Here is a 56,682-nt window from a genome sequence, read left to right on the forward strand (position 1 = left end):
CTGACCCCTCAATGAAGATCAGGATGATCAGACGATCGCGAGGTGGGTCACCGTTGATCCGCCGTTCAGCGGTCAGTTTTCACCCGTCGCCGACAAGCAATGACATGCATGACAGACTCCTCTCCCGTCGCCTTGGCGGATCTTCAGGTGACGCGTTCCGAGCCCGACATTGACCCACGACTGCTGCGGGCGTTCCTTGCTGTCGCGCGGGAAGGTCATTTCGGTCATGCCGCGGACAGCCTCATGATCGCTCAGTCGGCGTTGAGCAGGAAGGTGGCAGCTCGAACGCCTGCTGAGGCCGTGCGTCATTTTTGCGCCACGCACCCTGCGGTGCAGGTCTCAGCCGCGGGACTGGACGACGTCGAGATCGCCGCCGCACTGCGGGATGGTCGCATCGACGCGGCTCTCACCTGGGGCGGGCCCCCGTACGCCGATCATGCGCAGGTACTGCTCGAAGAGGCAGCGCCGTCCTGAGCCGGCACCACGCCTGGGCGGGAGCGCCGAGATGCCCTTGGCCGCCCGGGCCGAGGACCCGGCCCTCTTCCCGGTCCGAGAACGCGAACATTGCGTGCCCACGGCGCCCTCCGCCGTCCCGGACCTGGTCGCGGCCGGTCTGAGGGTGTCCGTCGTACCGGTATCCTCCGGCTTCGCCGGCTACATGGATGTGGCCTTCGTACCGCTGCCCGGTCGGCACCACCGGATGAGCGTCGTGTGGCACGACGCTGCCAGCTTCCCCGTTGCGGAGGCTTTCGTCGCTATCCTGCCGGTTCGCGGCGGCAGGACTGAGCGCCGCACACCCCGGCATCTGGAGACCGCCCGCAGCCTTTCAGCCACGCTGACGAGATCCCGGATTCGCGTCGCCGCGGAACATCGCGCACCGTGGCCATGGCAGGGCGGCGGCGGGCCCGCGCGGGTTGTGGAATGAATCTGGAATTCTTCCTCATTTTCCGCGTGAATTCTTGATTATCTCTGGAAAGACGGCCTCCCGGCGCGTTCTGGACTTCCCATTGAAAAAGGGAACCCTGGCCCTCCGGCATTCCCGTGATAGCTTCCGATTAATTCCGAGGAGCCGGGGAGGAACAATGGTCCATGGAGGCGTGGAAGAGGACCCGCTGAGCGGGATCATCGGGTGTGAGCCTGAGATTTCGCGTGTCTTGCAAGGCCTTTTCCCGGAGCGGGCCGAAGAGGCGGGTGCCCTTCTCCTCGTGGGTGCGCCCGGCACCGGCAAGACCACCCTGCTGCGCGCCGCGACGGCGGAAGCGGGGCGCCGCGGGAGCAGTGTTCTCAGCTGCGCCGGCAGCCGGACAGAGCGCACGCTGGAATACGGCGCTCTGCACCAGTTGCTGAGGCCCACCATGGATCACCTCCACCGGCTGCCGGCTCCGCAGCGCGCGGCCCTCGGCCGGGCCCTCGGCATGCAGCACGCGCCTGCCCGTGCCGGCAGCACGGAAGGCGATGGCGACCGACTGCTCGTCGGACTCGCGTCCCTGAACCTGCTCCTGGCTTCGGCGAGCCACCGCCCTGTCACGCTCGTCATGGACGACGTGCAGTGGCTCGACGACTCCTCCCTGGAGACCGTGCTGTTCGTTGCGCGACGCATAGCCGGCGAACCGGTGGGCCTGCTGGCCGCGGTACGCGGCGACAGTGCGTCCCCGCCCAAGTGGTCCGCTTTCGAGCCGGTGCCGGTCGGGCCCCTGTCGGGCGAAGCGGCTGGGCGCTTGCTGGACGCGCAGCCCGTGGTCCCGCGGGGCAGGGTGCGCCGGCAGGTACTGCGGCTGGCGGCGGGTAATCCGTTGGCCCTGGTGGAGCTGGCGCGGGAGGCCGCGGAGCGGGGCTCTTCGAGGTGGGACGCAGCAGTGGGGGCGGGATTTTCGCTGCCGGCCCGGTTGGAGAATGCCTTCGCGGAACGGTTGGACGGATTGCCGGAGGCAACACGCCGGGTGCTCTTGTTCGCGGCGGCGGCGGACGGGCCGGACATGAGGGCGGCCTTGTCGGCGGCAGCTTCGGTGCCCGGCGGGGGCGCAGAGGCCTGGGCGGCCGCGGAGGACGCGGGACTGGTGCGTCTGGTGAGCGGGAGGGTCGAGTTCCGGCATCCGCTGATGCGGTCCGTGGTGTACGGGACGGCGTCGTTCGCGGAGCGTCGTGAGGTTCATCTGCGGTTGGCCGACGGGCTGGCGGGAGACCCCGACCGGCGGGCGTGGCATCTGGCCGCGGCGTCCCTGGCTCCGGACGAGTCGGTCGCGGGCGCGCTGGTGGAGACGGCGGGGCGGGCACGCAGGCGTGGGGGCTATCGCGTGGCGGCCGCGGCGTTGGAGCGCGCGGCGCAGTTGAGCCAACCGGGATGGTCGCGGGCGCGGCGGTTGCTGGACGCGTGTGATCTCGCTGCGCACGCCGGTGAGCCGTGGTGGGTCGAGGCGCTGGCCGGCGAGGTGGCCTCGGCGACCGACGACACCGGGATGCTGGCCGAGGCGGCGTTGCGCAGAGGGTGGGCGCTGGTGGCGAGAGGCCGGCAGAAGGCCGCGCTCTCGCATCTGCTGCCGCTGGCCGCCGACATGACGGATGCCTCGCCGGTGACGGCGCTGGACGCGGTCAGTCACAGCGCGGTGGTGCTGTACTGCAGCGGTGACGAGGCTTTCCGCCGACAGGCGCTGGGGTTGCTGACACGTATCCCGGGCGATGTGGGCAGCGTGTACGAACAGGTGTGGGCACGTGCCTGCTGTGATCCCTTCGGTGACCGTCGCGGTGTGCTGGCGGCGCTGAGACACGCCGCGGCCGAGGCGGACGGCGTGCCGGGACGGTTGAGCGTGCTGGGAAGCGCGGCGTGGATCCTGGACGAGACAGCGTTGGGGGTGCGGCTGCTGAGTGCGGTGATGGAGCGTCTCCGGACGGCGCCGGCCCCGGGCTCCAACGCCATGGTGGGGCAGGCGCTGGCGTTGGCGCAGTTCGATGCCGGTGCGTGGGACGCTGCGTGGGAGTCCGCCGAGGACGCGCGGCGGGTGGCGGAGGAGAACGGACTGGAGGCGGCTGCGTGGGTGGCCGTGTACGTGAACGCGATGGTGCTGGCGTTGCGCGGAGCGGATGCCCGGGAGCTGATGGCGCGGGCCGTGCAGGGGCTGGACGTGTCGGAGAGCCGAGCGCTGGGCGTGCGTATGGCCTTGGTGCGTGCGGCGGTGGCAGCCGCCGAGGGTGATCACGCGGTGGAGTTCGAGTCGCTGCGCGGGTTGTTCACGGCGGGGCCCGATCCGCGGCCGGTGCACTACCACTGCTCCCTGTACGGCGTGGGGGACCTGGCCGCCGCTGCCGTCCGGGTGGGGCGGCCGGAGGAGGCGGTCGCGGTGGTGGACGCGGTCGAGCGGTGGGTGGCCGAGGGCATGTCGCCCCGCCTGCGGCTGATCGTGGGACGGGCTCGGGCGTTGCTGTGCGAGGGGGAGGAAGCGGAAGGGCTGTTCCGTGCGGTCGTGGGGGATCCGGTGGGAGAGCAGTGGCCGTTCGAGCGGGCGGTGGTGTCGCTGGAGTTCGGCGAGTGGCTGCGCCGTAGGCGTCGGATGAGCGAGGCGCGGGCCGAACTCGCGCGGGCCTTGACGGTGTTCGAACGGTTGAAAGCGCAGCCGTGGGTGGAGCGGACGGCGGGAGAGCTGCGGGCCTGTGGGGTGCCCGTGCGGGACGTGGAGGGGAACCAGGGTTCGGTGGAGCGTCTGACTCCGCAGCAGTTGCAGATCGCGCGGTTGGCGGCGGCGGGGCTCACCAATCGGCAGATCGGCGAACGGTTGATGCTGTCCGCCCGTACCGTGGGCTTTCACCTGTACCAGGCGTTCCCCAAGCTGGGGGTCAGCAGCCGGACCCAGCTCCACGGCGCGCTCAGCCGCGCCGGGAAGCCGCAGGAGCGGACTCCGGAACACGCGTCCAACACCGGGACCATGCCGGTGAGGCGCCCCGTCGCCGAGCCCGGCGAGACGTCGTCGCGGTTGGTGAGTCGGCGGTAGCCGCAAACATACGCGGATTTCCGGCCGCGGGTGCGGGAGGCGGCACGGACCTGGGACCTGAAGCGATCACCGCGCGAGCCGCGGAGATGGACGGTCCCGGGCCACATGACCGACGACTTCCGTCCGAGCCGGTAAGTCAAACAACGGATCACCCCGGACGGCGCGAAAGGAAGGATCGGGCCCCGAGGGCGTCCCGCAACCCACGTCGAGCCTCCGTCAGGTGACACGTCGTCACCCGGCAGTCGTGGTCCGACCGTCTGCCACGGCCGATGGGCTCGCCCGGAAAGGGATCAGACGTCATCATGACCATCATCACGAGCCCACTCGCCGAGCAGGACCGCGACGACACCGGTGCCGTGCTGCAGAGCACCCTGGTGGATCTGCTGGACCTGTCCCTGCTGGCCAAGCAGGCGCACTGGAACGTCTACGGCCCTCGCTTCCGGGCCGTACACCAGCAGCTCGACGAAGTGGTGACCACGGCCCGGGACTACGCCGACCAGGTAGCCGAGAGGGCGGCCGCACTCGGAATCAGCCCGGACGGCCGTGCCGGCACCGTCGCGGACAGCAGCGGGCTGCCCGCCTTCCAGGCCGGCTGGATCGCCGACCGGAAGGTGGTGGAGGACATCGTGCAGGTGTTCTCGACCCTCATCGGCCGGATGCGCACCCGCATCGAGGAGGCCGGACGGTCGGACGCCGTGACCCAGGACCTGCTCATCTCCTTGACGGCCGCGCTGGAGAAGCAGAGCTGGATGTTCCAGGCGGAGAACCGCGCCTGACGCACGACGGCCAGGCTGCCATACCCTCGATGAATCAGGAGACCACACCGATGGAAACCGACCAGCAGATCCTGCACCGGATCACAGAGATGGCGGACGAGGAACGCAGACTACGGGACGCTCTCACCATGGGCGGCGCGGACCACGCCGCGGATCGAGCCCGACTCGGTGCGCTCGAACGGGAGTTGGATCAGTGCTGGGACCTACTGCGGCAGCGGCGGGCCAGGGCCGAGTTCGGGGAAGACCCCGACGAGGCCCGTGTGCGGCCGCAGTCCCAGGTGGAGAACTACCGGTCCTGACTGGCGAAAAGCGCGACAACGCCTCTGACGTGCGCGGTTGTCCAGTATGCCGACAGCGACCGAAGAGTTTTCGGTCGCTGTCGGCGATGTGAGGCGGCGGCCCTGGGACTGCCGCCAGGAGGGCGCCACGCGCCGGAACGGCGAGCGGCACGGTCTCTCAGTCCACCCAGGAGGCGAACAGCGTGTTGAGCCCCTCCGCCATGGTCGGATGCGCGATCATCCCGTCCCGCAGGCGAGTGAACGGCATCTGGGCCCACATGGCCGTCTGCACCACGGACAGCACTTCCGCCGATTCCGGGCCGAGCAGAGCCACACCCAGGATCTGCTCGCTGTCCCGGTCGACGACTGCCTTCCACAGACCCCGCGTGTCCCGCAGTGTGCGTGCCCGCGGGATGGCCTTGACCGGCAGCTTCGCGACCCTGATGGAACGGCCCGTGGCGCGGGCCTGCTCCTCGGTGAGACCGACGCGGGCGAGTTCCGGATCGGTGAACAGGTTCCAGGGCACCAGCCGGCCGGCCGTACTGCGCCTACCGCCGTTGATGTTGGCCTTGACGATGCGGTAGTCGTCCAGCGACACGTGGGTGAACTGCGGGCTGCCGGCCACGTCGCCCACCGCCCAGGTGTGCGGGGCGTCGGTCGCCAGCCTGTCGTCCACCCGTACGAACCCGCGGTCGTCGGTCCGCACCCCCGCCGCCTCCAGGTCGAGGTCGCGCGTGACTGGGTCCCGGCCGGTCGCCGCGAGGACGTCGTCGGCGGTCAGGGCCCGCCCGTCCCCCAGCAACAGCCGCACCGTCTGCCGCTCTCGGACCACTTCCTTCACCGTCACGTCAGTGATCAGTTCGACGCCGTCCTCCCTGAGGTATGCCGCAAGGGCCGTGGCGATGTCCCGGTCCTCGCTCCGCAGCAGGTGGGGGCCGCGTTCGAGGACCGTCACCCGACTGCCGAACGCAGCGAACATGTGAGCGAACTCCAGGCCGACATAGCCACCACCGAGGACCACGAGCCTGTCCGGGATGCGGCGCAGGTCCATGAGGCTCTCGCTGGTCAGCGGTTCCGCCTCGGCAAGCCCGGGAATCGCCGCGATGTGCGGCTTCGTCCCCGTGTTGATCACCACGTCGGTACCGCGTACGACACGGCGGCCTCCGTCGTTGAGGTCGATCTCCACCGTCCGCTCCGCCACGAAACGTGCCGTGCCCAGGACGAAGTCCATGCCGCTGTCCAGGAACTGCCGGTGGTTGAGCTCGACCATGTCGGATACGACACCCTCCTTGTGCGCGCGCAGCAGCTCCAGGTCCACCTGCGGCGTTCCCAGGCGGAGCCCCAGCGACTCGGCCCTGCCGGCCCTGCGGGCGAGCCGGGCACTGGTCACCAGCGTCTTCGTGGGGATACAGGCGACATTGATGCAGGTGCCGCCGATCATGCCCCGTTCCACCATGACCACCCTGCCGCCGGCCCGCGCGGTGTCCATGGCCAGCGTCTTGCCGGCCTTGCCGCCACCCACCACCAGCAGGTCCGCATCCTCCACGATGTGATCCGTAACGCTCATTCCCTCTGCGTCCTCCTCGGCCGTGAACCAGTGGTGGGGTGGGACAGTCGGCGTCTGGCGCACCGGTCCCCCGGTCAAGGTTCGCCGTTCTCACGGGCAGCCCCATCAGTCGAATGACCAGCCGCCTCGCGGCGCGATGCAAGAAACATTTCTTTCCTGGCCGTGACGGTGTGCGGAACGACGAACACCGAAGGCCGAGCGACATGTGCGCCGCCGCCCGGGACACAGGCGGCGGGGTCGTCACGGGTGTTCCGGCCGCCCCGACGGTGCGAGGTCGGGTGTCGTTTACCGCGGTGAGTCAACCGACTGATGCCCGTCGAGCGGCCCGGACCTACCTTTTCGGCGTGGCTGCCGGACGGAGCACAACGTCGGTGGAGGGGTACGGCGGTGCGCAGCGCGCGGCGGACCCGCTGCCGGATCGCCGTCCGGACGGCGAAAGGAGGACACCTCGATGCCCGTGACACCGCGCCGACACACCGGCGGAGAACCGAAGCCGGTACAAGGGATACGTTTCACGCTGCTGGGGCCGGTGCGGGCCTGGCGGGGCGAGGCGGAACTCCCGCTCGGCCCGCGCCAGCAACGCCTGATCCTGGCCGCGCTACTGGCGGCCGCAGGACGGCCCGTCCCGCTGACGGAACTCATCGGCCTGCTGTGGGACGGTGATCCACCGGCCAGCGCGGTGAACGCGGTCCACCGGTGTGTCGGTTCACTGCGGCGGCTTCTCGAACCGGGCCTGCCGACCAGGTCGTCGGGCCGGTGGCTGGTCGGGCAGGCAGGGAGCTACCTGCTGCGTGTGGACGCGGACGGTCTGGACCTGCTGAGGTTCCGCGACCTCGTCCGGCAGGCCCGCGCCACGGCCGCCACGGGCGACCTCCCGGCGGCCGTCGACACGTACCTGGAGGCGCTGGGCCTGTGGCAGGGCCACTGCGCGGAGGATCTGGGCGCCGTCGCCGCGGTGCACCCGGCCTTCGCCATGGTGGAACACGAATACGCTCCGGTCGTGTGTGAGGCGGCCACCGCGGCCCTGGGCTGCGGCCGGGCCGGCTCCGTCCTGCTGCCCGTGCGACAGGCAGCCGACCGCTGCCCGCTCGACGAAGCGCTCCAGGCGTCCTTGCTGCTCGTGCTGGCCGCGGACGGCAAGCAGGCGGAAGCGATCCTGCTGTACCAGAGCATCAGGACCCGGTTGTCGGACGAGCTCGGGGTCGATCCCGGGGCGGAGCTGCGGGCCGCTCACCAGAGCGTGCTGCGTGGCAGCCCAGCGGAGCCCCGGGTACCGGCGTCCGTCGGATCCACGGCACCGCCCGCGGCACCCCTCCCGCGATCCGGGACGCCGTGGATCGAGCCGGCCCAGCTACCGCCGGATCTGCTCTCCTTCTCCGGGCGCGTACGAGCCCTCGACCAGGCGCTGGACACCGCGCACCGGGTTGGCGACGGTCTGCGTGTGCTGGCCGTCGACGGCATTCCCGGGGTCGGCAAGACCGCGCTGGCGGTCCACTTCGCCCACCGCGTGGCAGCAGACTTCCCCGACGGGCAGCTCTACACGGATCTGGGCGGCTTCGCGGCACACGGTGCCCCCGCCGATGCGGGTGAGGTGCTGCACGGATTCCTGGAAGCCCTGGGCGTGGACCGGCACCGTATCCCCGCCTCGGTGCAGGCCAGGTCGGCTCTCTTCCGCAGCGTCCTGTCCGGGCGGCGCGTGCTCGTGGTGCTCGACAACGCGTTTGACGCGGACCAGGTACGGCCGCTGCTGCCCGGAACCCCCGAGTGCATGGTCGTGGTGACCAGCCGGAGCCGGCTGATCGGTCTGGCGACCGCGCACGGAGCACGGCTGCTCTCCCTGGACGTGCCCTCGGTGGCCGAGGCGACGGCGTGCTTCCTCCGACGTGTCGGCCCCGCGCGGACCGACGCCGGCATGGCCGTCGTCGAGGAGATCGTGGCGCGCTGCGGCCGACTGCCTCTCGCCCTGGCCCTCGTGGCCGCCCGGGCGGCGAGCCGGCCCGAGCAGCCGCTGGCCCGGTCGGCCGCCGAACTGGCCGCCGCGCGAGGCAGCCTTGAAGGCTTCGACGAGGATGACGGCGCCAACACTCTCCGCGGTGCCTTCTCCTGGTCCTATCGGACGCTCGGTGCCGAGGCCAAGCGGGTCTTCTGTCTGCTGCCCCGGCACCGGGCCTCTGACATCAGCACGGCCGCGCTGGCGAGTGCGGCCGGGATCTCGCGGGACGCGGCGTCCGCGGCTGCCGGGGAACTGGTGCGTGCCCGTCTGCTGGACGTCCGGGGACGTGACCGGTACGGCGCGCACGACCTGGTACTGGCCTACGCGGCCGAACTCGACTGTGCCGGGACAGCGGACCGTTCGGCCACTCCGCGGCGCTCGTACGTGCACTCACGTCGGTCCGCGCGAGCCGCGACGCGGCCACTGCCCGGCCGGGCCGACGCACACCTGGAGGAATGGGCCCTCTGAAAGCGCCCCACGCGGCGCAGGCCCGTCTGAATCACCGCTGGGCTATGTGGCTCACACCTCTCGGACGGTCCTGCACACCTGGTGCCAGGTGTGAGCGCGAGGATCGGTTGTCGTGTGGCGCTCTGTCGGCCGTACGGCGTGGCGCACGGCCGGAGACGCCTCACGCCCCCGTCGGCTCGTCAGCACGGGCGACGAGCCGTGGGCGTCCGGGGAAAAGCGCCTGGCGTGAGCCGTCTCGCTGCCGGGCCCGCGCCGCCTTCACGCATTCAACCTGGTACCGTCCAGGCGACGTTCGCCGTGGGGAGGAACCGCGGGCTCACCCGCCGTGGCAGACTGTCCTGTCGTTTCCCGGCTGACACGAGGCCTATTGGATCAGAGCCTGACCGGCCGCGTCCAAGACGGATCCGTCATCGGACGATGCCGGTACGGCATACCTCCCCGGCACGCCGGACCTCCCGCGGCGACACCAGGCACGTCGGTTGCCGAGCCCGTGGACCCCGTCTGAAAGGGCAGCCCACTGTGAACATGTATGAGGCGGACACGTTCCCGACCTCCACTGAGCCGGACATCGACCCGAGGCTGCTGCGCGCCTTTCTCGCCGTGGCCCGGGAAGGGCACTTCGGGCATGCCGCGGCGGGCCTGGGCATCGCCCAGCCCGCGCTCAGCCGACAGGTGCGCCAGCTGGAACGTCTTCTGGGAGCCGACCTGCTGGTCCGCACACCGCGGGGTGCCGAACTCACCGAGGCCGGACGGACGGTCGTACCAGAGGCGGAGCGCGCTCTGGCGCACAACCGGCGCCTCGTACGGGCCGCCCGGTCCGTGGCCGAGGCCAGTGCCGGTGTCCTGACGGTCTCGGCCCCGATGCCCAGCCCACCGGGCGGGCTGCTCGCCGAAGCGGTACGCCGTCTGTGGTCCGGCCGCGCGCGCTCGCGCGTGTCGGTCGTGGAGCTACGCGACGGACAGCAGGCGGCCGCTCTCGCCGACGGGCGCGTCGACGCCGTCCTGACCTGGGGTCCTCCGGTGACGGACGGGCTGGCCGGGGAAGTCCTGGTAGAGGAGCGCACCTACGCGCTCCTGGCCCAGGGGCATCCTCGTGCCGGAGCGGAGTTGATGTCGCTCGCAGCACTGGGAGCGCAGGCCGTTCTCTTTCCCGTGCGCGAACGCAGCCACTGCTGGGCGCAGTTGGACGCAACGGCAGCGGCTGAGGGGGTGGGCATCACGCCGGTGCCCACGGCGCCCTCGGCGGTGGCCGACCTGGTGGCGGCCGGCCTCGGTGTCTCCGCCGTACCGGGATCGTTTCGGTTCGCCGGGTATCCGGGCGTGACGTTCGTGCCGCTTGAGAGGCTCTCCGGCACGATGAGCGTGGTCTGGCGGCGCGACGACGACTCCCGTGCCGTGGCCGACTTCGTGGCGGCCTGTCGCGACGCGGCCCGGTCCCTGGCCGCCGCGCACGGAGACGTCTGGCGGCTCCCGGAAGCGAGCAGCCCCCGTGTCCCGCGGGACGGCACGGAACCGGCCCCCGTCGCGTGAGACGCTCACCGCGGCGGGCCCGGACCACCGAGCAACCGCCCGCCGCGAAGAGGGACGCCCTCGGTACGTCCGCCCTGTGAGCGGTCCTCGGTGCGTCCGCCCGGCGAGCGTGAACGCCGGACCGCCGGCGCCGACTTGTCCCCCGGAACCGCCGTACACCGCCGGTCCCGGCTGCCGCTGCCGGCGCAGACCGGCTACGCCCCGTACCGCGTCTGCGCCAACCCGGCCCGACCGTCACGCAGCCCTCCGGTCAACACACTCACCACAAAGTTTCCACTCCCCGCCCTGCATGCTGTTCAGGAGGCAGCGCGTGGCCCGCAGTGACCGGACCACCGGCCGCCGCCGACGCAGACCGTTCTGGAACGGACGGCGAGCCCGCGGAAAGCCGCCCCGGCTTCACATCTCTCAGGATTCCGATCCCGTTCCGGCAGGGAGAAACATGTCCGCTGTTACCCACCACACCGCTCCTACTCAGTTCGTAGAGGCCGACGGTGTCCGCTACGCCTATCGCCGGCTCGGCTCGGGCGGCGAGGTCCCCCTCGTCATGCTCCAGCACTTCACCGGCAACCTCGACAACTGGGACCCCGCCCTCGTCGACGCCCTCGCCGCCGAACGCGAGGTCATCCTGGTCGACTACCCCGGCGTCGCCTCCTCCACCGGTGCCTTCGCCACCACCATCGCGCAGATGGCCCAGCAGATCATCACCTTCACCGGCGCCCTCGGCCTTGAACAGATCGACCTGCTCGGCTTCTCCATCGGCGGCTTCGCCGCCCAGGACATCGCACTGATCAGGCCCCGCCTGGTCCGCCGCCTCGTCCTCGCCGGCACCGGCCCCAAGGGCGCCCCCGGCATGCACGGCTGGCGCAAGGACATCGAGACGCACGCCCGCGCCGAGGTGCCCACCGGCGAGGACCTGCTCTACATCTTCTTCGCCCACACCGAGACCAGCCAGGCCAAGGGCGTGGAATTCCTCGGCCGGTTCATGGCCCGCACCGAGGGCCGGGACGTGCCCAGCAGCCTCGCCTCACGTGACGCCCAGTACGACGCCGTACTGGAGTGGGGCATCCCCGACCATTCCGCACTGCAGCGCCTCACCGGCATCCAGTGCCCCACGCTCATCATCCAGGGCGACGACGACCTGATGATCCCCACCAAGAACAGCTACCTGATGGCCGGCCTGATCCCGGACGCGCAGATCCGGATCTACCCCGACGCCGCCCACGCGTCGCTGTTCCAGTACCCCGCCGATGCCGCCAAGGACGTCAACGCCTTCCTCGGCTGATCCCCGCCACACCATCAGGAGAAACACCATGTCCGACCTCCTCAGCACCATCTTCGACGCCTACGGCGGACGCACTCGCTGGGAAGAAGCCACCCGAATCACCGCCCGGCAGTTCTTCGGCGGCGCCCTGTGGGGCATGAAGGGCCACCCCGGCGCCCTCAACGACGTCGACGTCACCGTCGACCTGCGCCGCGAGTACGTCACCCAGAAGCCGTTCTTCCACCCCGACCACCACACGGCGTTCTCCGCCGACCGCGTGGCGGTGGAGGACTCCGACGGCAACGTGATCGAGGAACTGACCGATCCGCGCGCCTCCTTCGCCGGCCACGACCTGATGACGCCGTGGACGAGGCTCCAGCTCGCCTACTTCTCCGGCAGCGCCATGTGGACGTACCTCGCCGAGCCGCTCTCGCTGACCTATCCCGGCGTGCGGACGGAAGAGATCGATCCGTGGACCGAGGACGGGGAGAAGTTCCGGCGCCTGCACATCACCTTCCCCGACAGCATCGCCACCCTCAGCACCGAACAGACTGTCTACGTCGACTCGCAGGGTCTGATCCGCCGACGCGACTACAGCGTGGAGATCGCCGGCAACACTCCCGCCGCGCACTACATCTCGGGCCACCAGGAAGTATCCGGCCTGGTCATCCCCACCACGCGGATGATCTACAGCCGCGACGAGAACGGCCACAAGATCCCCGAGCCGCTCGTCGTCTCCGTCCATCTCGAAAACGTCGCAGTCTCCTGACGCGCCCGGGGTATCCGCGCCGCGGTGGGCCCGGTCGAGACCGGCGCCATCGCGGCGGCCCCGGTGGACGGGGGCGCGACCCGGTATCGAGCCGGAGGCCGGGGCCGTCCGCGTATCCGCCTGCCACTGCTCGAACGAAACCTCGTTCTCACCCCTGACCCACCTGCCAGGAGAACCCTGCGACATGACCACCACCATGCGCGCCGTCGCCTACCGCGCGTCCCTGCCGGTGACCGACGACGAGTGCCTCCTCGACGTCAAACTGCCCGTGCCCGAACCCGGCCCCCGGGACCTTCTCGTCCAGGTCGAGGCCATCGCCGTCAATCCGGTCGACTACAAGATCCGGAAGAATCAGGATCCGAAGGGCCGTGAGCGGGTGCTGGGCTGGGACGCCGCCGGCACGGTCGTCGCCACCGGTTCCCAAGTGGAGAACTTCAAGCCTGGCGACGAAGTGTTCTACGCCGGGGCCCTGGACCGGCCGGGCGCCAACTCCGAGTACCACACGGTCGACGAGCGCATCGTCGCACTGAAACCGACCACGCTGACGTTCACCGAGGCGGCGTCGCTGCCGCTGACCTCGCTCACCGCGTGGGAAGGCCTGTTCGAGCGGCTCGGGCTGCACCACGATCTGATCGACGAGACGGGCTCGCTCCTGGTGACGGCGGCCGCCGGCGGTGTCGGAGCCGTGGTCAGCCAGCTGGCCCACGCGCTCACCGACCTGACGGTGATCGGGACGGCGTCCCGCCCGGAGACGGTCGACTTCGCCCGCCGGATGGGCGCTCACCACATCGTGGACCACCACCAGGCGTTGCTGCCGCAGCTCGCGGAGGTGGCCCCGAACGGCATCGACCATGTCTTCAGTACCGCGGGGACCGACCGTAACCTGGCCGTCTACGCCGAGGCCCTCAATCCGTTCGGGCAGATCGTCGCGATCGACGACTTCGAGGCCCTGCGCATCGGCCTGCTGAAGCCGAAGAGCATCAGCTTCCACTGGGAGTTCATGTTCACCCGCTCTCTGTTCCGGACCGCGGACATGGACCGGCAGGGCAAGATCCTCACCCAAGTGGCCCGCCTCGTGGACGCCGGCATCATGGTCAGCACCGCGACCAAGGATCTGGGCCCCGTCAACGCGGCGAATCTGCGGGAGGCCCACAGCATCATGGAGTCGGGCACCGCCATCGGCAAGATCACCCTCACCGGCTTCTGAAACGCCCCGAAGTCTTACGAGGCTGCCCGCGACCTGTGCCGTCGACGAAATCTCCGGCCCGTGGCGGCGCGCGCCTTGAGCGGGGGCGCTCCCGCCGCGGGCCGGTGCCACGGGCGGACGGGGCGCGGCGTACCCGGTCCTGACAGTTCGGGCAGGAGAGCTGCACGTTGGTGCCTCCTCCACGGCGGCGCAGGGGTCTTCGAGCTCAGATGGGGAAACGTGAGCGAAGCGGCTTCGGACACATGAGGCGTGCTTTCTGCAAGCGCCGCCGGAAAGGGACTCGTGACGACATGAACATCGTGATCGAAGCCGGGGTGACGGCGGCCATCGCAGAGGACGGGGCCCTCACGTTGTTGTCGCCTCACGGCGCTCCCCACGTCTACGCGCCCGAGGCCAGCGCCATGTGGATCGCTCTGCGGCAGCACCGTGGGAATGTCGGGGACGCTGCCGCGGTGCTCGGGAGCGCGTGGGATGCCGACGTCTGGGCGGTTCGCCGACTCCTTCAGGAGCAGGTGACCGACTGGCAGCGGGCCGGCCTGGTGAGGACGACGCCTGCGCCCGTCCACGTTTCCTGACAGGGCCGCGGGCACGAAGCCCGTCGGCATGCCTCGGCCTTCCGGTGCGTGCACCTGCGTGCCGGCTCAGCCCGGCGGAGCGTCGATGTCCCGGAGCGCGGCCAGGACCCCGGTGACCATGCGAGCCTTGGTGGTGCCCAGGGCGTCACCGGCCTTGGCCGCGTGCGCTGCGGCGATCTCCAACGCTGTGCCGCAGACGGCGTCCTCGGTGACCGCGCGGTCGACGATGTGAGCGGCCTCGGCCTCCGGGCCGCCGTACCGGCGGCTGGTGAGCATGGCCTCTTGAGCGATGTGCGGGGTCAGACGGGCCTGGACCAGGGCGGCCATGCCGCGGGGGAAGGGCATGCCCATGTGTGCTTCGGGAAGACACCAGTAACCACGGTCCGCGCGCATCACGCGGAAGTCGTGTGCGAGGGAGAAGATCGCTCCGGCGCCGAAGGCGTGGCCCTGTACGGCGGCCACGGTGATCACCGGCAGGCAGAGCAGGCGCACGAAGAGTTCATGGACGCGCACGGTGAAGTCGTGGCGATCGTCGTCATGGGCGGACAGCCAGTCCAGGCCGTTGCTGTAGAACTTGCCCGTGCCGGTGGTGACGAGGGCCCGCGGCCCCTCAGCCTCTTCCACCTCCTTCAGGGCGGTCTCCACGGCGGCAACCCAGTCACGGTCGATGCGGTTCTCGCCGTCACCGAGATCGAGGACGAACACATCGTTCTGCCGAGCGAGTGTGGGCATGTCAGCTCCTTGGAAAAAGAGTGGTCACATGACTGATGGCCGCGCCGGTCCGATCGGAAAGGGTCGGTCCGGACACCGATGGCAGGACCGAGCAGGGTGCCAGCCCCCTGTCCGGTCCGCACACGTATATGGAGCGGGTATGTCTACATGGACTTCCGATCGGTTCGGCCCTGTGGCCGTCCTGACGTTCACCAGGGAACCAGGCAACTTCATGGACTTCAGCTCCATGGTGCAACTCGGGTCCCTGCTGGAGGAGTTGTCCCAGCAGACCGATGAGGTGAAGGTCGTCGTGCTGGCGAGCGGTCTGGACGACAGGTTCATCGATCACGCCGAGTTGTCCGATCTGGCCCGGGCGGGTGCGGGCCGGGCGAGCGAGGAGGAACTCGGCTCGTGGTCGCGTGCGCTGCGCCTGCTGGAGGAGATTCCGCAGCCCACCATCGCGGCCGTCGACGGTCTCGCCTCGGGCGGAGGCAATGAGATCGCCCTGGCGTGCACCCTGCGGGTCGCTTCCCCGCGCTCCCGCTTCCAGCAGCCGGAAGTCGCCGTCGGAATCATTCCGGGCGGCGGAGGAAGTGTCCGGCTGCCTCGGCTGATAGGCCCGAGCCGCGCGGCCGAGGCGATCCTCACGGGACGGCTCGTCTTCGCCGAGGAGGCACTGCGTGTCGGATGGGTCAACACCATCCTCACGGGGACCGATTTCCCGCAGGAGGCGTTGCGCTGGGCCGAGGCCATCGCCAGGAACTCCGGGCCCGCGCTGCACGCGGCGAAGCACTCCGTCGTGGCCGGTTCACGTCTTGCGTTCGGCGAGGCGATCGCGACGGAGAGGCGCCTCTTCGGAGAGCTCACCGCGGGGAACGAAGCCCTCACGTCCGGGGCCTAGCCCGCGCTCAGGGCACGGTGACGACCTGCCCCGCCCAGGACAGGCCGCCCCCGAAGGCGAAGAGCAGGACCGGTGCGCCGGAAGGCAGTTCGCCACGGTCGACCAGTTTCGACAACGCTAGGGGGACGGACGCGGAGGACGTGTTGCCGGAGTCGACGACGTCGCGGGCGAGTACGACGTCCTCGCGCAGGTCGAGCTGTCGGGCCAGCGACTCGATGATCCGCAGGTTGGCCTGGTGGGTGACCACGCCGGCGAGGTCCCTGGTGGCGATCCCGGCCCGGTCGCAGGCTTCCCGGGCGAGGGCGGGCAGTTCGGTGGTGGCCCAGCGGAAGACGGTCTGGCCTTCCTGGGCGAACCGGGGCTGCCAGGAGCCCACCAGCCGCACCGCGTCACCGCGCCCGGGATCGGACCCCCAGGCGACCGGACCGATACCGGCGCCGGCCTGGTCCGTCCGGCTGATCACGGCGGCGCCCGCACCGTCACCCAGCAGGATGCAGGTGCTGCGGTCGGTCCAGTCCACGAGGTCCGACATCTTCTCGGCGCCGATGACGAGGGCGTGACGGGCGGCGCCGGCCCGGATCGCGTGGTCGGCGCAGGCAAGGGCGGTGCAGAAGCCCGCGCAGGCGTTGTTGAGGTCGAAGCAGACGGGCGCCGGGATGTCCAAGCGGGCGGCGACCTGCGCGGCGATGGACGGGCTGCGGTCGACGGCCGAGCAGGTCGCGACCGTGACCATGCCGATCTCGGCCGGGTCGAGACCGGAGGCGACGAGCGCCTTGCCCGCCGCCACTGCCGCCATGTCGGTGACGGACTCGTCCTCGGCCGCGATCCTGCGGGTGACGATCCCGGTACGCTGCCGTATCCAGGCATCGCTCGTATCGACGATGCCTTCCATATCGGTGTTGGTCAGCACCCGGGACGGCTGGTGGTGCCCCAGAGCGACGACACGGGATCCGGGCAAGAGGCTCTCCCTCGTTCAGGCTGTGCGTGGGTCCGGCGGACCGGGTCGGATATTCCTACGGTGGAGCCGACGCCCAGCCCCGCCGGATTCGGCCGGCGGGGGCTGGGTGACCGTCGCTGGTGTCAGGACACCGCGAGGACGGTCTTGCCCGCGCCGGGCTTGCTCGCATGTGCCTTGGCCACGTCCTCCAGGGCGAACGTGGCGCCGATGTGGGGGGTGATACGGCCGTCGGCCGCGAGCGAGGCCAGTTCCCCCATGCCGAGCCGGTCGGCCTCGACGAACAGTCCCGCCAGACGCACCCCGCGCTCGGCGGCAGCCCCCGCCGCCGCAGCGAGGGACGGAGGCAGCGTCGAGACCAGGATCCCGCCAGGTCTGAGGACCTGCACGGCCTGGACCGGGTACTCTCCGCCGATGCTCTCCAAGACCACGTCCAGATCGCCGGTGGCCTCGGTGATGGCGGTGGTCTTGTAGTCGATCACCTCGTCGGCGCCCAGTCCCCGCACGAAGTCGGCGTTGGCCGTGGCCGCCACCGCCACCACGTACGCGCCGCGCGCCTTGGCTATCTGCACCGCCAGGTGACCGACCCCGCCGGCCGCGCCGTTGATCAGCACGCGGCTGCCTTCGCCGATCCCGGCGGTCTCCACGAGCGCCTGCCAGGCCGTCAGGCCTGCCATGGGCAACGCCGCGGCCTGCGTGTGGTCCAGGTTCTCCGGCTTGCGCACGAAAGGCCGGGCGGGAGCCACCACGTACTCGGCATAGGAGCCCAGGCCGTGCGGGAACGGCAGCATGCCGAACACCTCGTCACCGACCCGATGCACGGTCACTCCCGGGCCGACCGCCGCGACCGTGCCCGAGACGTCGTAGCCCAGCACGAGCGGCGGCTTGCCGACGAACACACCCGACGCCCGGTTCATGACATCGACAGGGTTCACACTCGTGGCGTGGACCCGCACAAGAATCTGCCCCAGCCCCGGAGTGGGACGAGATACGTTCACGGGCTTGAGGACCTCGGGACCGCCGAGCGTGTCCTGACTGAAGGCGCGCATGGTCAGGGGCGCCTGCGTGGTGTCGTTCATGCACACATGTTTGCACCCGCCGACGCAGGCGTCCACGGCGGACAGGCCATTCAGCGGTAGAAACGTGCCACACCCACTAAGTGGTGCACCCACACCACTTATGATTATGCTGGCTCGCACCGGAACGGCGAACGGCCGGCCGGAAGTCACCAAGAGAGGCAGACAGCCATGAGTGACATCGAGCGCGAAACCCCCGACGGTCGGGGTACGGTGACGCTCCCTGCCGCATCACGGATGGACGAACTCGCCTTCTTCCTGGGGGTCTGGGAAGCGCCGGGACAGTTCCACGCCACCCCCTTCGGCCCGCAGAGGCCGATCGAGATGAAGGTGACCGGCTCCGGGGAACTCGCCCCGCACTATCTGCGGATCAGCACCGAGGAGCAGCCCACGGCGGACAATCCGAACCCGCTGCGTGCCACATACGTGTGGGGCTTCGACGCCGCTTCGAACGAGTTCGTCGCGGACTGGTTCGACAGCAACGGCGGCCGGGCCCAGCAGCGGTCCTCGGGCTGGCAGGGCGACACCCTGGCGTTCGAGGGCACCATCACGATGAGCGGTGCGACCGTACCTCTGCGCGACACCTTCACTCGGCTGTCGTCCGACAGGTATCACCACATCGGCGAGATCGATCTCGGCCGGGGCTGGATACCGGTGGACGAGGAGACGGCGACCAGGCTCACCTCGTCCACCTCCTGAACGGTCGGACACCGCTTCGGAAGGAGAAGCATGAGCGCTCAGGACCCGGGGATGGACGTCGGCATCGCGTCACTGGCTGACTTCCAGGCTCGTACAGTCGACGGCCGTACCCGGACCGTCGGCGACCGGCACACCCATCTGATCGACCTCGGAGTGACCGCCGATCGGCTCGGACTGGATCACATCGGCATCGGCGAACACCACAGCGTGGACTTCGCCGTCTCCTCACCGGCCGTGGTGCTGGCCGCCATCGCCGCTCGGACCTCGCGTATCCGGCTCACCAGTTCGGTCAGCACCCTCAGCGCCCTTGATCCCGTGCGACTGTACGAAGACTTCGCCACGCTCGACCTCGTCAGCGCGGGCCGTGCGGAGATCACCGTAGGGCGTAGTGCGCACCCCGAGCCATTCGACCTGTTCGGCGTACCCTTGAGCCATTACGACCAGGTCTTCGCGGAGAAACTGGGACTCCTGCTGCGTATCCGGGGTGAGCCGTGGGTGACCTGGCACGGACGGTTCCGTTCCGCGCTGACCGAGGCCGCCGTCGTACCCAGGGCACGGCAGGATCCCCTGCCGGTGTGGATCGGAGTCGGGGGTACCCCGGCGAGCGCCGAACGCGCGGGACGACTCGGGCTGCCCATGATGCTCGGGTACATCGGCGGCCCTCTGGAGCGCCTGGCCCACCTCTCCGCCATTTATCGTGCGGCGGGCCAAGAGGAGGGGCACGGCGACAGGCTCCGCCTCGGTGTGGGAGTGCACTTCTTCAGTTCCGACGACGCCGCCACCGCCCGCGACACCTACCCGTACTACCGGGACTTCCTGCGGCCCAAGCGGCCTGGAGGAAGTGGCTTCACCGTCTCACCGGAACAGTTCCGGGCGGGCCTGGATCCGGCCGGGCATCTCCTGATCGGCACACCCGAACACATCACCGAGAAGGCGATCGCCCTCTACGAGGTGGTGCGTTTCGACCGCCTGCAGGCCCTGGTGGACTGGGGCGGCCTGCCCACCGACGCGGTCGCCTCGTCCGTCGAGCAACTGGCCACCGCGGTCGCACCCGCGCTGCGCCGGCTCGCTGCTGCGGCAGTCCGGTCCCAGCGTGGTGCGTCCCGAGGCTGATGCCATGCACGGAGCCCGGCGGGCCGGACTCGTTCCCCGCCGGACGGACAACCGTAAGCTGTCGGACCGTGCCACCCACCGACAGCACCTCACCACTCCGGCAGCGTCGAGCCGACGCACAGGCCAACCGTGCCAAGATCCTCACAGCCGCAGCTGAGCTGTACACGACGCGCGGCCTGGACGTTTCGCTCAACGAGATCGCGCGGCGTGCCGCCGTGGGCATCGCCACACTGCAACGCAACTTCGCCGGGCGCGAGGAACTCGTCGCCGCGGTGTTCACGCCCCGGGTCCGCGCATACGCCGACGCCGTCGACCGAGCCCTCGAAGAGCCCGACCCGTGGGTGGGCTTCTGCGGTTGCATCGAGCACGTCGCCGCTCTGCAGTGCGAGGACCAGGGGCTGGCCGTCGTACTGAACACGACGTTCCCGACCTCGGCCGAACTCGAAGCCCACCGGCGCCGTGCCATGCGCGGCTTCACCCGTCTGGTCCGGCGCGCCAAGGAGGCCGGGGCCCTGCGCCCCGACTTCTCCCCGCACGATCTTCCGCTGCTGCTGCTCGCCAACGCCGGCGTCGTCATGGGCAGCGGGTCCAACGCGGACAGGGCGTCCCGCCGGCTGATCGCCTTCGTCCTGCGTGCCTGCGCGGTGACGGACGACAAACCGCTGCCGGCGGGGCCCCCTGCTCGCAGTCTGCTACGCACCCTCGACCCGCCCCTGCCGCCGACTTCCCGTCACCGACGGCACCGCCCCGGCCCGGTGGCCTTCGGCCGGGACGACCCCCGGCCGCCGGCCGGCGACGTGTGATGCCATACCGGAGGCGGGCAAACGCTCCGCCATGAGCCTTGTGCGCCCCTCGGCGGCCGCCAGGTTCTCAGATGCTCTGGGCCCCGGGCAACGGTCCAGCCCCGACCGGCAGGCCGCGGCCGGGGTGTCACATATTGATCATGTGGCCGGACAGGCCGTGGATGGCCTCCTTGACCGACTCGCCGAGCGTGGGGTGCGCGTGTACGTTGCGAGCGACCTCATGGACGGTCAGGTCCCACTGCTGAGCCAGCGTCAGCTCCGGCAGCAGCTCGGCCACTTCCCCGCCGATGAGATGCGCACCCAGCAGCTCGCCGTACCTTCCATCACTGATGATCTTCACGAAGCCCGTCGGGTCACCCAGGCCCTGCGCCTTGCCGTTCGCGGTGAACGGGAACTTCGCCACCCGCACGTCGAAGCCGCGCTCCCGCGCCTGCGCCTCCGTCCACCCGAAGCTCGCGATCTGGGGCTTGCAGAACGTGACACGCGGGATCATGGCGTAGTCGAGTTCCATGGTCTCCGCCCCGCCGATGGTCTCCGCCGCCACGATGCCCATCGACTCGGCGGCATGTGCCAGCATCAGCTTGGCCGTGACATCGCCGATGGCGAAAATGTGGGGGACATTGGTACGCAGTCGGCCGTCCACGTCGATGGCGCCCCGCTCGGTGAGCCGGACCCCTGTGTTCTCCAGACCGTAGCCGGTCACGTTCGGTTGGAAGCCAAGGGCCTGGAGCACCTTGTCGGCTGCCAGAACCTGCTGCTGCCCGCCGCGGGAGACGGTGACCCGTACCTGGTCGGCCTCCTCCGAGACGGCGTCCACTCTGGTGGAGGTCAGCACCTCGATGCCGAGCCGCCGGTACCACCGGGCCAGCTCCGCGGAGATCTCCTCGTCCTCCAGCGGGGCCGGCCTGTCCGCGAACTCCACCATGGTCACGCGGACGCCGTAGTTGTGCAGCACGTACGCGAACTCGACGCCGATCGCACCGGCGCCCGCGATGATGACGCTGTCCGGCAGTTCCTCGGCGAGGATCTGCGCCTCGAAGGTCACCACCCGCTCACTCAGCCGGGTGCCGGGCAGTAGCTTCGCGGTAGCGCCGGTGGCGATGATGCAGTGGTCGAAGGTCACCGTCTGCGTACTGCCGTCGGCGCTCGTCACCCTCAGGGTGTGGGCGTCGGTGAAGTGACCGCGCCCGTCGTACTGCGTGATCTTGTTCTTCCGCATGAGGAAGTTGACGCCCTTGGCCCGGCCGTCGGCGACCCGTCGGCTCCTCCGGAACGCCTCGCCGTAGTCGAACCGCACCTGGCCGTCGACCTCGATGCCGAAGGTCTTGGCCTCCCGCACGAAGATGTGCGCGAGTTCGGCGTTGCGCAGCAGTGCCTTCGCCGGGATGCAGCCCACGTTCAGGCACACCCCGCCCCAGTAACGTTCCTCCACGACCGCGGTACGCAGCCCGAGTTGGGCCGACCGGACCGCGGCCGTGTATCCGCCCGGACCGGCCCCCAGGACGACGACATCGTAATGTGCGGTCATGGTCAGCCGACCCTCCTGCTCGATATGGCCGACGGCACGGAGGGGACGGCGGAGGATGTCGTGTGCTCACCCTGGCCGATGGCGATGCCACTGCGAAGACGGGCGTGGGACTGGCTGCGCATGGAGGTGTTCCCGATCTTGACTACGTGCGATACGGATGGGTCGCGGGGCGAGCGCGGGCCTGGATCGCTCGCCAGCGCGGGTCGTCAGCTGCCGAGGAAGGCGTTCACCTCTTCGGCGAACTGGGCCGGGTACTGGAAGAGGAATCCGTGACCGGCGTCCGGGTAGATGCTCAGCTTCGCGTTGGGCAGGTGTTCGGCCAGCAGATAGGTGTTCTTGGTGGGGACCATCTCATCGTTGTCGCCGTTGGCCACCAGAACCGGCTGCTGAATGGACTCCAGACGCTGCAGGCGCGAGTCGTCCCGCACACCCCACGCGGAGATGGCGGTCAGCTGCGCCTCACGAACGGCCAGGTCCGTCGCGGTGTCCCGCTCTGCGGTGCGCAGACCCAGGCGCTTGAGGAACTCCACGCCCTTGGCCTGGCTGGACGCGCTCTTCTCGAAGAAGAGGGTGAGCAGATTCCCGGCGGAGGGGGCGTCGTCGAAGGCCGCCTCGCGAATGGCGCCCGCCGTGTACTGATGGATGTCTTGGCCGCCCCGGGGTGCCGTACCGGCCAGGACCAGCCGGCGTACCTGCCACGGGCGGAAGAGGGTGATCTCCTGGGCGATGAAACCGCCGAGGGAGAAGCCGAGCAGGTCGAAGCGGCGCAGCTTGATGGCGTCCAGGAAGGCGATCGCGTTGTACGCCATTTCCTCGACGGTGTTCGGAGTGGTCCCGGTGGAGCCGCCGACGCCGGCGAGATCCACCAGGATGACCTCCCTCTCGGTGGCGAGCGCATCGACGAGCTCGGGATCCCAGTTGTCGAGGTTGGCGCGGAAGTGCACCAGGCAGACCACTGGCAGATCGCTCGCGTTGGGGCGGCCGAAGCGACGGTAGCGGTAGGTGACGCCGTCGGCGGCCTCGACATGGAGGTTGGGCGTCGTGATCTGGCTGTGGGTGGATTCGGTGGTCATGGCAGGCGCCTTTCAGCATTGATGAGCGGAACAGGGAGGACAGGCGGGAGCGTGCGGGCCGCGGACCGACGTGCGGGCAGTCCGGCGCGTGTCCGGTGGTTGGCGGGCCTCCGCGTGCCGTCCCAGGGCATGCGGCCCTACGACGTAGCGGAGCAGGGGCCCGGACTAGTCGCGGGGACCGAGGCGCTCGCCCATGTTCAGTTCCAGGTCGTAGATGACCTCCGGGCTCGCCTTCGCCGACAGCTGCAGGCGCTGCTGGACGAAGTCCCGGGCGAGCAGCCCGGCGAAGCGCTGGTGGGTGGCCGCCAGATCGTCGGGGCTGTGCAGCGGGGCCTCCTCGTTGATGATCTCCTTGACCGCGCGCAGGGCGTCGGTGTCGAAGGAGGCGATCCGCCGCGCGAAACGGTCGACGACCGCGTCCAGTTCGGCGTCAGGGACGGCACGGTTGACCCAGCCGTACAGTGCGGCCGTGTCGGCGTCGTAGTCCTCACCGGAGGTGATGATCTCCAGGGCCCGTGACCGCCCGGTGAGCTGCACCAGGCGCTGGATGCCACCGCAGCCGGGGATGATCCCCGTACCGATCTCCAGCTGGCTGAGCACAGCCTTCTCCTGGCTGGCGAACCGCACGTCGAGCGTGGTCAGGAACTCGTTGCCGATGCCACGCGCACGGCCTCGCAGAGAGCCCACCGTGATGAAGCGGGCGTTGCCGAGACGGCCGATGATGTCGAACCAGGCCGGCATCCCCTCCCCGAACTCCGCGACCCTGCCCAGGTTCAGGTGTGCCATGAAGAAGTCAGGAACAGCGCTGTCGAAGACGACCACCTTGACGTCGGGGTCCGTCTCCAGCTGGTCGACGATCTTCGCGAGGGCGGACTCCACCTCGGGCTCGTAGAGGTTGAGGGGAGGATTGTCGAAGGTGACCTTCCAGTACCCAGGGCTCTGCTGTTCGGCACGCACAGGGGCATGCGTGGAGGCGGTTGCGGTGTTCGGCATGGAGAAATCCCGGTTCGTAGGGTGCACGCAAGAAGTGGCACACCGGCCCCGTCTGAGAAGACCGGTCGACTGACCACGACACTATGGCCGCCGACATGCCGTGGCCGGTGCAGGACGCCAACGGTGCCCGATCGGGCACACTTCACTCACACACGGATCGTGAACCAACGTGTGGTGTCATGTGTTCCCCGGGGGCCGCCCACGGCAGCTCATCCGCTGGGGCGACACCGGCCGACGCGTCAGTCATTCTTCGCCCACCGTCAGTCGTTCGACGGAAGCGGGCAGCCTTTTTCCACGGTGAACTGTCCTCACATGCCGTCGAACACGGCGCGGACCGCCGCACCCTCACCCGGTCGCTCCGCCCGTTCGCTCGACTGTCACAAGCCGAACCGACGTGCCGGCCACATCCGCCACAGAGCGGGTCTCGCACTTCTCTGCCCCTGCGCCCGAAACAGGACCTCACCGTGACACCTGATGCGCTGACAGCCCCTTTTGCCGGTACGGCTGAATCCGCGGGCCACCGGATCCGCACCCGTTCGGGCCGGATGACCGTCACCCGGCGAGCCGAAGCGGCGGATCTCGCGGCGGTGAACGCCATGCACGGCCGCTGTTCCCCTCAGACGCTCTTCAGCCGCTACCAGACCGGGCGTTTCGCCCTGCGCGAGCACGAGTGGGCCCGCCTCACCCGACAGGGTATGAGCTGGGTGACGAGCCCCGTGAACCGTCCCGACGTGATCGTCGCCATCACCCACCTCTTGCAGACCGGCGTCGACGGCCGCGGTGAGCTCGCCTTACTCGTGGAGGACGGCTGGCAGGACGTAGGCCTCGGCACAGCGCTGGCGCGCTGGGCGCTGTCGCGGGCGCCGTTGTTCGGAGTCCGGCAAGCGGTGGTCGTGACGACGCGTGACAACCGCCGCATGACTGCCATCTGCAGCTCGCTCAGCGCACACGTCGAGCCGGCGGAAGCCCTGGACGCCACGCAGGACGGCGACAACGTCGTCCACTTCGTGTTGGTCGTGCCCGGAGGCCACGCCTCGTGTGTGCGCGGCACACGTGGCGATGCTCCGGCCTGACGCCGCACATCCGATGCGTCACGTGCGTGTGCGCCACGCGCACGGGCGGTGGCGCACGCACCAGGGCCGTCGCGGAGGTCATTGCGGCGGCGAGGTCCGTACTCCCTGCACGCGGGTGATCAGGTACTGGAGCGGTGCTTCGGCGTACGGGCCGTCACCGGCGATCAGACGGGCCGCATGCCGACCGATATCCTCGGCACTGAACCATCCGGGGTTGTCCGCTCCGATGGCCGCCCGTGGACGCGTGCAATTGGGACCGATGACGAGTTCGTGGACCCTCGGGCCCGAGCCGTCCAACTCGGCGCTGAGGGAGCGCACCAGGGACTTCTTCGCCGCGTTGGTGGCTTTGACGAGCGCGGAGAACGGATAAGGGATCTCGGGGCTGCAGCCACTGAGATGCACCAACGCTCCGTCCTTCTTCAGCAACGGGGTATGAGTGCGCAGCGCGTGGAAGTGACTCGTCAGGTTGGCGGCGATCATCCGCTCCCACTCCCCCGACGACGTATCCAGAATCCCCGTGCGTTCCGGGCTCCCCCAGTCGCCGATCGTGATCACGACGCCGTCCAGGGGCCCGAAGACCGCCAACCGGTCCCGCACGCCCGAGCCATCGCGTCACCGACGTCCATCACCTCGGTCACCAGGGCGCCAGGACCGGTGTCCCCGACGTATGCGGCAAGGCGGGCCAGCCGCTCCTCGTCGCGGCCCGCGGCCGCCACCCTCGCACCATGACAGAGCAGGGCCCGTGTCACACCTTCGCCGATCCCGCCGGTGGCTCCGGCCACCAGGACGGTGCGGCCCACCAAGACCCGCTCTTCAGAGGTCTCGCTCATCGGACACGCTCTCCTCTCCGCGATGGACGTAACCGGGAAAAGGTTCGCCCGCGTTCACGACTCACCGGCTTGGATCCACCTCGCGACAGATCGACAACGGCATGCGCGCGCTGTTGCTCAGCAGGTGTCCGGCGGTGGCGAACAGCCGGGTGCCCCTGTCCGGCACCGCGTGGACGCCGCGCTGACCTGGGGAGGCCCCCGGCTGGCCGACGTGATCAGCGAACTGCTGATCGAGGAACCGTTCTCCGGACCGGTGAGGCTGTCGCGTGGACAGTCGTGCCGCGGTACGACCGAAACGGCGTCCGCCAGGGGGCCGGGCGGGGGCGGAGTGTCCCCCACCCGGCAGTACCAGGACTCAGGCGGACAGGAAGCGGTTGACCTCGTGGGCGAAGTCGTCGGGGTGCTGGAAGAGGAAGCCGTGCCCGGCGTCGCTGTAGAGGATCACCTTCGCGTCGGGGAGCTTCTGCGACATCATGTAGGTGGCGTAGGCGTGGATCATGACGTCGTGGGCGCCGTTGGCGACCAAGACCGGCAGGGTCAGTTCCTCCTGCCGGTGCCAGTAGCCCTTGAACGAGCTGATGGCACCCAACTGGCCACGCACCGCCTCGGGGCCGACGACCGCCTGGGAGTCCTTCAGCCGGTGCTCCAGGCGCTCCAGGGACGCCCGGCCCGCGGCGGTCGCCTCCTCGGTCTCGGGGAAGAACAGGGAGAGGAAGTCCTCGGCAGCGTTGACCGGCTTGGCCATGATCTGCTGGGTGCGGGCCGAGGGCGGCGGCAGGTCCGGTACACCGCCGGCCGAACTGCCCGCCACCACCAGGTGACGGACGATCTCCGGAGCCGCCAGCGCCACCCCCTGGGCGACCATGCCGCCCATGGACCAGCCCAGCACGTCGATGTCCGTCAGACCGAGCGCGTGGATGAAGGCCAGGGAGCCCTCCACCATGTCCTCGATGGAGGCGGGCGGGTTGCCGGTGGACAGGCTGACGCCCCGGTTGTCGAAGACGATGATTTCGCGTTCGGCAGCCAGCGGCTCAAGGAAGGCGGGGTCCCAGTGGTCGATGGTGCCACGGAACCGCATGTGCATCAGCAGCGGACGGCCGCCCGCCCGGCCGAACCTGCGGTACGCGAAACGCTCCCCCAGCGGCCCCTCGACGTAACGGGTCTCGGCCGCATCGGCCACATAAGCAGACATGCAACGACTCCAGTTCGTGAAAGACGGTGCCCCGTTCCAGGGGTACCGGTGAGATTGCGGCGGGGCGGACGTACGTACGCCGCCGTCAGATGCCGATGACCATGCGGAACCGCGCCTCGCCGCGCAGCATCCGGTCGTAGGCCGCCTGCACGTCGGTCAGCGACGCCTGCTCCACCATCGGTGCCACGTCATGCGCCTGGGCGAAGGCCAGGTTCTGCTCGTTCTCCGCCGAGGTTCCGGTGAGGGAGCCGGACACCTGCACCGCGTCGAAGATCAGTTGACGCGGCGCGACACGGACCGGCTCCGGCGACACCCCCACCAGGACCAGCCGGCCCCGGCGGGCCAGGCCACCCAGCAGCGGGCTCACGTCCCCGCCTGCCGCCGTGCCCAGCACCATCCGGGCACCCCCGAGCTTGGTCAGCTGCTCGGCGGCGTCCGTCGCCCTGCTGTCGAGGTAGTGGTGCGCGCCCAGCCCGAGAGCCAGTTCCTCCTTGTCGGCCCCGCGCGCGATCGCGACCACCCGCAGTGCCAGCGCACGCGCGTACTGCAGGGCCAGGTGCCCAAGACCGCCGATGCCCTGCACGGCCACCAGGTCACCGGCCACCAGACCGCCTGACTGCCGTACGTTGTCGACCAGGGCGTTGTACACGGTGAACCCGGCGCACAGCAGCGGCGCCACCCGGGTGGCGCTCATCTCCTCCGGCACGGCCACCAGGCCGGTCTGCCGGGCGTACATGTACTCGGCGTAGCCGCCGTCGACATGCACACCCGTGTAGGGCTGGTCGGTGCAGCCGACGAAGTCACCCAGTCGGCATGCCGCGCACACCCCGCAGTGCCCGCCCAGGAAGCCCACACCCACCCGGTCGCCCACGCTCCACCCCGTGACGCCCTCACCGAGAGCGTCGACGCGGCCGACGGCTTCATGCCCGGGAACCCGCCCGGTCTCCCCCTCGTCATGCGGATGCACGACGATCGAGTCACTGTGGCAGATGCCGCACGCTTCCACCCGGATACGCACCTGCCCCGGACCCGGCGGGACCAGCTCCCGCTCAGTGAGACGAAGGCTCCCGTCCGGGGCGACCTCGACTGCGCGATACGTGGTCATGAGCAACTCCGTGTGAGGGAAGACTAAATGTGTGCGGGAAGCGCATGGTCCGTGTGTGTCCCACCCGGCCATCGGTCCCAGCATCGCGAGCGGTAGTGGAATCTTTGTGGCCACACTCTTGACCGCAGGTCGGCACTCATACCGAAGGACAGCTCGCCGTAGGGGGTGACTTGACTTTCCCAAGACGACCGGACACATTCATGGCGTGCGCGACCAGGACCAGACCGCGAGACCGTCCGGAGCGGTGAGCGGCCCACGACGAAGAGGGGATGAGAGATGTCCAGTGGCACGTCGACGTGTCTCGCCCCACCGGTCCCCTCTGTTCCGGCCGCAGCCGGCCGAACCTCCTGGCGGAGGGCATACGCCGCACCGCCGGCGGGGGCCCGGTCTCAGGGACGCGGGGCACACCTCAGGTGACAGCTTCGCCACGCTCACCGACACCGGTCACACCGTGACAGTCGTAAGGACGCCCCTCCCACGACTGTCGTCGAAGCAGTGACCGGTGACATGGGAGCAGGTTCGTCGCGGGCGTACCCCTGACGGTGCCTCACGGCACCGACGTCGCTCGGCCGACCGCGACCGCCGCTCAGTCACTGCTTCGCGGACGCGCCAGCCGTACCGCTACGTACCGCCGAGGAGCGGAGAACATGCCACAGATCAGTGTCCGGGAACGACTGGTCGACAATGCTGAGGACGTCTTCCGCCGCAAGGGGTTCAGTGGTGCGAGCATCCAGGATGTCACCGAGGCGGCAGGCGTGCCGAAGGGGTCCTTCTACAACCATTTCCGCAGCAAGCAGGACCTCGCCGTCGTGATCGTCCTGCGCTACGCGCGGGCCACCGACTACTCGGTGCTTGAAGGTCAGGGCCCTGCTCTGGAGCGCCTGCAAAGACACCTGACCGCGCAGGTCGAGCGTATCCGCAGCTCCGGGATCGAGTTCGGATGTCTGCTCGGCACCTTGGCCAGTGATGGCGTCAATGCCGGCGAGAAAGTCCGTGAGGCGGTTCGGGAGGCCCTGGACAGCTGGACCGATGCCATGACCGCCACCATCGTGGACGGTCAGGCGTCCGGCGAGATCACCACGGCCTGGCCCGCCGCCGCCTTGGCCGCCTTCTTGCTCGACCTCTTCGAAGGTGTCACGCTACGGGCCAGGACCGCGGCTGATCACGCGCACTTGGCCGAGGAGATGAGCATCGCCCTCGAGGCTCTGCGCCCCTGACGGTCGAGAGGGCGCCGGTACGCCCCTCGGGCACGGTACGGCGCACACGGAGAGAGAACAGCGTGGGGCTGATCATGCCACTCGCAGAAGGAATGCCGGGGTCAAGCCTTGATGGCGTTGAGGGCAAGGTTCAGGGAGCGCATTGCGGCGGCCTCGTCCTGTGTCGCCTTGCCGCGCAGGCCCGCGCCCTCGAAAGCGTCGATCAGGAAAGCAGCGAGGTCGCTCGCGGGCTCCTCTGAGGTGATCTCACCCGACCGCTGCCCCTCCTCGATCACCGGGGCCAGTACGCCGATCCACGCGGCGATGCTGCGGCGAACGACCGTCCCGACCTCGTCACCGACCACAGGTCCCTCGCTCGCCATGGTCATCAGCAGGCATCCGTACTCGACACCGGTGGAGTTGGTACGCGAGGCCTGTGCGGTGAAGTGCGCGCGCAACCGCTCCATCGCCGAGACACCCTCGGTGCCGAGCATGCTCACATCCGTCCCGCGGCTGTAGCGGCGGACTATCTCGGCGGCGAGTTCTTCCTTGCTCTTGAAGTGGTTGTAGAAGGAGCCCTTCGGCACATTCGCCGCATTGGTGATGTCCGCGACGCTGGCGCCATTGAAGCCCTGACGACGGAACACGGTCTCCGCGTGTTCGACCAGCTTTCCCCTGACGCTCACCTGAGGCATACGTTCAATATGGCCGGTCTGCTTGAGATTGTCAAAAGTCCATGAACTGCAGATTTCCGTCCGATCCGACGGGTACCGCCGCTGTGATCTTGGCGCACGGGCACGGGTCGGCGCATGCCGATCCGGCATGAGGCGATGACGCATCCGTCTTGGACGGCTCGCTGCGCTCTCTGCTCGAATGCCACCCGAACCGAACGGAAGCGAGGAGAGCAGTGACTTCCCTGTCCGGCAACATCACATCCCCCGTCCTGACAGACCCCGACACCCAGCAGGCGGTACGGTTCCTCGGCGGTCTCGTACGGATGCGGGCGCGGGCCGCCGATACCGCGGGCGCCTACGCGCTGCTGGAGCACACCGGTGAACGCGGCTACATGTCGCCGCTTCACCTGCACGAGTCCGACGAGGAAACATTTCTCATCCTGGACGGCACTGTGCGGGTGGAGGTCGGCAACGAGATACGAAGCGTAGGGGCGGGCGGACTCGCGCTGCTGCCGCGCGGACTGGCGCACGGTTTCGTCGTGACCTCCCCGACGGCCCGCTTTCTGACGCTGCACACTCCGGGGGGAGGTTTCGACGCGTTCGTGGCGGACGTGGGCGTACCGTTCGAGGGCACCGTGCCCACGGAGGCCGGCCCGGGCCCCGGCCCGGAGGAACTGACCCGGCTCGCCGCCGCACACGGCATCCAGATCGTCGGGCCGCCACTGCTGCCCTGACCCGGCATCGCCAGGAGGCCACGGCCGCCGTTGACTTCTAAGATGACCAGTCATATTGTTCAGTTGGAGGTGGAGCCGCCTTCCCGCCGTACGTCCCACACCGCCAAGCCCCGGCCGCAGCGGTCGCAGAGAGGAAGAACGCCGTGTTCGAACGCATCCTGGTGGCCATCGATCCCAGTGCCGCCCGGAAGACGGCGCTCCTGATGGCCGGCGAGTTGGCCCGCTCGGCGAACGCCGCAGTCCACGTGCTTCACGTCGTGACGTCCATGGTCGCAGGCGACACCGTCGTGAAACTGGAGGAAGAAGACCAGGGCGAGGCGATTCTGGAGGAGGCTCTGACCACACTCCGCAGCCTTGGTCTGGAGGCAGAAGGGCACCTGGCCCACAGCCTGACGAACCAGGTGCCCTCCGTCATCTCCGCTGCGGCGGAGGACTTCAAGGCAGACCTGCTGGTCGTCAGCCCCCACCACCGTGGCGCGATCGCGGCCTTCTTCAACCCGCGGGTCAGTGACGCGGTCGCGCACACCAACGGAATCGCCGTTCTGCTGGCTCCCGAAGTGACGCTTCCCAACCAGTAGCACCAAACGGTTCCCGTCTCTGCGTCACAGCAGATGCCGGGGCCGCCCGAGTCCGCTGCCGACGGGCTCAGGCGGCCCCGGTGGGGGCCGCAGGCATCGACGCAGAGGGCACCGGGTGCATGACTGACAGACTCGACCGCAGCAACGACGCGCGGACGCCGCTCTCGGAGCTGCGCACCAGCCTCCACCTCCTGTCGGCGCCGCCAGAAGCCAGCACAGTCGAATGTGCGTTCCGGTACGGCGCCGACGATCCACTCGCCGTGCACCTTGAGCTTCGCGTGTCCGGGGGCACCCCCGTCACCTGGGTGGTGGGGCGCGATGTCCTCAGCGCCGGCGTCAAAGGCCTCAGCGGAGACGGCGACTTCAAGGTCTGGCCCTCACGCGCACGGTCCGCCACTCCCCTGCTGTACCTGAGACTGGAGCGCCCGCGGGGAAGGGCAACCTTCGCGGCCGACCTGACCGAAGTGCACCGGTGGCTGGAACACACCTATGAACTCGTGCCCGCCGGTGAGGAGGACGCCCTGCTGGACTGGGACACCCTCACCAGGGTCCCCCTTCCGCCCGCCTGACGAGGTGCGCCGGTCCCGGACCCGCCACGTGTCACCCGCGGTCGCAGTCGCATGTCTTCCTCCCGCTCGTCACATGTGGGCATTCCTGAGTACCATGCCCAGGTCATCCACATGCAAGGGAGTGAAGGCTGTGCCCACCAAGTCAGCCGCCGCCACGGTTCGGTCGCGATACATGGAGCAGGCCGCGTCCGACCTGGAGGACAACCACCGGCAGCAGAAAGAGCTGCAGCGTCAGCTCGACGCCCTGCGCCAGGAGGAGAAGCTCCTCCTGGACATCCTCAACCTCGCGGAGCACTCCACCACTGTGCCGGAGCAGGCTCGGGCCACTGAGCCGGAGAAGGCACCGAGCACGGACGCCAAGGAGAAGTCCACGTCGCATCCGCGCGCGGCCAGAGCCGCCGTGCGTGGGTCATCGCGCAAGGACAAGGCACCCCGGGGACGTGCCGCGCGGCGCCCTCTCCTCGGGGACCTTCTGCTGGACCTGGTCAAGAAGCACGACAGGCCGCGCCTGGCACAGGAGCTGCGCGAAGAGCTGATCAAGGCACATCCCGATCGGGTCCCCACCCCCCAGGTCGTGCGCAACACTCTGGAGGGACTCGTCGCAAAGGGCCTCGTCCAGCGCCACAAGCAGGACCGGTCGGTCATGTACACCCCGATCACACCGGCCGGTGCCGTTCCGGGCGAGCACTGACCCCGGCCGGACAGAAACCTGCAGAGCGGCCGAGGCGCACCTTCGTCGTCGGCCGCCGACCAGTCTCGCTTCTTGCCGGTCCTGCCCGTACGGCGCAAAGACTCGGCACGCCCGGAGGGCAGACACGCGCCCGCTCCCAAACCGTGACCGTGGGGCATCGTCCGCGCTCCACCGCCCGCAAGAGCCGCGTACAGTCAAATGGCTGATGGCCGGCGCCCGGGACGGCGTCAAACTCGACGTGGTCCATGTGCTCACCGCTTACCCCTGAGCACTTCACCGGCGCAGGAGCCCACATGTACATAGAGACGCCGAACCGCAAGGTCGGAGCGGCCCACGGCATCACCTATGCCTACCGCCGGTGCGGTCCCAGAAACGCACAGCCTCCGCTGCTTCTTCTCCAGCACTTCCGCGGCACGCTGGACAGCTGGGATCCCGCTCTGGTGGACGCGCTGGCGACGGAACGCGATGTCATCGCCTTCGACAACGCCGGCGTCGGGCTGAGCAACGGCAGCACTCCCCGGACCATCCGGAACACCGCCCTCGACACCATGGATTTCCTCCAGGCCCTCGGAGTGCGGCACATGGACGTGCTCGGGTTCTCCATGGGCGGCTACACAGCCCAGGAGCTGGCCCTGGTCCAGCCGACCGCCGTCCGTCGGCTCGTCCTCGCGGCCACCGCCCCACGCGGCGCCCCGGGCATCCACGGACTGCGGGACGACGTCCTCGCCCACGTCAACTTCGACCAGCTGCGGGCCCAGGACTACCTGTACACCTTCTTCAACCACACCGAGTCCAGTCAGCGCAGCGGCTTGGAACTCCTCGGACGCTCCATGGAGCGGGAGCACGACCGGGATCTGCCGGTGAGCGCGGACGCCCGGGAAGCCCAGTACGAGGCCATACTCGAATGGGGCGTGCCCGATCAGGACGCGCTGCGCAGACTCGACGCGATCGAGCAGCCTACACTCGTCGCGGGCGGCGACAACGACCTGGTCATCCCGCCCCCCGCACTCCAGCTGCTCGGAAGCTCACTGCCCAACGCCCGCGTGCATACATACCCGGACTCCGGACACGGCTTCCTGTTCCAGCACCACGAAGAGTTCGCGCGGGAGATCCTGGATTTCCTGCGCTGAGGGCATCTCGCACCCGTGTGGCGACGCCAGGACCCCACACAAAAGGGACGCGGGCCTGCCCACAGACGTCTATATACGTATGCGGTAACTTGACGAACCCGCCAAGCACATGTCTCATGACGTGTGCGTCGTCTCTACGTATCAGTGTCATACGTGTGCCACCGTGACGGTCGGTTGGGATTTCGGGGACGACGGGTTCTCCTGAGGAGCTGGACATGACATCACTCGAAAATGCAGTGGTCCTTGTCACCGGCGGCGGCCGCGGACTGGGACGCTCGCTGGTCGAAGAGGTGCTGGCGCGTGGCGCGGCCAAGGTGTACGCCACGGCACGGGACCCTCGCTCGGTGACCAACCCGGACGTAGTGCCGCTGGCGTTGGAGGTCACCGATCCCGCGTCGGTGGCCGCAGCAGCCCAGCAGGCGCGGGACGTCACCGTACTCATCAACAACGCGGGCGTCTCGGTGCAGGCGTCGTTCCTCACCTCGCCGATCGAGGACATCCGGCGCGAGTTCGAGACGAACTTCTACGGCCCCTTGCAGGTCACCCGTGCCTTCGTTCCGGTCATCGAGGCCAACGGCGGCGGCCACGTTCTCAACGTCCATTCCGTCCTCTCCTGGATCGGTGTCGCCGGTTCCTACAGTGCGTCCAAGGCGGCCCTGTGGTCACAGACGAACTCCCTGCGGCTGGAGCTGAAACCGCGCGGCATCGATGTGACGGGTCTGCACGTCGGTTACGTCGACACCGACATGGCAGCAGGCGTCGACGCGGCGAAGTCCAGCCCGAAGGATGTCGCCGCGCTCGCCATCGACGGGGTCGAGTCCGGAGCGTACGAGGTGCTCGCCGACGACCTGTCCCGGCGCGTCAAGGCGGGGCTGGCCGCGGACATCGAGACCCTTTACCCGCAACTCGTGAAGTGACGCCCGCGGGCCGCCGGGCCCACAGGTGCGTTCGCTGACGCATCAGCAAAGGGTAATCCGCCTGATATGGCAGGTGGATTACCGGAGCAGCAGCCGCCGAGTGCGGCAAAACCTCAGTGTCCGCCGAGGTGCTGAGCTACTTCGCCGCCCCCACCGTTCGGCCCTCCTCCCGCCTCATCAACCCGCCCAGTAAGGCATCCGCCATGCTCGACATCATCCGTCCCGGCGACTCGCGCCATGCGGCTCTGCGGCACATCTACACCGCTACCGGTGCTCCGGCGGCGGTGGTGCGACCGCAGTCGAAGGGCGCGCTGCTGGCGCACCTCCAGCGGCGCGATCCACGCCTCCGGCAGGAGGTCCGCACGCAGCAGCCAGCCCAGCGTGGCGGCGTCGACCTTGTCGTACTTGAGCCTGGCGGAGGCGATGGCCTTGCACTGCAGTGGATGCACCCATGCAGCTGATAGCCGTAGTCCTCCAGCAGCAACTATCAGCGTCCACGCCGCCCAGACGCCGCTGGCGCTTTTTGGCCAGCTGCGGTTCGAACGATCCGGCCCTGTCCCGCGGCACCGCGATCTCGACCGGCCCCGACTCGGTGATCACCGTCTTGGACCGGTGCCCGTTGCGGTAGTTCTCCCGGCCGCCCTCGGCCCGCTCACCGGGCTCGTGCCCCAGATGATCAGTGAGCTCACCCTCCAGCGCGGACTCCAGCACCCGCTTGGAAGCTGATCGGAAAATCGATGTCCGGGAGGGCAGGCGGCAGCATCCGGGCCGCTTGCGGACCGGATGTCGGTGGGTGGGCGGTCAGGATGATGTCGGGGTGAGGGCGACCTGGTGGCCGAGGGCCTGGAGCTGGCGGACGAGATCGCGGGTCTTGCGGGCGGGGTCGAGGTGCCGCCGGTGCCAGTCGGCGCCGAGCTCCTGGTAGGAGGCGTCCGGGGCGTCGATCAGGTGCCAGGAGATGACGAGTATCGAGCGGACGACGGCGACCAGAGCTTTGGCATGGCCGCGGCGTCTGACGATGCGGCGATAGCGGGCACCGAGGAAGGTGTCGGTCCGTGCAGCGGCATTGGCAGCCTCGCCAAGCGCCCCCTTGAGCCAGGGATTGCCCTGCCCGGCCGGACCCGACGTGTTCTTCGCCCCGGACTGGATCGTCCGGGGGCACAACTTGGCCCACGAAACGAGGTGTTCGGGGGTGGGAAAGCGGCTCATATCCGCGCCGATCTCGGCGAGGATGATCTGTGCGGTGGCGGGTCCGATGCCGGGGACGGCGTCCAGCTTCTCGGCCAGGACGCGAGCAGTTACAACGTCACCGGACGTATCGCTGACGGGACCGTCGTGCGGGGTGGTGATCTCCTCCAAGGTGCGGATGATGAGCCGGTCGAGTTCCTGGATCTGCGCGGTGAGATGGTCGACGGTGCCCAGTAGCACCCGCAGCAGCCGGGCGTGATGGTCCTCGAACTGGCCGGTGAGGGCCTCGACGAGGGAGGGCTTCTTCTTGACCAGGTTGCCCTTGGCGAGATCGGCGAGGGTGCGTGGGTTGCGTTCGCCGGCGACCATCGCGTCGAGCATGGCCCGTCCGGACATGCCGAATAGGTCCGAGACGACGCCGGACAGTTTGATCTGCGCATCCTGCAGGGCCTTGTCGACGCGGTGCTTGTGTCGGGTGCGTTCCTGCACGAACACGGTGCGGGTCCGGGTGAAGTCCCGCAGCTGCCTCACGGCCTTCGGAGGGACGAAGGAGGCCCGAACCATGCCGCGTTCGGCGAGCTTGGCCAGCCAGACCGCATCCAGCTTGTCGGTCTTCGGGCGCCCGGGGACGTTCTTCACATCGCGCGCGTTGACAAGCCAGCAGTCCAGACCGCGGGCCTCCAGCAGATAGAAGAACGGACGCCAGTACGAACCCGTCGCTTCCATGACCACCCGCTCGACACCCTGGCAGACCAGCGTGTCGCCGAGTTCGAGGATCGCGTTGGTGGTCGAAGTGACCGTCCAGACCTTCTGAACGCGCCGGCCCTCGATGGTGTCGTGCGGGACACGCAGGCAGACCATCCCGGCTGCCTTGGCGATGTCGATCGCCGCGACCCGCGCGACCGTCCCGTCGTCGTGGTCTTCTCTCAACTCCTCCATGACATGCCCCCTGTTGCAGTGGCGCAGGCAGGGGCTGCCCGGGAAGCCAAAGGGGTAACAGAGAAGCTGATCGGCGTGCTCAAGGCGACAGTGTGCGGCCCCCTCGGACGACTCCCTCACCAGACTCCTATGCGGGCTCACAGCCCAAACATCAAGCGGCGTCGGCGGACAGCCCCTGTACCGATTTTCACGCCTGCGGGGCGTCACCGCAGGTGAACGGTCGACTCCTATAGATCGTCAAGTAGTCGGCTGAAGGTGTCGAGGCGTGATGTGCGGGCGAGGCAGGTGTCTATAGACCTCTCGAGCGACGAACCGTTTCAGACAACGGATGATGTCCTTCTTCGACATGCCCTGGGCGGTGCGGCGGGCAACGTACTCCTGCGTTCGGCGATCGTGTCGCATGCGGACGATGACGATGGTGTGCAGAGCCCGGTTGGCCTGGCGGTCGCCTCCGCGGTTGAGCCGGTGCCGGTTCGTACGGCCGGAAGATGCTGGGATGGGTGCAGCCGCGCACAGGTGCGCGAAGGATGCCTCGGACCTCAGCCGCTCGGGGTTGTCACCAGCGGTGATCAGGAGCTGTCCGGCGCTCTCGGGACCGACACCCGGCAGGGCGACCAACTGAGGTGCGGCCCTCGTCACCAGGGCCTTCAGCTCAGCGTCCGCATCGGCGATCTCCTGGCTGAGCGCCCGGTGACGACGGGCGAGACGCCGCAGAGCCGTCCTGACGGCGCAGGCTGGGTCCGCCAGATCGCCGGCGGGACGGGAGCGGGCCAGGTGGTCGATCAGATCCACCGCGGGCATTCCCCGGAACTGCTCGCGCACTTCGGCAGGGGCGGTGATGATCAGGGTGCGGATCTGGTTGATGGCCTGAGTGCGGGCCTTGATGGCCGAACTGCGGGCTACCCGCAGGGCGCGGATGGCCTCGCCGATGCCGTCGCGGGACTTCGGCGTCCCCTTGGCGCGGCCCGAGAGCACGGCCGTTGCTGCGGCGTAGGCGTCGACGGGATCGGACTTGCCATTGTCCCTTCGGGCCTTACGGTCGGGCCGGTCGACCTCCACGACGGTGATGCCGTTCGCCGTCAGGAAGCGAGCCAGCTCGGCTCCGTAGGCGCCGGTCCCCTCCACTCCGACAGCGAGGACCTCGCCGTGCGAGCGCAGCCAGTCCAGTAGCTGCTGGTAGCCGGCCGGGCTGGTGGTGAACGGCTCCGTGGCCAGGTGACGGCCGACCGTGTCGATGACTGCGGCCTGGTGGGTGTCGGTGTGGGTGTCGATCCCGCCGATGACGGCTATCTCATCCGCTGCCATGCTGGTGTCTGCTGTCCTTCCGTACGGCACGTGAGGGGCGGCACGCGCGCCGGTCGGGCAGACGGACAAGACAGTGATGGGACCTTTGGCCGGGCTGATCGGAAAATCGATGTCCGGGAGGGCAGGCGGCAGCATCCGGGCCGCTTGCGGCTCGGATGTCGGGGTGGGGTCGGTCAGGCGGATACGGTTTCGAGGGTGACCTGGTGGCCGAGGGCCTGGAGCTGGCGGACGAGGTCGCGGGTTTTGCGGGCTGGGTTGAGGTGGCGTTGGTGCCAGTCGGCGCCGAGTTCCTGGTAGGAGGCGTCCGGGTCGTTGATCAGGTGCCAGGTGATGACGAGCATCGAGCGGGCGACGGCGACCAGGGCTTTGGCATGGCCGCGGCGTTTGACGATGCGCCGGTAGCGGGCGCCGAGGAAGGTGTCGGTGCGGGCAGCGGCATTGGCAGCCTCGCCGAGGGCGCCCTTGAGCCAGGGATTGCCCTGCCCGGCTGGGCCGGCGGTGTTCTTCGCGCCGGACTGGATCGTGCGGGGGCACAACTTGGCCCACGAGACGAGGTGTTCGGGGGTGGGGAAGCGGGTCATGTCCGCGCCGATCTCGGCGAGGATGATCTGCGCGGTGGTCGGCCCGATCCCGGGGACGACGTCCAGCTTCTCGGCCAGGGTGCGGGCGCTTGCGCCACCGGTGCACGGGTCGGCTGCTGGGCCGTCGTGCGGGGTGGTGATCTCTTCCAGCGTGTGGGCGATGAGCCGGTCGAGTTCCTGGATCTGGGCGGTGAGATGGTCGACGGTGCCCAGCAGCACCCTGAGAAGCCGGGCGTGGTGGTCCTCGAACTGCCCGGTCAGGGCCTCGATGAGGGCGGCCTTCTTCCTGGCCAGGCTGCCCTTGGCCAGGTCGGCGAGGGCGCGGGGGGTGCGTTCGCCGGCGACCAGAGCATTGAGCATGGCCCGGCCCGACACGCCGAAGAGATCCGAGACGACGTCGGACAGTTTGACCTGCGCGTCCTGCAGGGCCTTGTCCACCCGGTGCTTGTGGCAAGTGCGTTCCTGGACGAACACGGTGCGGGTCCGGGTGAAATCCCGCAACTGCCGGACGGCCTTCGGCGGGACGAACGAGGCCCGGACCATGCCGCGTTCGGCGAGCTTGGCCAGCCAGACCGCATCCAGCTTGTCGGTCTTCGGGCGCCCGGGGACGTTCTTCACATCGCGCGCGTTGACGAGCCAGCAGTCCAGTCCGCGGGCCTCCAGCAGGTAGAAGAACGGACGCCAGTACGAACCCGTCGCTTCCATGACGACCCGCTCGACGCCCTGGCAGACCAGCCGGTCACCGAGTTCCAGGATCGCGTTGGTGGTCGAGGCGACGTTCCAGACCTGCTGGATCCGCCGGCCCTCGATGGTGTCGTGCGGGACACGCAGGCAGACCATCCCGGCTGCCTTGGCGATGTCGATCGCCGCGACCCGCGCGACCGTCCCGTCGTCGTGGTCTTCTCTCAACTCCTCCATGACATGCCCCCTGTTGTACTGGTTCGGGCAGGGGCTGCCCGGGGAGCCTGAGGGAGTCGGAGAAGCTGATCGGCGTGCTCAAGGCGACAGTGTGCGGCCCCTCGGGCGGCTCCCTCACCAGACTCCTATGCGGGCTCACAGCCCAAACATCAAGCGGCGTCGGCGGACAGCCCCTGTACCGATTTTCACGCCCGCGGGGCGTCACCGCAGGTGAACGGTCGACTCCTATGAAATCACGGATGCCCGACCGGCCGCGCGCAGCGGCACCGCTTGAGAGATCGACAATTCCAAGCAAGGACAACCCAAGTGCCGGTCAGCTGCCGGGTCAGACCTCCAAGCGGTCCCGCGGGCTACATCATCACTGTCAGCTGCTGCAGGAGGCCGCCCTCCCCGGTGAGCTTCACGCCACCGGCCTGAGCCCGGGCAACCAACTCGGCGACCAGCCCGTCATCCACGGCACCTGTCCCGCTCGCAGCGACCTTCCCGGCCTCGGTTTCACTCGTCACGTCAGTCATCAACTGTCGCTTCCAGCTCGGGAGTTACACCACACACCGGGCTCTGTCTCACATCCGGTGGTGACAGAGGGTTATGGCATCGAGAAGCGCACGACACAGCCGATTTCGCAGCTCAGCAGGCACCCTCTCGAACGGCCAAGGCAACACTCCGGCCAGGGTTACCGAGGGCGTTCTGTGCACCCAGCTGCGGCCTGACGTGCGCCGATTACCTGATGCAGCCGGACTCACGCTGTGCTACCACCGGATGTGAGACAGAGCCACACACCGTACAGACCCAGCCCTGCTCGTATCACCCTGTGATCTGCCGCCGGACGGTCAGCGTGTCGGCGGGTTTCCGTCGGGGTGCTCGTGGATCCAGGAGAGGCCGCCGAGGTCGAGGCGCTGGCGGGTGCGGGTGACGGCGACGTAGGCGAGACGTGCTTCGGTGTCGCTGATCGGTCCGGGTACAGGGCGGCCGGTGTCGTCGTGCTTGTCGGTGTCCTTCGGAGGGGTGAAGTCGTTGGCGATCTTCACGCAGGGCCATTCACGGCCTTTGGCCTTGTGGGCCGTTGACACGGTCACCTCGGCCTGTTGCTCCGGTGTGAGGTGGGCGAGGGCGGCCAGGATGGCATCGGTGCCGTGGGTGTCGACGAGGTCGACCAGCGGCTGCAGATCGCGTCCGGCCAGATCGTGGGTGGCGTAGTCCTGCAGTTCGCCCCAGGAGGGGAACAGCACCAGTTCGGGGTGGGAAGTGCGGCGTCCCTCCTTGAGGTCGCGGGCTGCCAGGGCCAAGGCGCGCAGGCTGTCCCCTCCCCCGGCCAGCCCCACGCGGTGTCCCGCGGCCAGCAGGTCCATGACGTGGGTCATGGCGCCGACGTTGGTGCGGCACAGCACGGCGTCGGTCCGGGTGAGCACACCCAGTTCGGTGGGCACCGCGGGGGTGCCGGTGAGCCGGATCGGGGCCTGTGCGATGGCCAGCCAGCGGTTGGCCTCCTGGGCCAGGTGGGGGCCGAAGCGGAAGGACTGCGACAGGACGAGCTGGGTGCCGTCGAAGCCGGTCATGACGTCTCTGGCGCCGCGCCAGTGGTAGATGGCCTGGGCGGAGTCGCCGACCATGACCAGTTGGGCGTGGCCGCGCTGGTCGAGGAAGATCTGCTCGACAACGGGGTTGGTGTCCTGGGCCTCGTCCAAGAGCAGGAAGTCGGCGTCGATCTTCGGCCGGCTGAGGGCCCAGATCTTCAGGTAGTGGTCGTGGTCGAAGCGCACGGCCCCGTCGTCGGGGTGTTGCAGATCGGCCCAGGCCTTCTCGGCGAGCGGCACGATGTGGGCGGCGAGTTGGGTGTGCAGGTCCTCGTCATCCAGGCCGCGCAGACGGGGGACGTGGTGGCGGGTGATCGTCTCGTCGGCGGTATGGCAGAAGCCGGCCACGGTGCGCAGCGTGGCGTTGGAGAGGGCCTTTTGTGAAAGATCGCGTTCGCCGATGCGGATCGGCTTGGTGATGCCGAGGGCCTGTCCGGTCTGCCAGGCGGGGCGGCGGGGGGCGTTCAGGCGGCGGGTGTAGCGGTGGCCGACGGCGGCGTAGGCGAGGGCGTGGGCGGTCTTGCACTGCACGGTTGCCGGGAAACGTGCGCCGGCGTCCTGGGCGATGGCCCGGTTGAAGGCGAGGTAGCGGCCGCGGCGGGAGGTGGCGCGGGCGAGGAGGGCGAGGGTGGTGGTCTTCCCGGTGCCGGCGCCTGCCTGCAGGGCGAGGTGTTTTCCGGCTTGGAAGGCGTCGGCGGCTGCTGCCTGTTCGTCGGTCGGTTTCATGGTGTGGGCCTTTCGGGGAGCCGGGTGAGCGCGTGTCCGACGGCGGACAGCAGATGGGCGGGGGTGGTGTGGGCCAGTAGTTGGCGTACCGCCCGGTCGAGGCGGTCGGTCTCCTGGTCGGCGTGCTCGGCCAGGGCCCGGTGCAGGGCCAGTTCCACGAAGCGCTCCGGGGTCTGCTGCGCACGACGGGCGGCGGCCTTGAGGACGGCGTGCGTAGTCGGCGGGAAGGCGACATTGAGCAGCACCTTGTGGTCTGCGTCCGGGTAGTGCGTGGTGATCACGTCGATCGGCAGCCGTGCGCCGAGCTGGTGGCGCAGTCGGCGGGCGGCCCGGTGGGGGGTCTTGGCGGGTACGAGGGCCATCAGCCGGGTGGCGTCGTGGTTGGCGGCGAGCGGCAGCACACGGGCGGCACGGTGCAGGGCCCCCGGGGACAAGGCCCGGGTGAGCACGATTTCCAGGGCGTGATGCGGCATCGTCATCCCCTGCCGTGCCGGCGGGCCGGAGGGTGGGGCAGGCAGGGGTGGATGTGCGCCGCGTGCAGGAAAGGATCGAAGGGCTGCCATCCGGACAGGGCGAGGTCGGCGACGCCGGGGGCGGCAGCATGTGCGGGGCAGTGCTGGGTACGCCAGCGCAGTTGCTCGCCGTAGGGGAGGCGACCCAAGTCGTAGACGGCCATCAGGGCGTCGGGCAGGGCGAGTTGGCCTCGCTGGGGACCGGTGGGCGGCAGTCTCCAGGCCCCGGCCGGGCCGGTGGGGGCAAGGACCAGATTCGTGCAGCGGTGGCGGTGGCGGGTCCGGGCCACGCAGCGCAGGCTCCCGACGGGGAGCTCGGCAAGGTAGCGGCACAGCAGCATGTGCACGACGGGGCGGTCGGGTTCGCCGGCGCCGATGGCCGGTGTGCTGCCGCTGGGAGGCGGGGCGGGGGTGAAGGCGTCGGCGTCGATCAGGCGGCGGGTACGGACGGCGAGTTGGCGGCGGGCCGCCTCGAGGTAGGGGCTGGGCCGGCAGGTGGGGGTGCGGCGCGGGCAGAGCACCGCGTGCGGGATGCGGCACCAGGCGCTGCCGTCGCCGTACGGGTGGGCGATGCCGCCGCTCAGGTGCCAGCGGCACGAATCGGGGACCTGGGCGGCGGTCAGTTCGGCGGGGTGCAGGGCAATGGGGCGCTGGTCAGTGCGCGGGTACAGGTCAATGCGGTTGCCGCAGTGGCGGCAGCGGCTTTGTTGGCCGGCGCGCAGCAGGCGGCTGGGGCTGGTGGCCGTCACCCGCAGCGGGCGGGGGTGTCGGGTGACGCGGGGGCTGCCGTCCCAGTGGCGGCCGACAGGGGCGGGAGAGGGGCACATGGCAGGGACCGTGCCAGGCGACGCGCAGGCGTGAGCAACGTGTCCGGAGGTATGTCCCACGGCCAGCCCAACGAGCTCGCACATGTGAGCGTTATCGCGGATGACTGTTCTATGCTTGATTGCCCGATCGGGTGATTCGTGACGTGGTGCACGCCGGGACGGGGGCAGGGCTCAGGAACTGGCCGTGCCGGGCGGAGTGTGGTCGTCGCACAAGGTGCCCAGGAAGTACTCGATGGGCACATCGAAGGCGTGGGCCAGGGCGTGCCAGGTGGTAACACTGCCGGTGGTACGGCCGTGCTCGAGGTCGATGAGGGTGCGCCGGGCCAGACCGCTGCGGTCGGCGAGTTCGTCGAAGGTCCAGCCGCGTTCACCCCGCAGGCGCGCGAGCACGACGCGCAGTGCAGTGAGGTCGGGGTCGGGCGGCAAGATCGTCACGCAACCATCCGACGGTGCAGACCCCTGCCCTGTCAGTGCGGGTTTCTGCACTTTCGCCGGAGGTGGGAGTGAGGGCGATATTCGCAGTGCGGGAATCTGCACTACGGTGCGTCCGTCTCGGGGGCCTGCCCCAGTGAGCCCCCGCCACGGCGCGGACGGACGGGAGGACGACCAGCCCATGAAGCTCGGTGGCGCGCATGCCGAAGTACGGCGCATTTGGACAGTGGAACTGCGTCCGCAAGCGGGCGGGCCTACGCTCGTCTGCCCCTCCTGCACCGCCCACACCTCCCCTCTCAATGCATCCTCCGCACGGGCCGCCGCCCTGGCACATCTGGCCTGCCATGCCCGTGCCGACGTGTTGCCGACATATCTGCGCAGCTGCCAGTGCCGGGCGCAGGGTTGTTCGTGGCATCCGCGCCGCCGCGGGTGCGCCGGGCCGGTGCTGCTTGCCCTCACACGCGACCGAGGCGGCCGCGCCTGGCGGCTGGCCGACACCTGCGCGGCCTGTGCGGCGGCGACCAGCCATACCGCCGTGGTGCCGGACACGCTGGTCAACTCTCCCCGGCCGCTTCCCCCCGCCTGCCCGCCGCAGCAGCCGCTCGCCGGGCTCCGGGCGGAGCACGACGAGCGGCTGCGGGTGCGGGTGCGGGAGATGCTCACCTATCTCGGCGCTGCGCTGCCCGGGTTCGTCTCCTCCGCCGGCCGGCTCCTCGCCCTGCAGTGCGCCCTGCGCACCGACAGCCGTGGGAGCGTCCGGCTGCCGGTGGGCCTGCTGCGCGGCATGCATCTGGGCGGGCACCGGGAGCTGTGGCAGGAACTGGCCCACGCCGGCTGGCTGGAGCCGCCGACCGTCAGGTCGGTGCCCGTTCAGGCCCGGCTACTCGATGCCACAGTCCTGGACCAGGTACCCGGCCGCCGTGCCCGCTGCCGCGCCGCCCACTGGGCGCTGCACCCCGCCCCGTTGGCCCTGCCGGCCGCGCCGCCCGCCCTGCGGCTGACCGCTCTGGTACTGGCCGCGCACATGTGCGCCGATGTCGAACACAGCGCCGACATGGACGTCCTCGCTCGCCTGTGCGGGCACTCACCGCAGCAGATCGGAGAGCTTCTCGACCGGCTGGTGACCACCTGCACGCTGGGGGCCTGGCAGCACAACCGAGAGACCGACGAGGTGTCCTGGCAACTGCCCAAGCCCCTTGCACGAGCCCGCCCTGCAGCCCAGCCCCGCAGTTGCCGGGCCCCACGGCCTTGAATCCGGACTCGGGCCAAGGACACCGTTCGAGAGGAACAACCGGCTCCGCCTGCCCGTACTATCCCTACACCAAGGCGCCTTGCGGCAGCGGCGTCCCTTGCAGCGCCGCTGGCACAGACCAAGAGGGACGCTGCCCGGTCCGAAGCCCCCACAGACCTGCACCACAGCTGCCAACGAGGAAAGGGCCAACGCGATGGCCGAGAGCACGACCATTGCCACAAGGCGCTGGGTAGTCGAGCGAAGTCTGGGTTGGCTTATGTTGCACAGGCGCCTTTCTCGCGATTACGAGACCTTCCCGCCGGCTCCGAGGCCATGCTCCACATCGCCTCGATCGACAACCTCGCCAAGCGCATAACAGACGAGACGACACCAACCTGGCGAGGGACCTACTAGAACAGAAAGGGCAATTCGCCTAGATCAAATGCCCTCTCAGAACAGCCAAATCGATTGCTCATCCGGCAAGTGAAGTGCTCAGTCACAGCCGGAGCGCGTGGAAGGAGCACCACCTTGGTCAGTAGTCGACGTCGAGGTAGTCGATGTCGGTGAAGTCCACCAGCAGGCCGTGCGCGCGCCGTCCGCGGTCCTTGAAGTAGATCTCCTGGAGTCCTTCGGCCACGATGTCCTGGAGCTGTTGCTCGGCGGCTCCGGCGGCATGTGCGTCGAAGAGCCGTGCGGCGTAGGCGGGCGGCAGGCCTTGGGTGATGGGCCGCAGCCGCGGGTCGTCGGTGGTGCCTGGGGCTGCGGTGAACCCGAAGCGTGCCCGGGTGTCGATGACGATGCCGCCGGTCGTGGCGGCCTGCTTTTTTGCCCTCTCGCGCACCCGGGGCTGCCACCTTTTACGGACCTCGCCGGCGAGCCGTTCCGCGAGGTTACGGCGGGGCTGTTTGAGCTGTCCGGTGAGGTAGCGCTCGACGGTGCGCTGGGTGACGCCGAGCAGGTCGGCTGCGGCCTGGGTGCCCTTGGTCTGCTTGACCAGGTATTGCATCTGCTTCTGGGCCGACTTCGGCAGGGGGCGGGTGAAGTGTGCGGCGTCGGCCTTGTCGAGGCTTTCGGCGAGGATGCCCATCGGTGCCTACTCCCCTTCGTCCTGGCCGGAGACGATGCCGGTCTTGATGTGCCGGGCGATGTTCACTTCCGGGCCGTATTCCTCGAGCAGGCCCTCGGCCCACAGCACGCTCTGGGTGCCCTCGTGCTTGACCATCCCGGGTGAGACGCCGATCCGGAAGCCTCCGGGCAGCGGCTTGCCGTCCTGGTAGGGCAGGAAGTCGAGGGGGCTGGGGCCGTCGGAGGCGTATACCGCGCAGTCCGAGAGGATCGCGACCGGGTACAGGCCGGCGTGGTGGGCGAGTTTGAGCATCTTGCGGTGCATGTTGACGCGGGCGCTGGCGATGACGGCGGCGCGGATGTCGGGGCGCCAGGTCGGGCGGGCGAGGGCGGGCCACGCCTCGCCCGGCCGCCATCCGCCGCTGCGGGCCCGCTCGCGCAGTTTGCCGATACCGCCCTTGACGGTGGCCTTGACGGCGCTGAGCACCGCGGCAAGGACGGGGTCGGTCTGCTGATGGGTGGCCATCGCGGCCAGGAACTGTTCCTCGGGCATGCCCGGGGTGACGCCGAGGTCGGCCATGGTGGCGATGTAGGCGTCGCGCAGCCGGGTGTACCAGGCGTCCAGGTAGGGGCCGTGTTCGTAGCGCAGGTAGGCTTCGATGGGACTGACCTGGTAGCCGAGTTCGACGGCGTAGGCGATGGTGGGGGTGGCGTACCAGGCCGGTCCTGTGGGGCGTTCGCCGTGGGGGGTGAACGGGCTGGGCAGGCGCTCGTCGAAGGTGATGTGGGAGAGGTCGACGAGCCAGGAGCCGGGCAGTTTCGCGTCGAAGGTGGGGCGGTGGACGTGGACGGGAGCGGACAGGCCGACGGTGAGCCGGTTGGCGGCCGCGGCGAAGGCCATGTTGACGTCGATGCCGACCACGTAGGGCTTCATGCATTCCGCGTCCGTCAACGGTCTGGCCCACTGGTAGGCCTCTTCGTCCAGCACCTGGTCGGGGGTGCGCTGGTGGAAGCGGGGATACAGGGCGGCGACGGCCGGATGCCCGTCGGGGGCCTCGGGCGGAGCGCACTCCACCCGTTCGGTCAGCGAGCCGGGCATCGGGGCGGACACCCACCCCCCGCTGGCCGGGTCTTTCACGGCGCGGGTCGGGGGGCGCAGCGCGGTCATCAGTTCCAGTCCGGTGACCGCGGTGGAGCCGCACGGGGTGAGCACACGGGTGGCGTAGGTGCCCAGCAGGCGGGCGAGTTCGGCCGGCTCCAGTTGGTGTGCCGTGCCCCAGGAGCGGGTGTCGAGCGCGCCCCAGGGCACGACGGCGAACTGCACGCACTGGCGGCGCGCACCGTCGGCCGTGCGATAGACCCGCGCCCAGGGGCCGAAGCCCCGCTTCGTCAACTTCCATTGTGCTGCGGCGAGTTGTTTCAGCGCCGGGTGGTCGTCGGGCAGGCGCAGGCCGCGCCGGTCCTCCAGCACGGTCGGCAGGCTGAGGCGTTGGACGGCGGAGGCGGTCAGCGCGATCAACGGGTCGGCGTCCTTGCCCGAGCGGTGCAGTCGGGCAGCGCCCAGGTGCGCCTCGCGCAGCGTCCACTCGACCAGCGTGGGGAGATCGGTGAGCGGGCAGTCGAGGACCAGGCCGCCGGTGCAGTACGCCGAGCCGTCCCCGTCGACGACGGCAAGCGGCCCGTTGGCGAAGCGCGCGTCCCCCGCGGCCGGGGCCGCCGTCTTCTTGACCGTCGGTCGGCGCGCCGCCACCGGCGGGCGAACCGGGGTTGCCTGGCCTGAGGCGGACACGACGGGCGATGTGGGCGCTTGCGGCTGCGAGACGACCGTTGGGCTGGTGCTAGATCCCGACGCCGAGCCGGAGGGCGACTCGGGGGCGGGAAAGCGGGCCGTGAGGCCGTCAAGGAGACGGATGTAGGCGGCCCGCCTGGGAGGGCGCGGCTCGGTGCGGCCCGCCTCCCAGCCGGTCACCGTCTCCCGCCGCACATCCAGCGCCTTCGCGACCTGATCCTGACTCAGGCCTGCGGCTTCCCGCAGCCGCTTGCGTTCGGCGGGATCCGGCAGCGCTTCCGCCGCCGTCTGCTCCAGCAGGGCGTCGACAGAAGCGAAGAGCCCGTCCTGTTCATCGGACACAAGAGCCACCTCCACCCCAATCCTACATGGAACACACATTGAATCGCACACGAAACGCACAACAGGCGCGTTGGAGCTGAGGCGGATATCGGCAGCACGGCGGCCCGCTGATCTCTCGCACCGAAGGTTGAGCGTTGTCATCGAAGGTTGGTGACCGCCAGGTTTTCTCACCGAAGGTTGAGTGATCGTTTACGGCTGGCTGTCTGGGGAGAGGGTGGGGGGACCTGGGACAGACGTACGGCGCCCCCCGGCTTAGCGCCTTTTGAGGATCTCGCTGACCACCCGTCACGAAGCTCGTCATTCGTTTCACTCAAGAAGAGCGACCTCGCGTGACGAACGGACTCTCCGCCCAGCTTGCCCGGTGCAAAATGGCGGTGTGTCGGGTGGGGGAGAGGCCAGCGAGCGCGAAGACGGCGGTCCGCTGCGCGTCGCCGCACTGGTCTACCAGGTCGGCCGCGAGCGGATCGGCGGGACGTACCTCGCTCCGGACGGCCGGCGCGAGAACCTCTGGCTGGCCGAGGTGGCGTCCGTACTGCCCGCCCTGGACGGACTCCGTGCCGAACTGAACGACGGCATGGCCCTGGCCAGAGGACGGGTGCCGCAGCTGCGCGCCTTCAGCCGCGGGTGGGGCCGCTCGTTGCTGCCGGATGCCGTGCTGGCGGACCCGCCCGATGTGCTCGTGGTCGTTCCGCACGCCATGCTCCACGACGTTCCGCTGCACCTCGTGCACGGTGCGGACCACGTACCGCTGGGCTGCGGCATCGGCGTCAGCTACGCGAGCAGCATGTCGCTCTTCACCCGTTGCGTCGCTCGGAATCCGGCGCGCCGCCACGACCCGGTGGCGTGGTCGCCGAGGCCGCCGCGGAAGCGCACGTTCGCCGCCGGCGGTGCCGACCTGCTGACCGGCCGGGAGGGGATGTTCCGCGCCCTGCCGCTCATGCTGGCGGACATGTTCGCCAGGACCGACCTGATCGACCGGCAGCGGCCCGGCATGACCCGCCGTGCCGTCAAGGACGCGGTGGCCGCCGCGCCGGACGTGCTGATGCTGGTGGCGCACGGCATCGTGGACGGCACCGACCACCGGATGTCCGGACTCCTGCTGCACCAGCAGCACGACGGCGGCTGGTGGGATATCGAGCTGGCACCGGGCCAGACACTGCAGTTCCGTGATCTGCCTCTTGCCGACCCTCCGCGCGCTGGGGCCAGGGGCGGACCGGTCGAGCTGCTGACCGCGTCCGAACTGGAGATCAACGCGCAGCTGCGCAGCGAACTGGTGGTGCTGCTGGCGTGCTCGGCGGGCTCCGGCCGGGTGCTGGAGGGTGACGAGCCGGCCAGCCTCGCCGAGACGGTGCTGCGGCTGGGCGCGGCCTCCGTGGTCGCCGCCCTTTGGGACGCCGACTTCGCCGCCACGCGCGACTGGGTGGCTGCGTTCTTCGTGGCCTGGCTGATGTGGGGTTACCCGAAGGCGCTGGCTGCCCGGCACGCGATGGGGCGACTGTACGCAAGGGTGGGCGACGAGCGGCCGGATCTGTGCGGTGCGCTCACAGTGAGAGGGGACTGGCTATGACCGATGCACGGCCGGCCGACGAGGTGTGGAACCGGCTGGAGGAACTGGCTGACGACGAGGTGGCCACGCTGGTCGAGGCGGCCGAGCACGTCATCGGCGAGCTCGCCGACGAGCCCGAGGCGGCGATGCTGGCCAAGATGCCCGTCGCCCGCGTGGGTATCGCTCTCACCGACGTGCTCCGCGACGCGGGCGCCGACGTCGACACGGACCAGGTCACCGCACTGCTGCGGGACGAGGAGCAGTCGCGGCGGCTGGCGGTGCAGACCCTGCGGGAGATCAGCGCCGACCCGGCCCTGGCCGACGAGGTGGCGGCGGCGTACCGCGCGCGCCGGGAGATGATGGCCGTGGACGCTGGCCTGGTGCTGGCAGGCTCGTTGCTGCTGCTGGTGCTGAAACTCAAACGCATCAAGGTCGGCAAGGTCGACATCTCGTTCTACGAGGTCCGCGAAAGCGCGTTGGCGCAGTTGCGCTCGCTGCTGGGCAAATGACGGACGACGCGCGCGGCCTCCTCGTCGACCTGCTGTCCGTGCTCGGCTCGCTCGATCAGGCCTTCGTGAGCTGGCGCCGGGACGGCGTGCGGTCCTCCACCGCGCAGACGCTCGACTGGTTCTGGGAGCAGCCGGAGGCGGCAGCACTGCGCGCCGTCGCGGAGCGCCCGCCGCTGGAGTGGGACGTGTTCGTCGACGCGCTCCTGGACCTCGGCACGGCCGGGTCGGTGGTCGACGGGACGGACTGGGCCGACCTGGCGGCCGAGGCGCAGCGCCGCACCGGCAGGGACCTGGTGGCTGCTGGCGCGGTGTCGCTGTGTGCGCTGGCCGGCTGGCTGGGCAGCTGCGGCGAGCGGCTCCTGCGGTTCCCGCCGGCGCCCGGCTGGTACGAGGTCCCGGCCCGCACCGCGTCCGCGCTGCTCTCCGCGGACGCGGTGCACGCCGCCGAGTTGCTCACCCGCCGGGCGAGGCAGTTCGTCGAGATGGCGGAGCTCGACATCTACCAACCCGCACTCCAGGAGCGTCTGGTCCCGCTGCGCGAGGTGGCGGCCGGCATCGTACGACGCCGCGGCGAGGACATGGCCGATCTGGCGTGGGACCTGCGCGACGCGTGCGGACGGACCGAACCGCATCTGAGGCCGGAGCTGGCCGCGCTGTTCTGGACGGTCGGGGACGTGCTGCGGGCGTACCTCGTAGCCCGGGACACCGGGTACGTACCGGCCCTGGACATCGTGCAGGACCTCGTCACGATCACCATGGCGCGCGTGCGGGACGACCCGCTGCTGCAGTACGTCTGGCTGGCCATGAAGGACCGGCCACCGCTGGACCTGCGTCGTCACCATCGGCTGTTCGCCCTGCTCAACGCCGTGTACCTGACCACACCGGCGCACGAGGTCGACAGGCTGTTGCCTTCCGGACCGATCAGCCGGATCTACGCGGAGACGCTGATCGCGTACTTCGGCGACGGCCCGTCCGAGGCCCATCGCGCCGACTTCGCCGCCGCGTGGCCGCTCGCGCAGGCGATGCTCGGCAACCGTGATCCGCTGGTAGAACTCCGCCTCGCCAGCCTGTTCAACCTCCTCCTCAGCGAGGACCACGAGCGGCCGGACCGGTGGCTACAACTGGCGCGTATGGCCACCGACATCCTCCGAGCCGCCGTGCAGGGCGGCTCCTTCACCGCCTACCACCGCTGCCTCGCGCTGCCCGCCTTCTACCTCCCGCAGGCATCCGACGCCCCCGAGCGTGCGGCACAGGCCGCCGTGGAGGAGCATCGGGCCGTCGGACTGCACTACTGGCTCACCGCCGCCCCGCCGCCACCGCCGCAGTTCGGCGTACTGGCCAAATTGCTGCCGGGGGAGACCCAACTGCTCGACCGACTGCGTGCGGCACGCTTCGTCCGCCACACCGACCACCTCCCGCAGGCCTACCAACGGTTCACCGTGGACCTGCGCAAGGCGGTTCGGCACGGGCCACCCGACACCCACCGGCTCGAACCCGACACCCACCCGCTCGGGCAGGAACGCGCGGCACAGACGATCGTGGAGACCTGGGAGCACCTGTCCGCGCTGTGGGAACGCATGCGCGAGGTCGATTCCGACTACGCGGACCTGCGCACGAATCCGGTGGTCCAGCTCGACGGATTCGCCCACGCACTCACCGCCACCACACCGCCGGACCCCCCGGTCGGACCCACACCGATCCGCCGACGCGGACCAATGGCCCGGCCGGACGCCGCTCTGCGCACACCGACCGACCCGGTACCTGCCGAGGACCCCGACGAGCGGGCCGTACACCGGATGCGGGCCGCCGAGCTCGGTGCGACGGCGGACAGGCTGGTCGAGCAGTACCACCGCGAGCCGGATCTCTCTCTCCTGGACCGGGCCATCCCCGCCGCGGCCGAGGCGTGCCGACTGGTCGAGGAAGGCGGCGAGGACCACCTGCGCCATCTGGACCGGCTCGCCATGATCCGCGCCGGACGCTATCTGCACGCGCGGGAGCGGGCGGACATCGACGCGGCCATCGCCGACCACGAAGCGGCCGCGGCCTTCGCCGAAGCCGATCACATCCCCGTCCCGCTGCGCGTGATGCTGCGCTTCAACGCCGGGATGACCGTCCACCACCGCTACGAGCAGGCCGGGACCGTCGACGACCTGCGCCGCGCCATCGAGCACTGGCGCACCGCGGCCCGCACACCCGGCATCCCGCAGGAGCAGGCCATGACGCTGTTCCACGCGTACACCCACGCACTGCACGAGATGTACGGACACACCCAGGACCCCACCGTGCTCGCGGAGAGGATCACCGCCCAACGCGCCGCCGTCGACCTCGCCCCGCAGGATCCCAACCATGTCGGCTACCTCGCCGGCCTCGCGCTCCAGGTGATGGAGGAGCACAGAACGAGCGAAAACCCCGCCCTCCTCGCTGAGGCTGTCGAGCTGCTGCGCCAGGCCGCTCGGCTGGCCCGGCAGAGCGACCCGCGCAATCTCCTGCCGGTGCTGAACAACCTCGCACTTGCACTGCTCGTCCGACATGCCGAAGGCCACGACGACGCCGACTTCGACCACGCCGTCGCCGCCCTCGACGAGGCCGCCGCGATCGCCCCCCTCGGACCGACGCGCAGGGAACTGCTCACCAGCCTCGCCGACCTGTTAGAGCAGCGCCACGCGCAACGGGGCGACCCGGCCGACGCCGAACGAGCCGCCCTGGTCCGGTCCCAAGCCGCGGACATGCACGGCCGGTAGCCACGCTTGCGGTTCGTTGACCTTCCTAACTCCCGTCGTGGCCGAGGCCAGCCCGCCCCGTGCAGCAGCAGGCTGCGAGCCCCGTCCACTGGGCGTCCGGTGAGGTCATGGCGCCTGCCAGCCGGTGGCATCTACACGCGAGGTCTCTTGTGGTGATGATCATCTGAATGGCCCAGAACCCGCCAGCGAAGGAGGCAGTAGCTGCAAGATCGGTTGCATCACCGTCGATTGGTGGGCTGTTTCTCAACAGGCAGGAGTGGCCTGAACCACTCAAACTTCAGTGAGAACGCTCAACCTTCGCTGCGACAGATCACCCGCGCCCGCAGCCCAGCCACGGGAACGGTCGGCCCAGCAACAGGCCCTTAAACGGCTGGAGTTACCGTCAGGAGCGCCCCCACAGGAACGCGGACAGTAGAGCGGGAATACCGTCCGGTACCGGTCAGCAACGACCGCCTGCACCAACACAGCTGGTCACACCCGCCCGCGCGCTTGGCTCGGCCGCCACCGGGCAAGGCTGGGTGGCGAGACGTCTCACGCAGAGCTCAGCAGTACCTCTTCCAGATCCTGCCAGCGCGGTGGGGGCACAACAGCAGATCGCACGACAGTGAGGCAACCCCGGTCCAGACAGGCAACGGAGCGGTCTTCGGCCCGCGCCGGGCGTTCTCGCACACCGGCCTGGCGCGGGGGCTGCTCTCGCCAAGGACGGCCAGCAGCACCTCGCGCCGGGCGGACCCAGCGCGTCGGCGGGCACCCAGGTACCGCGGACGGGGGGATAGACGCCAGTTCCGCATCTGCTTCGGGAGTGGTCTCAACAGCCGCGCCACCCAGGTGTGCGGCCTGCTCTGCTGCGGGTCGGGGCGGGCTGTGCGCGAGGCACTGCCTGAAGCGGGCCCGATGAGGGCGGTGTGTGCATGCCGGGCAGGCTGTCGAGCAGCGGCCCCAGGCCGCCGTCTGGTTCCGGGCCGCCGCCATCCTCAGAGGGCACGGAGACGGATCGGTCAGGTCCACCGCATGTCGAGGGCTTCCAGAGCGTCGAGTTGTTCGCGGGTGAGCTGGGCGGGGTTGCGGCGCCGCTCTCTGATCCAGCGGCCCAGGTCGAGGGGATGGCCGTCGACGGTGCACACGTAGGTGGGGGGCACGTTCAGGTGCTGGTGGGAGCGCCAGAAGGTGCGGGCGGCGCGCAGGCCTCTGGCGAAAGCCCAGTCGGATGTACCGCGGGGCCGACGCAAGAGGAGGGCGAGGGGGTGGTCGAGCGGGAGGGCGCCGAGGAGGTTGTGCTGGATGTCGGTGAGATTGCCGAAGCGTTCGATCTGGTCGTCGATCCAGCGGGTGAGGGGATGGTCGTCGCTGTCCGGGCTTAGGTCAGGGAAGGCGAGTTCGCCGCGTCGGGCTGCCCTGAGTGCGTGGGCGTAGGTGCGTTTCCACTCCTCTTTCCAGCCGAAGGCCCACCAGGGGTAGATGTCGCTGAGGGCCCGGTGGTAGCAGTACGGCAGCGTGCGCTTGCGGGCTTCTCGGCGTCGGTCGGCCATCCATCGGCCCAAGGCGATGCCTGCGTGGCGCTCGTCGGCCTGCGGGGCGAGGTGGCCGTGCTGGGCGGTGTAGTCGCGGGCGATGTCGAGTTTGTATTCGATGCTGTGGGGCGGGTGCCGCCAGGTCATGCCAAGGGTGGTCAGGCGTTTGACGCGGTCGGGCAGAAGCATGCGGTTGGCGCGCAGGGACCGCTGCTGGCCGAGCCACCAGCCCAGGTAGAAGCGGTCGGCGGTCACGTGCCGACTGGCGACGTCGAGGTCGCCGTGTTCGGCGTGGTAGCGCTGGGCCTGCTCGAAGCCCAACTCCCAGATCTGGTTGGGCGCATCGACGTGATCGAGGCCCAGGACGGCGAGGATTTCGTCGACTCGTTCGGGACGGGCTGCGAGTTCAGGCTGAGTGGGTTCGCCTTCCCAGTTGAGGTATTCGACACGGTGAAAAACATGCTCGTCATAGACGCTGAGTTCGATGAGGACTTGGTAGATCAGGTGGAAGCGGGTGCGCCGGGTGGCCTGTCCGATGTCCTCCCCGGGTGCGCTGTAGACGGGGATGATGATGGTGGAGATCTTGCCGTCGCCAGGGGTCTGGCGCAGGGTGCGGCCGACGGACTGGACGATGTCGATGGTGCTGGTCTTGGGGTGGGCGAACAGCAGGGAGTCGATGGCGGGGATGTCGATGCCTTCTGCGCAGCAGCGGCAGTTGGTCAGGACTGCCCGGCGCGGCTGAGTGTCGGTTGCGGATGTGGACAGCGGAGCAGTGCGGAAGGCTGCGTAATTCTCGTAGCGGACGAAGGGTTTCTGTTTGGAGTTGACGGTGTTGACCTGGAGCCGGGACGGGTCGTGGCCGGGCATGCGGGCGGCCGTCTGCGGCAGTGTTTCGGCGCAGGTTTCGGCTGCCGCGATGCAGGGGTGGAAGGTGAGGGTCCGCCTGAGGTCGTAGCGTTTTTGGGCTACCAGGAGGGCGACTTGGGCGGCGGCGGTCCGTAGTGCTTCGGCGGTGTAGTTGTTGGTGCCGCGCAGGATACGGCGAAGGTCCTTGTCGGTGATCGTGATGACGCTGATGCGGTAGTCGGCAAGCAGGCCCTGCTGGATGGCTTCGGCCATGGACAGTCGGTAGACAACCGGTCCGAACAGACTCTGGTCGTCCATGGAGGCGACTTGAACGCCGGGTCCAGCTCCCCAGCGCTCGAACTTGCGGAACGTGGCGGTCATGTAGAGGCGGTGGCGGGCGGGCAGCGCGTCGTTGTCGTGGACGGCTGCCCAGGCGTTGTCGACGCGGCCTGCGGTGTGGTGGGCTTCGTCGGCGACGACGACGTCCCAGTCCGGCAGCTGGTAATCGGCGTGCGCCTGGACGACTTTGAACAGTGACTGGTAGGTGCAGAACACGTTGAGGGCGCCGTCGGTGTCTGCGGCGGCCTCCATGATGCTCTCAGGCGTGTTGACTACGGTCAGTGTCTTGGCAAGGGAGCGGCTGAGGGCTTCGTCGGGCGAGCAGATGCCGAGGTAGCGGCCGGGGCGGCCCTCCCGGTGCCAGAGCTGTGCGGTCTGTTCGAGCAGGGCCTGCGAGGGGACCAGGACGAGTGCCCGGCCCTGGGGAGCAGTCTCCTGGACGGTGTGGAGGGCCACGTGGGTCTTGCCGGTTCCGGTGGCCATGGTCGTGGTGACGCGTGTGGCGCCTTCATCGAAGTGGGTGACGATGGCGTCGACGGCCATGTCCTGGTGACCGCGCAGCGGTGTCCTGAGTCCGTTGAGGGTCAGTGTTGCCACGTGTGGTCCTCCCCCTGAATCTCGTGGCGGTCCTGGCCTCGAGGGTGAGGAGGTTCCCGGCAGTCCGTGACCGGGGCCGAGGAGGTTCACTCGAAGGAGCTATCGGGTCTTGACTGCCTGCGCGAAGCGGCACGAGTGTCCTGGTGGGGCGTGTCGTGTCGTGCCGGGGAGGGAGGGTTCCATGGACTGGACGGGTTTGCTGGGGCCGAGCCGTCC

Annotated in this window: 51 protein-coding genes and 3 pseudogenes (1 of these 54 only partly in view); 30 read left to right on the forward strand and 24 right to left on the reverse strand. The window is 69.5% G+C overall.

The features are described from left to right. Positions 1-108: 108 nt before the first annotated feature. The 5 genes and pseudogenes from AB0M11_RS20590 to AB0M11_RS20610 form a co-directional block, all read left to right on the forward strand. Positions 109-276 (forward strand): annotated as a pseudogene (locus AB0M11_RS20590) (LysR family transcriptional regulator); the annotation flags it as partial. Positions 277-505: 229 nt separating this feature from the next. Further along, on the forward strand, positions 506-925 hold the full coding sequence (locus AB0M11_RS20595) for a hypothetical protein (protein WP_365707418.1): 420 nt from the start codon (positions 506-508) through the stop codon (positions 923-925). A 172-nt stretch (positions 926-1,097) separates the two neighbouring features. Continuing rightward, complete coding sequence (locus AB0M11_RS20600; protein ID WP_365707420.1) at positions 1,098-3,983, forward strand: AAA family ATPase; 2,886 nt, start codon at positions 1,098-1,100, stop codon at positions 3,981-3,983. A gap of 302 nt (positions 3,984-4,285) precedes the next feature. Continuing rightward, entirely contained in the window at positions 4,286-4,759 is a 474-nt protein-coding gene (locus AB0M11_RS20605) for a DNA starvation/stationary phase protection protein (RefSeq protein ID WP_365707422.1), read from the forward strand. A gap of 50 nt (positions 4,760-4,809) precedes the next feature. Next, positions 4,810-5,058: a DUF2630 family protein gene (locus AB0M11_RS20610; RefSeq protein WP_365707424.1), complete on the forward strand. Its 249-nt coding sequence runs from the start codon at positions 4,810-4,812 to the stop codon at positions 5,056-5,058. A 157-nt stretch (positions 5,059-5,215) separates the two neighbouring features. Here the strand turns inward: AB0M11_RS20610 and AB0M11_RS20615 are convergent, their stop codons facing one another. Further along, a complete protein-coding gene (locus AB0M11_RS20615; RefSeq protein ID WP_365707426.1) occupies positions 5,216-6,604 on the reverse strand; it encodes an FAD-dependent oxidoreductase in 1,389 nt (462 codons plus the stop codon). Between the two features lie 451 nt (positions 6,605-7,055). On the opposite strand from AB0M11_RS20615, the gene AB0M11_RS20620 reads away from it, so the two are divergent. From AB0M11_RS20620 to AB0M11_RS20645, 6 genes are all read left to right on the forward strand, one after another. Then, positions 7,056-9,065: a BTAD domain-containing putative transcriptional regulator gene (locus AB0M11_RS20620; RefSeq protein ID WP_365707428.1), complete on the forward strand. Its 2,010-nt coding sequence runs from the start codon at positions 7,056-7,058 to the stop codon at positions 9,063-9,065. A 525-nt stretch (positions 9,066-9,590) separates the two neighbouring features. Continuing rightward, entirely contained in the window at positions 9,591-10,595 is a 1,005-nt protein-coding gene (locus tag AB0M11_RS20625) for a LysR substrate-binding domain-containing protein (RefSeq protein WP_365707430.1), read from the forward strand. 439 nt (positions 10,596-11,034) lie between these two features. Beyond that, positions 11,035-11,877, forward strand: a complete 843-nt coding sequence (locus tag AB0M11_RS20630) for an alpha/beta hydrolase (protein ID WP_365707432.1) — start codon at positions 11,035-11,037, stop codon at positions 11,875-11,877. Positions 11,878-11,905: 28 nt separating this feature from the next. Then, positions 11,906-12,625, forward strand: a complete 720-nt coding sequence (locus AB0M11_RS20635) for a hypothetical protein (RefSeq protein ID WP_132892570.1) — start codon at positions 11,906-11,908, stop codon at positions 12,623-12,625. 184 nt (positions 12,626-12,809) lie between these two features. After that, a complete protein-coding gene (locus AB0M11_RS20640; protein ID WP_365707434.1) occupies positions 12,810-13,832 on the forward strand; it encodes a zinc-binding alcohol dehydrogenase family protein in 1,023 nt (340 codons plus the stop codon). Positions 13,833-14,122: 290 nt separating this feature from the next. Continuing rightward, positions 14,123-14,407, forward strand: coding sequence for a hypothetical protein (locus tag AB0M11_RS20645; RefSeq protein ID WP_365707436.1), 285 nt, complete (start codon positions 14,123-14,125; stop codon positions 14,405-14,407). Positions 14,408-14,473: 66 nt separating this feature from the next. On the opposite strand, the gene AB0M11_RS20650 is transcribed toward AB0M11_RS20645, so the two are convergent. Next, positions 14,474-15,139 carry an enoyl-CoA hydratase/isomerase family protein gene (locus tag AB0M11_RS20650; RefSeq protein WP_365707438.1) on the reverse strand — a complete coding sequence of 222 codons (666 nt, stop codon included), beginning with the start codon at positions 15,137-15,139 and terminating at the stop codon, positions 14,474-14,476. Positions 15,140-15,278: 139 nt separating this feature from the next. Between AB0M11_RS20650 and AB0M11_RS20655 the strand changes: the two genes are divergently transcribed. After that, entirely contained in the window at positions 15,279-16,019 is a 741-nt protein-coding gene (locus AB0M11_RS20655) for an enoyl-CoA hydratase/isomerase family protein (RefSeq protein ID WP_365707440.1), read from the forward strand. Between the two features lie 7 nt (positions 16,020-16,026). Here AB0M11_RS20655 and AB0M11_RS20660 read toward each other — a convergent pair whose 3' ends face one another. After that, a complete protein-coding gene (locus AB0M11_RS20660; protein ID WP_365707442.1) occupies positions 16,027-16,977 on the reverse strand; it encodes a beta-ketoacyl-ACP synthase III in 951 nt (316 codons plus the stop codon). Positions 16,978-17,099: 122 nt separating this feature from the next. Continuing rightward, entirely contained in the window at positions 17,100-18,053 is a 954-nt protein-coding gene (locus AB0M11_RS20665; protein WP_365707444.1) for an NADP-dependent oxidoreductase, read from the reverse strand. A gap of 168 nt (positions 18,054-18,221) precedes the next feature. Between AB0M11_RS20665 and AB0M11_RS20670 the strand changes: the two genes are divergently transcribed. From AB0M11_RS20670 to AB0M11_RS20680, 3 genes are all read left to right on the forward strand, one after another. Next, positions 18,222-18,749, forward strand: coding sequence for a hypothetical protein (locus AB0M11_RS20670; protein ID WP_365707446.1), 528 nt, complete (start codon positions 18,222-18,224; stop codon positions 18,747-18,749). Between the two features lie 30 nt (positions 18,750-18,779). Then, complete coding sequence (locus AB0M11_RS20675) at positions 18,780-19,862, forward strand: LLM class flavin-dependent oxidoreductase (RefSeq protein ID WP_365707448.1); 1,083 nt, start codon at positions 18,780-18,782, stop codon at positions 19,860-19,862. Positions 19,863-19,930: 68 nt separating this feature from the next. After that, positions 19,931-20,665, forward strand: a complete 735-nt coding sequence (locus AB0M11_RS20680; RefSeq protein ID WP_365707450.1) for a TetR/AcrR family transcriptional regulator — start codon at positions 19,931-19,933, stop codon at positions 20,663-20,665. A 127-nt stretch (positions 20,666-20,792) separates the two neighbouring features. On the opposite strand, the gene lpdA is transcribed toward AB0M11_RS20680, so the two are convergent. From lpdA to AB0M11_RS20695, 3 genes are all read right to left on the reverse strand, one after another. Continuing rightward, positions 20,793-22,193, reverse strand: coding sequence for a dihydrolipoyl dehydrogenase (lpdA, locus tag AB0M11_RS20685; RefSeq protein ID WP_365707452.1), 1,401 nt, complete (start codon positions 22,191-22,193; stop codon positions 20,793-20,795). 206 nt (positions 22,194-22,399) lie between these two features. After that, positions 22,400-23,266, reverse strand: a complete 867-nt coding sequence (locus AB0M11_RS20690) for an alpha/beta hydrolase (RefSeq protein ID WP_365707454.1) — start codon at positions 23,264-23,266, stop codon at positions 22,400-22,402. Positions 23,267-23,431: 165 nt separating this feature from the next. Then, entirely contained in the window at positions 23,432-24,259 is an 828-nt protein-coding gene (locus AB0M11_RS20695; RefSeq protein WP_365707456.1) for an enoyl-CoA hydratase/isomerase family protein, read from the reverse strand. A gap of 464 nt (positions 24,260-24,723) precedes the next feature. Between AB0M11_RS20695 and AB0M11_RS20700 the strand changes: the two genes are divergently transcribed. Then, positions 24,724-25,332 (forward strand): GCN5 family acetyltransferase, encoded by a 609-nt coding sequence (locus AB0M11_RS20700; RefSeq protein WP_365707458.1) that lies wholly within the window; start codon positions 24,724-24,726, stop codon positions 25,330-25,332. A 78-nt stretch (positions 25,333-25,410) separates the two neighbouring features. On the opposite strand, the gene AB0M11_RS20705 is transcribed toward AB0M11_RS20700, so the two are convergent. The 4 genes from AB0M11_RS20705 to AB0M11_RS20720 all read right to left on the reverse strand — a co-directional run bounded on the left by AB0M11_RS20705 (position 25,411) and on the right by AB0M11_RS20720 (position 28,459). Beyond that, on the reverse strand, positions 25,411-25,887 hold the full coding sequence (locus AB0M11_RS20705; RefSeq protein ID WP_365707460.1) for an SDR family oxidoreductase: 477 nt from the start codon (positions 25,885-25,887) through the stop codon (positions 25,411-25,413). Then, on the reverse strand, positions 25,884-26,162 hold the full coding sequence (locus AB0M11_RS20710) for an SDR family NAD(P)-dependent oxidoreductase (RefSeq protein ID WP_365707462.1): 279 nt from the start codon (positions 26,160-26,162) through the stop codon (positions 25,884-25,886). The genes AB0M11_RS20705 and AB0M11_RS20710 overlap by 4 nt, the downstream gene beginning before the upstream one ends. A gap of 355 nt (positions 26,163-26,517) precedes the next feature. After that, positions 26,518-27,354 (reverse strand): alpha/beta hydrolase, encoded by an 837-nt coding sequence (locus AB0M11_RS20715; RefSeq protein ID WP_365707464.1) that lies wholly within the window; start codon positions 27,352-27,354, stop codon positions 26,518-26,520. An 85-nt stretch (positions 27,355-27,439) separates the two neighbouring features. Next, the gene (locus AB0M11_RS20720) at positions 27,440-28,459 is read right to left on the reverse strand and encodes an alcohol dehydrogenase catalytic domain-containing protein (protein WP_365707466.1); all 1,020 of its coding nucleotides are present in this window, start codon (positions 28,457-28,459) and stop codon (positions 27,440-27,442) included. 647 nt (positions 28,460-29,106) lie between these two features. On the opposite strand from AB0M11_RS20720, the gene AB0M11_RS20725 reads away from it, so the two are divergent. Beyond that, positions 29,107-29,676 carry a TetR/AcrR family transcriptional regulator gene (locus AB0M11_RS20725; RefSeq protein WP_365707468.1) on the forward strand — a complete coding sequence of 190 codons (570 nt, stop codon included), beginning with the start codon at positions 29,107-29,109 and terminating at the stop codon, positions 29,674-29,676. A gap of 101 nt (positions 29,677-29,777) precedes the next feature. On the opposite strand, the gene AB0M11_RS20730 is transcribed toward AB0M11_RS20725, so the two are convergent. Further along, a complete protein-coding gene (locus AB0M11_RS20730) occupies positions 29,778-30,350 on the reverse strand; it encodes a TetR/AcrR family transcriptional regulator (protein ID WP_365707470.1) in 573 nt (190 codons plus the stop codon). A 212-nt stretch (positions 30,351-30,562) separates the two neighbouring features. On the opposite strand from AB0M11_RS20730, the gene AB0M11_RS20735 reads away from it, so the two are divergent. The 7 genes from AB0M11_RS20735 to AB0M11_RS20765 all read left to right on the forward strand — a co-directional run bounded on the left by AB0M11_RS20735 (position 30,563) and on the right by AB0M11_RS20765 (position 35,409). Further along, a complete protein-coding gene (locus AB0M11_RS20735) occupies positions 30,563-31,063 on the forward strand; it encodes a cupin domain-containing protein (RefSeq protein WP_365707472.1) in 501 nt (166 codons plus the stop codon). Positions 31,064-31,206: 143 nt separating this feature from the next. Beyond that, positions 31,207-31,641 (forward strand): universal stress protein, encoded by a 435-nt coding sequence (locus AB0M11_RS20740; RefSeq protein ID WP_365707474.1) that lies wholly within the window; start codon positions 31,207-31,209, stop codon positions 31,639-31,641. 119 nt (positions 31,642-31,760) lie between these two features. Further along, on the forward strand, positions 31,761-32,210 hold the full coding sequence (locus tag AB0M11_RS20745; RefSeq protein WP_365707476.1) for an SsgA family sporulation/cell division regulator: 450 nt from the start codon (positions 31,761-31,763) through the stop codon (positions 32,208-32,210). A 130-nt stretch (positions 32,211-32,340) separates the two neighbouring features. Next, positions 32,341-32,901: a hypothetical protein gene (locus AB0M11_RS20750; protein WP_365707478.1), complete on the forward strand. Its 561-nt coding sequence runs from the start codon at positions 32,341-32,343 to the stop codon at positions 32,899-32,901. A gap of 293 nt (positions 32,902-33,194) precedes the next feature. Continuing rightward, positions 33,195-34,031, forward strand: a complete 837-nt coding sequence (locus AB0M11_RS20755) for an alpha/beta hydrolase (protein WP_365707480.1) — start codon at positions 33,195-33,197, stop codon at positions 34,029-34,031. A 215-nt stretch (positions 34,032-34,246) separates the two neighbouring features. Then, positions 34,247-34,948, forward strand: a complete 702-nt coding sequence (locus tag AB0M11_RS20760) for an SDR family oxidoreductase (RefSeq protein WP_365707482.1) — start codon at positions 34,247-34,249, stop codon at positions 34,946-34,948. Between the two features lie 203 nt (positions 34,949-35,151). After that, a complete protein-coding gene (locus tag AB0M11_RS20765) occupies positions 35,152-35,409 on the forward strand; it encodes a hypothetical protein (protein ID WP_365707484.1) in 258 nt (85 codons plus the stop codon). A gap of 31 nt (positions 35,410-35,440) precedes the next feature. Here the strand turns inward: AB0M11_RS20765 and AB0M11_RS20770 are convergent. From AB0M11_RS20770 to AB0M11_RS20810, 9 genes and pseudogenes are all read right to left on the reverse strand, one after another. Beyond that, positions 35,441-35,683, reverse strand: a pseudogene (locus AB0M11_RS20770) (transposase); the annotation flags it as partial. A gap of 66 nt (positions 35,684-35,749) precedes the next feature. Next, on the reverse strand, positions 35,750-37,075 hold the full coding sequence (locus tag AB0M11_RS20775) for an IS110 family transposase (protein WP_365707486.1): 1,326 nt from the start codon (positions 37,073-37,075) through the stop codon (positions 35,750-35,752). Positions 37,076-37,312: 237 nt separating this feature from the next. Further along, positions 37,313-38,380 carry an IS110 family transposase gene (locus AB0M11_RS20780; RefSeq protein WP_365707488.1) on the reverse strand — a complete coding sequence of 356 codons (1,068 nt, stop codon included), beginning with the start codon at positions 38,378-38,380 and terminating at the stop codon, positions 37,313-37,315. A gap of 173 nt (positions 38,381-38,553) precedes the next feature. Further along, positions 38,554-39,879, reverse strand: coding sequence for an IS110 family transposase (locus AB0M11_RS20785; protein ID WP_365707490.1), 1,326 nt, complete (start codon positions 39,877-39,879; stop codon positions 38,554-38,556). 350 nt (positions 39,880-40,229) lie between these two features. Then, positions 40,230-40,394, reverse strand: a complete 165-nt coding sequence (locus tag AB0M11_RS20790) for a hypothetical protein (protein ID WP_365707492.1) — start codon at positions 40,392-40,394, stop codon at positions 40,230-40,232. A gap of 315 nt (positions 40,395-40,709) precedes the next feature. Next, positions 40,710-42,179, reverse strand: coding sequence for a UvrD-helicase domain-containing protein (locus AB0M11_RS20795; protein WP_365707494.1), 1,470 nt, complete (start codon positions 42,177-42,179; stop codon positions 40,710-40,712). Continuing rightward, positions 42,176-42,658: a hypothetical protein gene (locus tag AB0M11_RS20800; RefSeq protein WP_365707496.1), complete on the reverse strand. Its 483-nt coding sequence runs from the start codon at positions 42,656-42,658 to the stop codon at positions 42,176-42,178. Before AB0M11_RS20800 ends, AB0M11_RS20795 begins: the two co-directional genes overlap by 4 nt. Next, positions 42,655-43,518 (reverse strand): DUF6083 domain-containing protein, encoded by an 864-nt coding sequence (locus tag AB0M11_RS20805; RefSeq protein ID WP_365707498.1) that lies wholly within the window; start codon positions 43,516-43,518, stop codon positions 42,655-42,657. The genes AB0M11_RS20800 and AB0M11_RS20805 overlap by 4 nt, the downstream gene beginning before the upstream one ends. 171 nt (positions 43,519-43,689) lie before the next feature. Then, positions 43,690-43,953 carry a helix-turn-helix transcriptional regulator gene (locus tag AB0M11_RS20810; protein ID WP_365707499.1) on the reverse strand — a complete coding sequence of 88 codons (264 nt, stop codon included), beginning with the start codon at positions 43,951-43,953 and terminating at the stop codon, positions 43,690-43,692. 439 nt (positions 43,954-44,392) lie between these two features. Between AB0M11_RS20810 and AB0M11_RS20815 the strand changes: the two genes are divergently transcribed. Both AB0M11_RS20815 and AB0M11_RS20820 read left to right on the forward strand, forming a co-directional pair. After that, positions 44,393-45,202 carry a hypothetical protein gene (locus AB0M11_RS20815; RefSeq protein ID WP_365707501.1) on the forward strand — a complete coding sequence of 270 codons (810 nt, stop codon included), beginning with the start codon at positions 44,393-44,395 and terminating at the stop codon, positions 45,200-45,202. A gap of 220 nt (positions 45,203-45,422) precedes the next feature. After that, positions 45,423-45,595, forward strand: a pseudogene (locus tag AB0M11_RS20820) (IS5/IS1182 family transposase); the annotation flags it as partial. 118 nt (positions 45,596-45,713) lie between these two features. On the opposite strand, the gene AB0M11_RS20825 reads toward AB0M11_RS20820, so the two are convergent. Both AB0M11_RS20825 and AB0M11_RS20830 read right to left on the reverse strand, forming a co-directional pair. Next, the gene (locus tag AB0M11_RS20825; RefSeq protein ID WP_365707503.1) at positions 45,714-46,268 is read right to left on the reverse strand and encodes an XRE family transcriptional regulator; all 555 of its coding nucleotides are present in this window, start codon (positions 46,266-46,268) and stop codon (positions 45,714-45,716) included. A 6-nt stretch (positions 46,269-46,274) separates the two neighbouring features. Beyond that, a complete protein-coding gene (locus AB0M11_RS20830; RefSeq protein ID WP_365707505.1) occupies positions 46,275-48,377 on the reverse strand; it encodes a helix-turn-helix domain-containing protein in 2,103 nt (700 codons plus the stop codon). Positions 48,378-48,753: 376 nt separating this feature from the next. Between AB0M11_RS20830 and AB0M11_RS20835 the strand changes: the two genes are divergently transcribed. Genes AB0M11_RS20835 through AB0M11_RS20845 form a run of 3 tightly spaced genes read left to right on the forward strand, consistent with a single transcriptional unit; the run spans position 48,754 to position 53,173 of the window. After that, on the forward strand, positions 48,754-49,944 hold the full coding sequence (locus AB0M11_RS20835; RefSeq protein ID WP_365707507.1) for a CHAT domain-containing protein: 1,191 nt from the start codon (positions 48,754-48,756) through the stop codon (positions 49,942-49,944). Continuing rightward, entirely contained in the window at positions 49,941-50,432 is a 492-nt protein-coding gene (locus AB0M11_RS20840) for a hypothetical protein (RefSeq protein WP_365707509.1), read from the forward strand. Before AB0M11_RS20835 ends, AB0M11_RS20840 begins: the two co-directional genes overlap by 4 nt. Continuing rightward, a complete protein-coding gene (locus AB0M11_RS20845) occupies positions 50,429-53,173 on the forward strand; it encodes a hypothetical protein (RefSeq protein ID WP_365707511.1) in 2,745 nt (914 codons plus the stop codon). Before AB0M11_RS20840 ends, AB0M11_RS20845 begins: the two co-directional genes overlap by 4 nt. 998 nt (positions 53,174-54,171) lie before the next feature. Here the strand turns inward: AB0M11_RS20845 and AB0M11_RS20850 are convergent. Next, positions 54,172-56,466 carry a Helicase associated domain protein gene (locus tag AB0M11_RS20850; RefSeq protein ID WP_365707513.1) on the reverse strand — a complete coding sequence of 765 codons (2,295 nt, stop codon included), beginning with the start codon at positions 56,464-56,466 and terminating at the stop codon, positions 54,172-54,174. 181 nt (positions 56,467-56,647) lie between these two features. Here AB0M11_RS20850 and AB0M11_RS20855 point away from each other — a divergent pair, with 181 nt between their 5' ends. After that, positions 56,648-56,682: the 5' portion of a TniQ family protein gene (locus AB0M11_RS20855; RefSeq protein ID WP_365707515.1), read on the forward strand. It continues 979 nt past the right edge of the window; only the first 35 of its 1,014 coding nucleotides appear in the window; the start codon lies at positions 56,648-56,650; its stop codon lies beyond the right edge, outside the window.

The sequence above is a fragment of the Streptomyces sp. NPDC051987 genome (genome assembly GCF_040680735.1).
In the GTDB taxonomy this organism is placed as follows: domain Bacteria; phylum Actinomycetota; class Actinomycetes; order Streptomycetales; family Streptomycetaceae; genus Streptomyces.

Coding starts and splice junctions, on each gene's coding strand:
- AB0M11_RS20710 (WP_365707462.1), bottom strand. CDS start 26,162: ATGAGCGAGACCTCTGAAGAGCGGGTCTTGGTGGGCCGCACCGTCCTG.
- AB0M11_RS20640 (WP_365707434.1), top strand. CDS start 12,810: ATGACCACCACCATGCGCGCCGTCGCCTACCGCGCGTCCCTGCCGGTG.
- AB0M11_RS20595 (WP_365707418.1), top strand. CDS start 506: ATGCCCTTGGCCGCCCGGGCCGAGGACCCGGCCCTCTTCCCGGTCCGA.
- AB0M11_RS20720 (WP_365707466.1), bottom strand. CDS start 28,459: ATGACCACGTATCGCGCAGTCGAGGTCGCCCCGGACGGGAGCCTTCGT.
- AB0M11_RS20690 (WP_365707454.1), bottom strand. CDS start 23,266: ATGACCACCGAATCCACCCACAGCCAGATCACGACGCCCAACCTCCAT.
- AB0M11_RS20630 (WP_365707432.1), top strand. CDS start 11,035: ATGTCCGCTGTTACCCACCACACCGCTCCTACTCAGTTCGTAGAGGCC.
- AB0M11_RS20670 (WP_365707446.1), top strand. CDS start 18,222: ATGAGTGACATCGAGCGCGAAACCCCCGACGGTCGGGGTACGGTGACG.
- AB0M11_RS20730 (WP_365707470.1), bottom strand. CDS start 30,350: ATGCCTCAGGTGAGCGTCAGGGGAAAGCTGGTCGAACACGCGGAGACC.
- AB0M11_RS20715 (WP_365707464.1), bottom strand. CDS start 27,354: ATGTCTGCTTATGTGGCCGATGCGGCCGAGACCCGTTACGTCGAGGGG.
- AB0M11_RS20655 (WP_365707440.1), top strand. CDS start 15,279: ATGTCTACATGGACTTCCGATCGGTTCGGCCCTGTGGCCGTCCTGACG.
- lpdA (WP_365707452.1), bottom strand. CDS start 22,193: ATGACCGCACATTACGATGTCGTCGTCCTGGGGGCCGGTCCGGGCGGA.
- AB0M11_RS20620 (WP_365707428.1), top strand. CDS start 7,056: ATGCCCGTGACACCGCGCCGACACACCGGCGGAGAACCGAAGCCGGTA.
- AB0M11_RS20840 (WP_365707509.1), top strand. CDS start 49,941: ATGACCGATGCACGGCCGGCCGACGAGGTGTGGAACCGGCTGGAGGAA.
- AB0M11_RS20645 (WP_365707436.1), top strand. CDS start 14,123: ATGAACATCGTGATCGAAGCCGGGGTGACGGCGGCCATCGCAGAGGAC.
- AB0M11_RS20625 (WP_365707430.1), top strand. CDS start 9,591: ATGTATGAGGCGGACACGTTCCCGACCTCCACTGAGCCGGACATCGAC.
- AB0M11_RS20765 (WP_365707484.1), top strand. CDS start 35,152: ATGCTCGACATCATCCGTCCCGGCGACTCGCGCCATGCGGCTCTGCGG.
- AB0M11_RS20760 (WP_365707482.1), top strand. CDS start 34,247: ATGACATCACTCGAAAATGCAGTGGTCCTTGTCACCGGCGGCGGCCGC.
- AB0M11_RS20675 (WP_365707448.1), top strand. CDS start 18,780: ATGAGCGCTCAGGACCCGGGGATGGACGTCGGCATCGCGTCACTGGCT.
- AB0M11_RS20745 (WP_365707476.1), top strand. CDS start 31,761: ATGACTGACAGACTCGACCGCAGCAACGACGCGCGGACGCCGCTCTCG.
- AB0M11_RS20795 (WP_365707494.1), bottom strand. CDS start 42,179: ATGAAACCGACCGACGAACAGGCAGCAGCCGCCGACGCCTTCCAAGCC.
- AB0M11_RS20755 (WP_365707480.1), top strand. CDS start 33,195: ATGTACATAGAGACGCCGAACCGCAAGGTCGGAGCGGCCCACGGCATC.
- AB0M11_RS20605 (WP_365707422.1), top strand. CDS start 4,286: ATGACCATCATCACGAGCCCACTCGCCGAGCAGGACCGCGACGACACC.
- AB0M11_RS20725 (WP_365707468.1), top strand. CDS start 29,107: ATGCCACAGATCAGTGTCCGGGAACGACTGGTCGACAATGCTGAGGAC.
- AB0M11_RS20805 (WP_365707498.1), bottom strand. CDS start 43,518: ATGTGCCCCTCTCCCGCCCCTGTCGGCCGCCACTGGGACGGCAGCCCC.
- AB0M11_RS20790 (WP_365707492.1), bottom strand. CDS start 40,394: ATGACTGACGTGACGAGTGAAACCGAGGCCGGGAAGGTCGCTGCGAGC.
- AB0M11_RS20610 (WP_365707424.1), top strand. CDS start 4,810: ATGGAAACCGACCAGCAGATCCTGCACCGGATCACAGAGATGGCGGAC.
- AB0M11_RS20615 (WP_365707426.1), bottom strand. CDS start 6,604: ATGAGCGTTACGGATCACATCGTGGAGGATGCGGACCTGCTGGTGGTG.
- AB0M11_RS20635 (WP_132892570.1), top strand. CDS start 11,906: ATGTCCGACCTCCTCAGCACCATCTTCGACGCCTACGGCGGACGCACT.
- AB0M11_RS20695 (WP_365707456.1), bottom strand. CDS start 24,259: ATGCCGAACACCGCAACCGCCTCCACGCATGCCCCTGTGCGTGCCGAA.
- AB0M11_RS20650 (WP_365707438.1), bottom strand. CDS start 15,139: ATGCCCACACTCGCTCGGCAGAACGATGTGTTCGTCCTCGATCTCGGT.
- AB0M11_RS20775 (WP_365707486.1), bottom strand. CDS start 37,075: ATGGAGGAGTTGAGAGAAGACCACGACGACGGGACGGTCGCGCGGGTC.
- AB0M11_RS20845 (WP_365707511.1), top strand. CDS start 50,429: ATGACGGACGACGCGCGCGGCCTCCTCGTCGACCTGCTGTCCGTGCTC.
- AB0M11_RS20780 (WP_365707488.1), bottom strand. CDS start 38,380: ATGGCAGCGGATGAGATAGCCGTCATCGGCGGGATCGACACCCACACC.
- AB0M11_RS20825 (WP_365707503.1), bottom strand. CDS start 46,268: ATGGGCATCCTCGCCGAAAGCCTCGACAAGGCCGACGCCGCACACTTC.
- AB0M11_RS20785 (WP_365707490.1), bottom strand. CDS start 39,879: ATGGAGGAGTTGAGAGAAGACCACGACGACGGGACGGTCGCGCGGGTC.
- AB0M11_RS20665 (WP_365707444.1), bottom strand. CDS start 18,053: ATGAACGACACCACGCAGGCGCCCCTGACCATGCGCGCCTTCAGTCAG.
- AB0M11_RS20800 (WP_365707496.1), bottom strand. CDS start 42,658: ATGACGATGCCGCATCACGCCCTGGAAATCGTGCTCACCCGGGCCTTG.